Consider the following 55,811-nt stretch of genomic DNA (forward strand, 5'->3'; position numbering starts at 1 on the left):
GAATACTGACTTCAAAACTGCTCTTACTCGAAAGTAAGAAGTAATTTTAAAGCTATTATCGTTCCAACAGAACGATAATGAATTGACTGTGCTGATACCGAAGTATCAATTGGTCACTCAGTTCATTGAAATCTAATTTGAAGCCTAAGCTTCTAATTGGATTATCATCAACGAGTGCCCACACAGATTGATAGGTTCTTATTGTTAAAGAGCTACTCTTCTTTGTGACTCACATCACTTGGAAGAGGCGGCCATTCTAACGAGATAATTTGTTGTGTCAAACACTTTTTCAATTTATTTCGTTTTTCTTTTCGACCTCGTCGATTCAGCGCTAAACCCTTATGGAGCCTTGCCTCGTCGACAGGGGTGCATTATAGAGATCGCCATCACATTGGCAAGCGTTATTTTGCAAAAATTACAAAAATAACGCTTACATGCGGTTTTTTCACTCAAAGCTTTATTTATTCAAATTTACCCAAAACAAGCCAACAGCTCATCCACAAAGTTATCCACATCTAGTGATTTTTTAAGCACAAAAAAGGCTGCATTACGCAGCCTTTTCTTTATACGTCGAACTAAATTCCCGAGCCGTGCTCTTCTCCATCCTCTTCATGGAGACCACATTCACGCTTCAAACCAAAAAATCGAGTGTCTTCCTCTTTCATTCCTGGTTCCCACTTTCTTGTCGTGTGTGTATCACCGACAGAAAGATAGCCTTCTTCTCTTAAAGGATGATAAGGCAAACCATGTTCCTCTAAGTAATAGTGCACATCTTTATTACTCCAATCGATAACAGGTAAAAACTTAAATACACCATTTTGAATCGAAAGAATCGGTAAGTTCGCTCGTGACTGCGACTGCTCTCGACGTAAACCCGAGAACCACGTACCGACTTCTAGCTCATCTAGAGCGCGACGCATTGGCTCAACTTTATTGAGCTTGTTGTATTTTTCGATACCTTCAACGCCTTGCTCCCACAATTTGCCATGCACCGCTTCTTGCCATACTGGACTTTGCTGAGCGCGGTACACTTTAAGATTCAGGGCAAGTTGCTGAGTCAGTTGCTCAATAAACTGATAGGTCTCTGGGAACAGATAACCAGTATCCGTCAATATCACAGGAATATCAGGCTTAACTTGAGTCACGAGATGCAGCATCACAGCCGCCTGAATACCAAAGCTTGAAGAAACCGCAAACTCACCCGTGAGATTGTCTACTGCCCAACTCACTCTTTGCAGCGCTGTCATTTGTTCTAGCTCGGCATTGATCATACCCAGTTGCAGAATCTGCTCTGTTTTAGTCAACGTGAGTAGTTGTTTTAACTCAAGCGGACTAGCAGTTGAATTAAGCATGCAAATCCCTCTTTGATACGAAGACCTCTTCAATGATTCCGGCACGAATTGCGAAATCACCAAAGCACTCTCCTTTATTACGCTCTTTTGCCCAGCGTCCCACCAGCAGATCAATTTCTTCTAGGATCTGTTTATCGGTAATGTTCTCTTTATACATCTTCGGAATACGCGTACCACCTTTGTTCCCACCTAGATGCAGGTTATAACGACCAGGAGCTTTACCCACTAAGCCAATCTCAGCCAACATCGCTCGGCCACAACCATTTGGACAACCGGTAACACGTAAGATAATGCTATCTTCTTTTGGTAAACCGTGTTTCTCAAGAATGCCTTCCACATCGGTAACAAATTGCGGTAGAAAACGTTCGGCTTCAGCCATCGCTAACGGACAAGTCGGGAATGCCACACACGCCATTGAATCTTTACGTTGCTCACTGACTTCGTCATCCATCAAACCGTGTGCTCGAGCAATTTTCTCAATCTTAGCTTTATTGGCTTTAGAAACACCCGCGACGATTAAATTTTGGTTGGCTGTCATACGGAAGTCTCCTTTGTGGATCTTCGCAATCTCGGCCATTCCCGTTTTCAGCGGTTTGCCTGGGAAATCAAGTAAACGACCATTCTCTATAAATAGCGCAAGGTGATGTTTACCATCGATACCTTCTACCCAGCCGATACGATCACCGCGTTCGGTAAACTCATATGGTCGACTTTCGGCAAACTTAACCTCAGCACGTTTCTCGACTTCCGCTTTAAACACATCAATCCCCACACGATCGAGCGTATATTTGGTTTTGGCATTTTTACGATTAGAACGGTTACCCCAATCACGCTGAGTCGTCACCACTGCGGCTGCAACATCTAAGGTTTTCTCTAGAGGGACAAAACCAAAGTCATCAGCGCGGCGTGCATAAGTCGAGGTATCGCCATGGGTCATAGCTAGACCACCGCCCACCAGCACGTTAAAACCAACCAGTTTGCCGTTTTCAGCAATGGCAACAAAGTTCAGGTCATTGGCATGCACATCGACATCGTTTTGAGGCGGAATAACGACCGTCGTTTTGAATTTACGCGGTAAATAATGTTTACCCAGAATCGGCTCATCATCGTCTGTGGTTTCTACTTTCTCACCATCTAACCAAATCTCGGCATAAGCTTTGGTTTTTGGCAGTAGATGTTCACTGATTTTTTTCGCCCATTCATACGCTTCTTGGTGAAGCTCAGACTCCACTGGGTTAGTAGTACAAAGTACGTTACGGTTCACATCACCCGCTGTAGCAATTGAATCGATACCAATACTATTTAGCGTTTGATGCATCAGCTTAATATTTGGCTTTAGGACACCATGGAACTGAAAGGTCTGTCGCGTGGTTAAACGAATACTGCCATACAGCGAATGTTCACTGGCAAACTTATCGATGGCCAACCACTGCTTTGGCGTAATAATGCCGCCCGGCATACGTGCACGCAGCATGACATTGTGCAGAGGTTCGAGTTTCTGCTTCGCACGTTCATTACGAATATCACGGTCATCTTGCTGATACATACCGTGGAAACGGATCAACTGGAAGTTATCAGCAGTAAAACCACCCGTAATACGGTCTTGCAGATCTTGCTCTATGGTACCGCGAAGAAAATTACTTTCGCGCTTTAAGCGTTCATTATCAGCATAAGGACCTAATACTTCACCAAGTACTTGTTGTTGTTCTTTGCTCATTAGTACACATCCCTTTGGTAACGTTTTTCCTTACGCAGATTATTAATAAACTCTTCTGCTTGCTCTTTACTTAGTTTGCCGTGCTCTTGTGCGACTGAAACCAATGCTTCGTGGACATCTTTCGCCATGCGAGTCGCATCACCACATACATATAGATAAGCCCCCTCTTCAATCCACTGCCATACTTGAGCACCGTTTTCTAGAATGCGATGCTGAACATACACTTTCTCTTGTTGGTCACGACTAAAGGCAACATCCAGTTGAGTTAGCAATCCTGATTTCAGATATTTCTGCCACTCCACCTGGTAGAGGAAGTCTTGAGTAAAGGTACGATCGCCAAAGAATAACCAGTTCTTACCTTCGGCATCACGATTGTCACGCTCCTGAATAAAGCTGCGGAAAGGCGCAATACCAGTACCAGGTCCAATCATGATCACTGGCGTATTATCATCTTGAGGAAGTTTGAAGTTATTGTTGTTTTCAATAAACACCTTCACTTCGCCACCCTCTTCTAAACGGTGTGAGAGGTAACTGGATGCGCCACCAAAGCGAAGCTCTTCACCGTGTTGATATTCGACCACACCAACGGTTAAATGAACTTCATCTTCCACTTCAGATTGCGCCGAAGCAATCGAATAGAGACGAGGTGTCAAACGGCGCAGTAAACCAACCAAGTCTTGCGCACTCAACTTGGTTTTCTTCTCAGCCAACACATCGATAACTTGGGTATTGCCCGCGTACTCGCGCAGCTTATCTTTATCTTCCACCAACTTTTGCAGCTTTTTGCTGCCCGATAGTTCAGCGAACTTAGCCACCAGCTGTGGGTTGGCAGCGGTAATTTCATATTTCGCCACCAATGCGCTGTGAATAGAAAGACTGTCTCCGTCGACATCAACACTTTCAACGCCAGAGAGCCCTACTTTGGCTAAAATAGCATTGGCAAGTTCAGAACTATTTTGATACCACACGCCCAAAGCATCGCCTGGCTGATAAGTAATACCTGAGCCATCGAGATCAATCTCAATATGGCGGACATCCTTACCTGAATCTCGCCCGGTAATTTTCTGACTCGTCAGTAACGTTGCGGTATAAGGATTTTGTTTGTTGTATTGCGCATGACCTGAGGCTGCCTGCCCTACCGGCAGTTGCACAACTTCCGCTTCAGCGCCTGATGAGAGATCATCTTTAACAGTATCGAGCGCTTTAGCACGCCACTCTTTTGCTGGCGCGTCGTAATCCACATCACAATCAATACGATCAATAAAAGGGGTCGCGCCAAGTTTTGCAAGATAAGCATCAAAATCTTTACCGGTTTGGCAGAAGAACTCATAACTAGAATCACCCAAACCAATAACAGCGTACTTTAAGTTATTCAGCTTCGGTGCTTTCTTTGATTGTAAAAATTCATGCAGTTCGATGGCATTATCCGGTGCTTCCCCTTCACCATTGGTGGAAGCGACGACAATCACGTGAGTTTCTTTGGCTAAGTTTTTACCTTTATAGTCACTAGCATCAAATAGCTCGACAGCGATACCTTGCGCTTTCGCTTCATGCTCTAGCTCTTCTGCAACACCTTTGGCGTTACCTGTTTGTGAGGCAAAGATAATGGTTAACTTGCCTGCGGGTTTTGCAGCCACCACGGCTGCCGCTTGGCTAATTGGCGCTGCGGCGGCAGCGGGTTGATTTTGGGCCAATCCCCAGAAGTAACCACTCACCCACGCCAGTTGCTGAGAAGACAAACTTGATACCGTTTGCTGTAACTGACCTAATTGCTGATCATTAAGAGGGCTAGCGATTGAAGGTAGTTCTGGTGTATTTGCTTGCGAGAGCTCTCCATTGGCTGAAGACTCTTTCTTATTTAAAGACATGGTCTCGACATCCCTGTTCATTGCGTGATGATAGATTAACCACTCTTTTTAATAACAAGAAAGAATAGAAGTGAATGTTTTATAACTTTTGGAATTAAAGCGAATGGCAAACAACCACAAATTAGCCCTGCGAACGCAGTTCCTATGTAAGAAAAATAAGAGGAAAAATTAAAGAGGACGCTGATCTTCTATACGTACTTGATTAAAGCCAACAGCCATGGCTGACTTTGAAGCGACATCTAAATTGCCATAGTGACACTCTTCACCATGTACATCGGTTAATAATAAAAATCCCCCTTCCGCGTGACGAAACTCTACCACCCAAAGCCCTTCTTCTGCTGATGGTTCGATGATGGCTTCAACCAGCTGATTGTCTCGATACAACGCGCGCAGCTCATTAATCGTCATATTTGCTTCTCTGCGTAACTGTCCCTGTATCTATAAGCATGGTGCATAACGATAAAACTGCTAATAAAAAGCCAAACATTATGACGAAAAAGTATAAAAAAACGCCACTAACCGAGGTGGCGTTTTAAAAAAGTAATCACTCACTTCGCTATTAATGACTTAATGCCGATAGTTGAGCGGCCAATTTAGAAACGAAACTCTGCGCCAACGAAAAAACCATCGACAAAGATGAGAGACTCAGAGACTTCTGGGGTTTCATTGGCTAAATCATCAAATTCTAAATCGACAACTCGATAGCCCGCTCTGATTGCCACCGTATCACTGACCTGATATTGCACTCCGGCTAGTACATCTGCACGCTTAATATCTTTACTATTCCCGAAATCAAACTGACCTATGATGTCAAAATCCGTATTGGGAATAGAAAGCTCTGCGTAGGCATACCAGTTAAAGGTAAGTTCATTAAAACTGTACGAGGGCTGTGGAGAAATACTGGTGCGATAATGGCTATCGCTGTACTTAGTTAGGCTGACACCAGCATCAAATAGCATGTGCTCGCGCTCAAGTACGCGATAGTAAAGTGAGAAGTCATATTTATCAAAACCAGCATAATCGGCATCAATGCTGGTATAGCGCAAACTCGCGTATGGCAAATAAGGTTGGTCATGTTCGATAGCAACGAACAAATTAGCAGCGGTTGCATGATCTCGTCGTTGTTCATCTATCTTGGTATCACCAAACCATGCATCAGCACCAACCGTAGTGCGAATAGAACTCGCGAGTGCTGAGCTAGAGAATAACAACGCTGACACTGCTGTTAGCCAATACATCCTTGTGGTCATAGATAGGCTCTCGGTTTTTATTTGACTCCTTTGAGCCTATCACATTTTGCCAACTTCGCTATCGTGAACTACTCACATGGTTTTTGAAAAACCAGATACCTATAGCGATCACTATCAACCAAGGGAGGATTTTAAGTACCACTCCTACCATGCCCATTAATACCATCACAGCAATGGCAAAACCTGTTGCTGCAAATACCGTAAGCATAGTGACGCCTGTAACCAGTAAGGTCGCGATAAAAACTAAAACAAAGATTAACTCAAACATAGTGTTTCTCCTTTCTTTATCCTCTCTATCGCAGAAAGTGTGCCAAGTTTACCAAAAATTATAAACGCTTGATTTATTTAAAATAAACAAAAAGCGCCCTTCATTGAGGGCGCTTTCCATCTAATTTTTGGTATTTTTCACCAGCTAGGTTGGCAAATTTTACACATTCAATTCTTTTGGAATTTTCGCGAGTGCGGCTTCAACCACTTCGATCCCTGAGCCAGGTTTGTGCGCATTCTCACTAATGTGACGACGCCATTGACGTGCACCCGGCATGTTTTGGAATAACCCTAGCATATGGCGAGTAATGTGGCCTAAGTAAACACCTTTAGATAGCTGTGCTTCAATGTATGGGTACATCTCTTGTACTACTTGGGTACGCTTTTTCACCGGCTTATCAAGACCAAAGATTTGCTGGTCCACTTCTGCCAAGATGTATGGGTTTTGATAAGCCTCACGACCAACCATTACCCCATCTAGATGCTGCAGGTGCTCTTTGGTCTCTTCCAATGTTTTCACCCCACCATTGACTGCGATCTCCAAATGAGAGAAGTCTTTTTTCAATTGGTAAGCACGTGGGTAATCCAATGGTGGAATTTCACGGTTCTCTTTCGGGCTTAAACCAGACAGCCACGCTTTACGCGCGTGAATAGTGAATTGCTCACAGCCGCCTTTCTCAGAAACGATAGAAACGAAGTCAGTCAAAAATTCATAAGAATCTTGATCATCAATGCCAATTCGGGTTTTAACCGTCACAGGAATATCCACCACTTCTTTCATCGCTGCCACGCACTGAGCCACCAGCATAGGTTCAGCCATCAGGCAGGCGCCAAAACGGCCGTTCTGTACACGATCAGAAGGACAACCTACATTAAGGTTAATTTCATCATAACCGCGCTCTGCAGCCAACTTGGCACAAGTAGCAAGATCAGCTGCGTTTGAACCACCAAGTTGCAGCACTAAAGGATGCTCTTCTTCGTTGTACGCGAGGAAGTCGCCCTTACCATGGATGATCGCACCTGTAGTCACCATTTCTGTGTACAGTTGCGTCTCACTCGAAAGTAAACGATGAAAGTATCGACAGTGACGATCAGTCCAATCCAACATAGGGGCAATGGAGAAACGAGAGCTTGGGTAAACTAACTGACTCACTTGATTTTCCTCGCTTTTCTCAACAATGTGGTTGGCATGATTTTGCATGATGTATTCCCATTTGCGTCCAATTTAAAGCATTCTTACGTAGTATGGGCATGTGTTAGCCCCAAAATGACAGAGTTTAGACTGACAACTTAACACGCCAAAAAAGCCGCCTTATTGCAAACAAGCCTTTCCGAATCGTGGTTTGATAAAAAAGAGCGCAGATTCTACATCAAGTTCATTCTGCACCCAAGCCTAGAGGCAAACAATGGCATCATAAGGCCCTAGGAAAGCCAAAAGATTCGCTCTTTATACTCAAGACAGACGACAAACGCTCATATCAAGAATAATGAGCAATGAGGAAGGAAAAAAACATCAAGTAAAACAGTGACTGACTGTAAACCATACGGAGTCTAACGCCTCGTATATTTAAACCAAAACAATATTCTAAGCATCAATTTAGACGCGGCTAGCGCCCCTAGGCCATCAACTGCATTCTCCTTCATTTCCGAAGTAAACAATTTGTCATTCGCAAATAATGCAGAAAAACCTATCACCAACCAACACAAGTAAAATAGCACGTAAATTAATAGGTCGAATGAAGACAAAATTATAGCCGGCGCCATAATAGCCACAAAAAACATCCCTATAAAACCAAGTATAAATTCCATCAAAATCTCCCTTTTAGCTTGGTATAAATCGCAATCCTTGCAATATCAGCCATCAAACTATCGCACGAAATTAGCGCACCTTATACGATAAAATTGTAAATGTTGAATATTCAAGATAGAAAATACGAACAATGTCCTCAAATTAACAAGCATTACTAACCTGTACCAACAAGTGCAAAAGTAGCCAACTGACAGCGCTATCTTAGTGGATGAGATTTTTACCTCGTATTGTTTTATGGCGAGTTGGATCTCGATAATTGCGCTTTACAGCAGTGATGAGACTCTGAAACATTAACCTTCAAGTCACTTGGCTATATCGTTTCTTTAGATATTTTGGTAAGTTAGATCATTCAATAGTCCGGCTAACTGATTCACCTCGAAGTGCTATTAAAGTCTCGATGGTCTTATCATAATGACGCGAATGATGAACACCGCTCAAAATTGGGTGGTATATTGTAAATAAGTCCAATCGTTATGGTGAAAAAATTTGGACCAAGAGTTACTTAAACAGATCGAAGATATCTGTGCCGCTAGAGGCGTAAGGTTTACGTCGCAACGTAAACAAGTTTTCAAATTAATTTGTGCTAGCCCGAAGGCATCTAGTGCTTATGAATTACTTGAGCAATTAAAGCTCCACGAACCTCAGGCAAAGCCGCCAACTGTCTATCGCGCGCTCGATTTTCTGCTCGAACAAGGTTTTATCCATCGAGTCGAGTCAACAAACAGCTTTATCCAATGTTGCTCGTGTAACGCACATAAACATTACTCGCATCTACTAATATGCGACAAATGTAGTAACGTTATTGAACTGCAAGATGATAGTTTGGTAGCCTTACTGGCTAATAATGCTGAAAAACATGGCTTTAAGATCACAAATCATGTCATCGAGTCACATGGTATTTGCCAGTCATGTTTGTCTGATATTAAAGAATAACGATATAGAAGAAATATATGCGTGCTGAATTTGTAAACCCGTTTTTAGCTTCATTGATGAACGTTCTAAAAACGATGGCTTCACTGGAGTTGAAGCCGCAAAAGCCTCGTGTAAAAAAAGACGAGATCGCTAGGGGTGATGTATCGGGTCTAATCGGGATGGTTGGTCCGCAAACTCGTGGCTCAATGTCGATTACTTTTGATGAGAGTCTTGCACTAGAAATCATGCAAAACATGCTGGGCGAACGCCCAAATGGTTTAAATGATGAAGTAACAGACATGGTTGGCGAAATCACCAACATGGTAACTGGTGGTGCAAAACGTATCTTGGCTGAAAGTGGCTTCGATTTCGATATGGCAACGCCAGTAGTCGTTTCCGGCAAAGGTCATACTATTCGCCATAAATGCGAAGGCTCAATTATCATCATGCCATTCACCTCTCAATGGGGTAACGCATTTATCGAAATCTGTTTCGAATAGCAATACAGTTAAAAGAATACAAAAAGCTTCCGGTCACAAGGAAGCTTTTTGCGTTTTTACGCAGAGAAAGCATTTGCAACATGGTAAACCCAAAGCAGCCGCGCGAGCTTGCCGAGCTTTGGGATCATAGTAACCTATTCCCTTTCATACCCAGCTCAACTCGCTTTGAGATCATGGTAACCCTAATGCTCAAAAAGGTGAGGCACACAAGTTTCACCAATCGGACTCAGCGAAATAGCAATGCAAAACTGACTCTCCAGACTCTCACTTAGTCAGAGCAAACTGCTTTTGTTGATAGCTGAACAAGCAAATAGATCATGGGTAACCTAAAGCTATTTTCGTCGCTGCAATAACTCAGCCTCAGTCACTTAGAGCTTATGCTATATAGCTTAACGAGCTTTAGGCTCACAACAACCCAAAAGCCACTTAAGCTGTACAGAGAACTGAGAACTTACTATTCGCCGTAATACTGAAGTACGATTATTTACTTAATAATCTCGCGCTGTTTGAGCGCCTGAATACACTGCTCAACCAAAGCTTCAATCGGTAACTCGCCGGCGGGCAAATCGATTTCTGGCTGCAAGGGTGCCTCATACTCTGAGTCGATACCGGTAAAATTAGGGATCTCACCTGCACGGGCTTTTTTGTATAACCCTTTCGGATCACGTTGCTCACACACATCAAGAGAAGTATTGACGAAGACTTCGAGAAACTCACCCTGTGGCAGTAAATCACGCACTAACTGGCGCTCTGCACGGTGAGGAGAAATAAATGCCGAGAGCACAATCAGTCCGGCATCAGCCATCAGTTTAGCCAGCTCGCCAATACGGCGAATGTTTTCACGGCGGTCTTGTTCTGAAAAACCTAAATCACTGCACAAGCCGTGGCGCACATTGTCGCCATCCAACAAATAAGTATGGTAGCCAAGTTCTGCCAACTGATTCTCCAGTGCGCCAGCGATGGTCGATTTACCGGCTCCTGATAATCCCGTAAACCAAAGCAATACCGGCTTTTGCTGCTTTAATTTGGCACGAAAGCTTTTATCAACGGTGTGCTGATGCCACACTATATTCTCGTCTTTGACATTGGTTTCTGTCGTCATGGTTTAGTCCTTTAATACGGGAAAAAGAGTGGGATCAATGCCAGTACCAACACTGAGTAAACAATAGAAATTGGGATCCCCACTCGTACATAATCGGATAATTTGTAATTGCCTACGCTATAAACCAGTAAATTAGTTTGATAGCCGTAAGGAGAAATAAAACTGGCACTCGCCCCAAATAGCACAGCCATGACAAAAGGCATTGGGTCAACGCCATAGCCAATTGCCATACTGTAGCCAATCGGAAAAGCGAGCGCAGCAGCAGCATTGTTGGTCACGAGCTCGGTTAAGATCAGCGTCAGCAAATATGTTGCCACCAGCGCACCAAACACTCCCCAGCCGTTAAAGGTTTCGATAAACATCTGCCCTAATTTGACCGATAAACCAGATGAGAGCATCAACTGGGCAATCGAAAGCGCTGATCCAACAATGACCACAATATCAATTGGGAAGCGGCGACGTAGTTCACTCAACTGAACGATACCGAGAAACAGAGTCGCGAGAAGAAAAACCGCCAAACCTTTAATTAATGGCACCCACTCGAGCAATGCGAAGGCAATAACGGAGCTAAAGCCGAGTAATACCGTGGTGGACTTTTGAAAATCGAGACGTGCACTAGAGTCGAGATCATTGACCAAGACAAACTCTTTACGATGAGCGCGTCGCTCAGCATCAAAGCGTTTTCCTGGTACAAGTACTAAGGTATCGCCAGCATTGAGTGTGATATTACCTAAGCCCCCCTCTAAACGCTCATGCCCACGACGGATCGCCACCACCACCGCATCAAATCGGTCACGAAAACGGCTCGTCTTTAAGGTCTTATTACAAAAACTCGCCGATGAGCTGACAACCACTTCAACAAAACTTTGTCCATTTAGATGATGCTGACCAAATAGCGTTAAGCCTCGGATCTCTTGCAGAGTAGCGACACTTTCTACATCGCCACAAAACAGCAACCTGTCATTGGCATTAAGAATAAATTCCGGATCAACCGAGGGCATCGTTTTACCATCACGGATCACTTCGGCTAAGAAAAGCTTACGTAATGCCCTGAGTTTATTCTCAGAAATGCTACGCCCCACTAAAGGCGATCCAGGCTCTACTTTTGCCTCAAGAAAATAGGGCAAATCATCTTGTGATTGATCATCATAATTAGGCAAAAGATAACTGAGAGGAATTAAGATCAACAAGCCACCGAACAATACTGACAAACCGATCATTGTTGGGGTAAAAAAGCCTAAACTGGGCAACCCAGCATCTTCTACAAAGCTGTTAATGATCAAATTAGTGGATGTGCCGATCAAGGTTAAGGTACCACCTAAGATCGCGGCGTATGAGAGTGGGATCAACAATTTAGATGGCGCATGTTGTTGATTGCGCTTGATCGCTCCAATAAGAGAAACAACGACAGCAGTATTGTTAGTAAATGAGGATAGTAATGCCGTTGATACTCCCATCTTTGCCACAACCGCACCTAAACGCCCAGTAGATAGGCTGCGGCTCACCCAACTGATGAGCAAGGTTTTCTCTAACGCACATGAGGCGAGGATCAACAACACTAGAGTCAATAATGAAGAATTGGTGAAGTTGGTTGCCACTTCATTGAGTTCGATCATCCCGGCAAGAAAGGCAATAAATGCTGCTCCTGCAAAAATAAAACTCGGCTTAATACGGGTGGCTACAAGGCATGTGACAATGCCAAGTAAGATAGCCAACACAAATCCTTGTTGCCACATACCGCGTCCTTACTTCATCCAATTTTAATGCCACGCCAACGGCGGAATTAAGCTGTAGTCACTGAACTACTTCAACAATTGTGAAAGATCCTTCGCACCCCAATGAGGGAAATGCTTACGAACTAACGCATTAAGCTCAACTTCAAAAGCAGAGAAATCACCGACTTTTTGTTCAATCTGACTCAAGCTTTCACGCACTAAGCCCGCACCAACCGTAACGTTCGTCAAACGATCAATCACCACAAAGCCACCGGTATCTTGGCACTCGGTATAGCTATCCAAAGCAACGGATTCAGTTAGGCTCCACTCACACAAGCCAATCCCGTTCAATGGCAGCTCTGCTGCGCCATAGGTGGATAGGTTATTGATGTCGTACTGATGGCGAATGCCTTCAACGCGCCCTACCGTCTTTTTGCCTGCAATCTTGATATCGTATTCCCGACCAGGTTGCAGCGGTTGTTCTGTCATCCACACCACATCAGCAAGTAAATGATTACTTGAGGTCACTTCAGCTTGGTTAAGCACCAAGAGGTCGCCGCGACTGATATCAATCTCGTCTTCTAAAGTTAGCGTCACCGCTTGACCGGAATGCGCCGTCCCTAAGTCACCATCAAAGGTCACAATTCGCGCTACCTTTGAGCTTTTTCCGGATGGTAGAGCCGTCACTTCATCACCCACACTGACACTACCGGAAGCAATGGTGCCGGCAAAACCACGGAAATCGAGGTTCGGGCGATTAACATATTGAATAGGGAATCGGAATTCACCGACTTCTTTCTCGCGATCGACATCGATGCTTTCAAGAATATCCAGCAGTGGTTTACCCTTAAACCAGTTCATTTTCGGGCTGGCTTCCACCACGTTATCGCCTTCTAATGCCGATAACGGGAGGATCTGAATATCAATTTCACCGTGGAGATTTTTAGAAAATTCTACGTATTCATCACGGATTTGCTCAAAACGATCTTGAGAGTAATCCACCAGATCCATCTTGTTGACTGCAACAACAAAATGCTTCAATCCTAAAAGATTAGAAATAAACGAATGACGACGAGTTTGATCCAATACGCCTTTGCGCGCATCAATCAAGATCACAGCAACATCACAAGTCGACGCGCCCGTTGCCATGTTACGAGTGTATTGCTCATGCCCTGGCGTATCAGCAATGATGAATTTACGCTTCTGCGTTGAGAAATAACGGTACGCTACATCAATGGTGATCCCTTGCTCTCGTTCAGCCTGTAAGCCATCGACTAACAACGCTAAATCCGGGCGCTCTCCTGTAGTACCCACACGCTGACTGTCTGAGTGCACCGCTGCCAATTGATCTTCATAGATTTGTTTTGAGTCATGGAGCAAGCGACCGATCAAAGTACTCTTGCCATCGTCTACTGAGCCACATGTTAGGAATCTAAGTAATGACTTGTACTGGTGTTGCGTTAAGTATCCCTCGATCCCTAACTCAGCTAATTGAGCTTCTACTTCACTGTTCATCTTGTCTATCCTTAATCCCTAGAAATAACCCTGGCGCTTTTTCAGCTCCATCGATCCTGATTGATCGTGGTCGATCGCGCGGCCTTGACGCTCACTCGAGGTGGCGACCAGCATCTCTTCAATAATACCGGTTAAGGTATTGGCTTCTGATTCAACGGCACCAGTAAGTGGGTAGCAACCAAGCGTACGGAAACGCACACTTTTTTCTTCAATCACTTCACCGGGTTGCAACTCCATGCGGTCATCATCAACCATGATCAGCATGCCATCACGCTCAACTACTGGACGCTTATCGGCGAGGTAGAGCGGAACAATTTCGATGTTTTCTAGGTAGATGTACTGCCAGATATCCAACTCAGTCCAATTCGACAGTGGGAAAACGCGAATGCTTTCGCCTTTATTGATCTGACCGTTGTAGGTTTTCCACAGCTCAGGGCGCTGATTCTTCGGATCCCAAGTGTGGTTCTTGTCGCGGAATGAGTAGACACGCTCTTTCGCGCGTGATTTTTCTTCGTCACGACGCGCACCACCAAAGGCAGCATCAAAGCCATATTTGTTCAGCGCTTGCTTCAAACCCTGAGTTTTCATGATGTCAGTATGTTTCGATGAGCCGTGCACAAATGGGCTACAGCCCATTGCGAGACCTTCTGGGTTCTTATGTACCAAAAGCTCAAAGCCGTACTTTTCCGCCGTTTTATCGCGGAATTCGATCATCTGTTTAAATTTCCAATCGGTATCCACATGCAGTAGCGGGAAAGGTATTTTGCCTGGGTAAAATGCTTTCCTTGCTAAGTGCAACATTACCGATGAGTCTTTCCCGATGGAATACATCATTACCGGGTTATCAAACTCTGCCGCGACTTCACGAATAATGTGAATACTCTCGGCTTCTAACTGTTTAAGGTGAGTTAAACGTTCTTGGTCCATGTTGGTGCTTCCTTTGCGGCTCTTACGAGCGTTTCGGCTAGTCTTTAATCTTTATGCGTAATGACGTTGCGTTACTTTATTGTTTAAAGTGGCGTTCTCTTCTTGATTGAACCACTGTAATTTCTCAGCCAGCGCGACCACTTCGCCAACCACGATAAGCGATGGTGACTCAGCGTCTTGCGCTAACGTTGCCAGCTCAGAGAGCTCGCCTTTGAATACTTTTTGACAGCTTTGTGTACCGCGCTCGATGATGGCGATAGGTGTTGAGGCTTTTCGCCCATGGCTAACCAATTGCTGCTGGATGTAGTCAGACTTCATCAACCCCATGTAGATAACTAAGGTTTGATTACCGCGCGCAAGTGTCGACCAATCCATATCGTCGCTTTCCGCTTTCAAATGGCCGGTAATAAACATCGCGGTTTGCGCATAATCTCGGTGAGTCAGTGGAATACCGGCATAAGCGGTTGCGCCAGCAGCGGCAGTAATACCTGGAATCACTTGAAAACGTACGCCAGCATCCGCTAACACTTCAAGCTCCTCGCCACCGCGACCAAACACAAATGGATCGCCACCTTTAATGCGCACAACCTTGTGACCTTGCTTGGCAAAATCGACTAATAGTTGATTGGTTTTCTCTTGAGGAACACTGTGGTGCCCGGCACGTTTACCCACGCAGACTAAAATGGTGCTGTCTGGTATAAGCGCTAAAATGTCATCCGAAACCAAGTAGTCGTACAGCACAACATCGGCTTGTTGAATAAAGCTCAACGCTTTAATCGTCAGCAACTCAGCGTCGCCAGGACCGGCGCCAACCAAAGCAACTTCACCAGCACGTAACAGACTCGTGGTTTTAAAGCTTGGGCGATGACTATTATTTTGTGTGGTGCGTAAGTGGTTCAGTGGAAACTGAGACACTTTATCCTTGCTCGCCATAATGTATTCCTTCCATGTGAATGATTGCATTATGACCTTCTAGATATATTACCTGAAATTCTAAAATTTCATTTTTTATACCAATAACTGATAAGGCAGGAAAAATAACGCCTTTTAAACTTCAATCAACAGCGTGCTGTTGCACAGATACTCAGCAATTCTGCGAATACGGTGACAGAACAGCATTTAGTAAACGCGCAACATCACAATTTGACATGCGTCGAAATTATTGTTGCAGAGTAATTTGTTACATTACGCAACGTTAAAACTAACGCTATCGGAGCTAAATAACATGAAAGTGGCAGTGAAACCCCTAACCCTCGCTGTACTAGGCGGCATGCTAACTATGGCAGGCCCTGCAATGGCTGATACGATCAAACTGCGTATCATCGAAACCACAGACATCCACACTAACGTGATGGATTACGACTACTACAAAGACAGTCCGTCACAAAAGATTGGTTTAACTCGCACCGCTACTCTTGTTAAACAAGCTCGTGCTGAAGTTGAAAACAGCGTGTTAGTTGATAACGGTGACTTGATCCAAGGTAGCCCAATGGGTGACTACATGGCGGATAAAGGCATTGAAGTTGGTGAAGTACACCCTGTGTACAAAGCAATGAACCAACTAAACTACGATGTGGGTAACATCGGTAACCACGAATTTAACTACGGTCTAGAATTCCTAGCTGAAACTCTAAACGATGCTGATTTCCCATACATCAGTGCGAACGTGTTCGACCAGAAAACCGGTGAACACTACTTCAAGCCATACATCATCAAAACACACACTTTCAAAGACGCTGATGGCGCTGAACAACAGATCAAAGTGGGTTACATCGGTTTTGTTCCACCACAAATCATGGTTTGGGATAAGAAAAACCTAGAAGGTAAAGTCTTCGCTAAAGACATCAAAGAAACGGCGGAAGAGCTTGTACCTAAGATGAAAGCGGAAGGCGCTGACGTTATCGTTGCGATCCCACACTCTGGCGTTTCAATGGATCCACACAAAGTGGGTGCAGAAAACTCAACTTACTACCTATCAGAAGTTGAAGGTATCGACGCCATCGCATTTGGTCACTCACACGCAGTATTCCCAGGTAAAGGCTTTGACAACCTACCTGGCGTAGACAACAAAAACGGTACTATCAATGGCGTTGCTGCAGTTATGCCGGGCCGTTGGGGCGACCACGTAGGTGTAATCGACCTCGTGCTTGAGCAAAAAGAGGGGAAATGGGAAGTCACTTCAGGTAAAACTGAAGCTCGTCCAATCTTCGACAAAGTAAACAAGAAAGCGCTAGTTGAAGCAGATCAAGGCATCGTAAAAGCACTAGAAGCAGACCACAAAGGTACACGAGAGTTTGTTAACCAACCAATCGGTCAGTCAAACGACGTTATGTACAGCTTCTTAGCACTTGTACAAGATGATCCAACCGTACAGATCGTTAACCTTGCACAAAAAGACTACGTTGAACGTTTCATTCAAGGTGACCCAGATCTTGCAGATATCCCGGTACTATCTGCAGCGGCACCATTTAAAGCGGGTGGCCGTAAAGATGATCCTTCAGGCTTTACTGAAGTGGAATCTGGCCAGCTAACTTTCCGTAATGCGGCAGACCTTTACCTTTACCCTAATACGCTTGTTGCTCTGAAAATGACAGGTAACGAAGTGAAAGAGTGGCTTGAATGCTCGGTTGGCCAATTCAATCAAATTGATGTAAACAGCACGGCACCACAAACCCTGATCAACTGGGATGGCTTCCGTACTTACAACTTTGACGTTATCGACGGCGTAAACTACCAAGTTGATGTGACTCAACCTGCGAAATATGACGGTGACTGTAAGCTGGTTAACCCAGACTCGACTCGTATCCAAAATCTGACTTACCAAGGTAAGCCTATCGATATGAAGCAAGAGTTCATCGTAGCAACCAACAACTACCGCGCATACAGCAACAAGTTCCCAGGTACTGGTAGCGACCATGTTGCATTTGATTCTCCAGATGAAAACCGCTCAGTGGTGGCTTCTTACATCTCTCGCGTAAGCAAAGAGAAAGGCGAAGTAACACCAAGCGCAGACAACAACTGGACGTTTGCACCAATTAAAGCAGACAAAGCACTGGATATTCGCTTTGAAACATCACCAAGTGACAAAGCAGCAAAATTCGTGAAAGACAAAGGTCAGTACCCAATGAAACAAGTGGCGACTGATGATATCGGTTTTGCGATCTACCAAATCGATCTGCAGAAATAATATCTTGCCGTGATTCTATGCCTGAGCGATGTAAAGTGGATACTCACTAACTTCTAATCACAAAGGTATAGGTGTTAATATCAAGCCGCTATAAATGTATAGCGGCTTTTTTGTATGTGGAGAAAATAATGCAGGCTAAATTTCGTCGCCACCTCATCGAACAAGGCTTTTCCAACCTTGAAGTAAATCAACTTACCTCGCTTGCCAAACCGCTAGAGCTGCCAACGCGCCATATTCTTATTGAGCAAGGTGCGCTAGCTGACAGTTTCTATTTTGTTCTCGATGGACTGTGCCACGCGAGTTACTTAACTGAACAAGGTAAAGAATTCAGTAAAGAATTCTACTGGGAGCTCGATTGGATCATTGGCTTTGAAAGCCTGATTAAACAGCAGCCGTCCGCATTTCTACTTGAAACTTTAACTCCGTGTGAGTTGATGTGTTTACCGATTGAGACTCTTAACCAATGGCGCAACGACAATCATCCTATCTACCTAAAGCTGGTCGAAACCCAATTGATGCATAAGGAAAACAAAGAACGTTTTATGCTGCTCTACAGTGCCGAGCAACGCTATCAACTGTTCTGTGAAAACTTTGCCGATCTGGAACAAAGACTGAGTGACTACCAAATCGCGGCCTACTTAGGCATTACTCCTGTAAGCTTAAGCCGAATTAAAAACCGTTAATTTCAAAATCGGTTGATTTAAAAATCATTGTGGTGAATAACAATTGTTAATGCCGCAGAAAGAGAAACTTGCTAATTTACTCTACAGTCAATTTCTTCATTCTTGCATCACTATGATTACTTGGAAGTTAATTCCCTTCTCTCAACTTAGTAATATTGAGCTCTACCAGTTAATTAAGCTGCGTGTCGATGTATTTGTCGTCGAACAAAACTGCCCTTATCCAGAACTGGATGGCAAAGATATCTTGGATGACGTGTACCACTTACTCGGCTACCAAAATGATCAATTGGTCGCTTGCTCTCGTTTACTGCCAAAAGGCACCACTTACCCATCCGTCAGCATTGGCCGCGTGGCCACCTTAGCCAGTGCGCGCGGAAATGGTTTGGGACATCAGCTACTCAAACAAGCCATCATCGAATGTGAACAACTTTGGCCACAAGAATCGATAGAAATTGGTGCTCAGCAGCATCTTACTGCTTTCTACCAACAGCATGGTTTTAAACAAACGTCTGAGATGTACCTAGAAGATGACATCCCACACGTTGATATGCTGCGTGAGTGATATTAGTGCAGTGGTCAGCAGCTAGCTTAGCAATTTTACTGCTCGTCGTGGGGAATCTCGCGGCATCGCTATCAGACGTAGCAGTCAAACTGCTCAACGGTGAAATTAGCTCGTTTCAATACGTATTTATGCGTCAGCTACTGTCAGTACTGATTATCTTACCGTTGTGGTGGCGGCAATCTGCCAGTCAGCGAACACTAACGGCACCGGGAGTGATTGGCATACGTGCGGTTTTAATCATGCTCGGCAGCGGATGCATGATGATAGCAATCACTCACTTACCGCTCGCAACTGCCAACGCAGTTTTCTATGCTGCGCCCCTTATCATGCTGCCACTTTCGGTATGGATACTCAAAGAGATACCACCACTAGCAAAAGTGCTGGCGACCACTATTGGGTTTATTGGGGTCTTAATGGTACTCAGACCATCTCAATTTCATTGGGCTGCCTGGTTTGCTCTAGGCACTGCGACTACCCTAGCAGTATTTAATATTCTGGCGCGCAAGCTTCCACCGGAGCAACCAGTTATCACAACGCTATTTTGGACTTCCATCATGACCGTACCGCTTTCCGGAGTGATGGCAGTTTTATATTGGCAGCCAATCACTCTCGCTCAGGTCGGCCTAGTAGCACTCAGCGCAGGACTAATTTTGACTTACAACGGCTTAGCCGTGATGGCTTATAGAAAAGCGCCGGCAGGGCAAATTGCTTTGGCGGAATATTCTGGCTTAGTATTTGTGGTCATCATTGGCATTTGGGGATTTAACGAAATTCCAGATAGCCTGACCGCACTAGGGATAGTCATGATTATTTTGCCGCTACTGCCTTATAGAGACATACTGCAGCGGCGCTCAATACGCCGCACAAAGCAAACAAAGTAATCATTCCAAATAGATAAGTTATTTCTGCTGGGCAAAACCGCCATCAGAGACACGAAAGAACATCACTGACTTTGTTGCTTTCTCAAGTTGTAACATATCAAGTGAACCGTCCGCATTAATCTTAAAGCGTACCAATTGCCCAGCCTTAATATGGCTCAGCGGTTTATCACTACTTTCAATTTTAACCAATGCATTCAGATCAGACATCGGTAGGTTATTAGCGCGAAATACTTGAGCAAGCGTATCACCTGATTTTACGGTGTATTCTTGCCATTGATTCGATTGGAGTGGTTGCGGTTTTGATTCACCTTGCTCACTCAAACTTTGCGTATTAACCTCAACGGCAACCCGCTCTACTTCAACACTATCTTGCTGCGGCTGGCTTTGAGGGAATGGAATAACGATTAACGCCAGAACGACAGGTACCAATACCATCAACGCGCGTTGGTGCAGTTTCGGTAGCTGCTGCCAACGATCCAGCAGTTGTTGTTTCATGTTAGTCCAATCGATGGCTCGTAGCTTATCCTTGGCTAATTGAATGTAATCGACTTGTTGTGGCTTTTTTTTACGGCGATTCATTGCAACCCGTCTCCAAAATTCTCTGGCTTTAAGTATAAAAACCTAGCGTCTCCGAGTATAGGAAATTCCAACGTTGAAAGTAATGCTCCTGTCAAATCTCACACTTTAAGCCCAAAACTCAGACTTAACTCTCATTCTATTTTAGCACTCGTCGGGTAAGGGTTGGTTATCAGCCGCTTTAAGCCACGGCAAACAACAGTGATTAGTCTCTTAATCCTGCATATTGAAACACGTTCGCTATGGCTACGACGTTTCATCCATCACTCTTTACTGGTATCCTTAAACACTTTATACACCCATGAAAGAGAGACTCCATGTCTGAAGTTAAATTTGAAACTGTAGAGCAAAAAGCTAGCTACGGTATTGGTCTACAAATGGGTCAGCAACTAGCAGGTGCTGGTCTTGAAGGTCTAAATGTTGATGCGATTGCAGCAGGTATCGCAACGGCACTAACTGGTGACATGCCAGCTATCGAAATCGACGAAATCAACAACGCTCTTCAAGAGATGCAAATGCGTGCAGAAGAAGCGCGTCAAGAAGCAGCTAAAGCTGCTGCTGCAGACGGCGAAGTTTTCCTAAAAGACAACGCTCTACGTCCTGAAGTAACTGTACTTGAGTCTGGTCTACAGTACGAAATCATCACTGAAGGTACTGGTGAAATCCCAACTTCTGACAAGCAAGTTCGCGTTCACTACCACGGTGAACTGACTGACGGCACTGTATTCGATAGCTCTGTATCTCGCGGTCAACCAGCTGAGTTCCCAGTAACTGGCGTAATCAAAGGTTGGGTTGAAGCACTACAACTAATGCCTGTAGGTTCTAAGTGGAAGCTATACATCCCACAAGACCTTGCATACGGTGAGCGTGGCGCAGGCGCAGCGATTCCTCCATTCGCAGCACTAGTGTTCGAAGTAGAGCTACTAGATATCCTATAAGTTATAGAAAACTTAGTTATTGAAAAAGCGACGCTCAGCGTTGCTTTTTTTTTACTAAAATAAAGCTTAATAAAGCAAAAACAAAAGGAATAGCTCAATGAAAAAAGCCTCAACTGCAACTCTGATCTTATTATTGTTTACCACCGGTGCTTATGCGGGCTCGTGGCTTGACTCTATCAGTGATAAAGACACTCAAGACAGTATCTCTAAGTTAGTAACAGAGCATAGTGAAATCGCTGATCATAGTATTCCACTTAGCGGCATCTTGGCCGAGAAACTTCCAGTCACCACCGAACAAGCACTAGGAGGTAGTGGCGCGTTACTAGGCCTGGCCCAACAACAGCTATCGTCGGCAGATCTATCAGAGCTGGAATCTTTAATCCCTTGGTCTTCTAACTTACCGGACATGCAGGGCATTGTTGGCAACATCGAAAACATGCAAGCAGTGAACAAAGCGTTTGAGAGCGTAGGACTGGATCCATCAATGGTAAACCAATTTGTTCCAGTGATTCTTGACTACTTAAAAGAGAGTGGCGCAAGTGAAGGGCTACTTGGCTCATTAAGCAGTTTATGGAAAGCTTAACCGACAAACTTATGCCAATCAGGATAAGTAAATGGTCAGAAAATTGCGCAAGGAAAATCGCTTAGAACTAGGCGCAGATTGCCGTTAACTAGTTATTCTAATTACAAAATCTGCAACAACGTTATCAGCGATTTTAATCAGCAAGAATGATCAAAGACTTATGCTGATTGGTATAAATACAACAAAGCGATAGATTGATACCTATCGCTTTTTATTGTTTGTTTTCTGTAGATACAAAAAAGCCGAGCTAATGCTCGGCTTTTTCGTTCTTTCGAACCTGATTACTCAGCAGCAGTTTCTTCAGCAGCTGGGCGATCTACAAGCTCAATGTAAGCCATTGGAGCTTTATCACCAGCACGGAAGCCAGCTTTTAGGATACGAGTGTAACCGCCCTGACGAGCAGCAAAACGTGGACCTAGTTCGTTAAACAGTTTTGCAACTACTTCGTTATCACGAGTACGTGCAAATGCAAGACGACGGTTAGCAACACTGTCAGTCTTAGCTAGTGTAATCAAAGGCTCAACTACGCGACGTAGCTCTTTTGCTTTAGGCAATGTAGTCTTGATAACTTCATGACGTACTAAAGAGCTAGCCATATTGCTGAACATCGCTTTACGATGTGAGCTGTTGCGGTTGAGTTGACGACCACTCTTACGATGGCGCATGACCTAATCCTTCTAACTAGTATCGATTAATCTTCAGCGATAGACGCTGGTGGCCAGTTTTCTAGGCGCATGCCCAGAGAAAGACCACGTGATGCAAGTACGTCTTTAATCTCAGTAAGAGATTTTTTACCAAGGTTTGGCGTTTTAAGTAGCTCAACCTCAGTACGCTGTACAAGATCACCGATGTAGTGAATCGCTTCTGCTTTCAGACAGTTAGCAGAGCGAACTGTTAGTTCAAGATCGTCTACAGGACGCAGTAGGATCGGATCGAATTCTGGCTTCTCTTCCTTCTCCTCAGGTACACGTACATCACGTAGATCTACGAACGCATCTAGTTGCTCAGCTAGGATAGTAGCTGCGCGACGGATTGCTTCCTCAGGATCAAGAGTACCGTTCGTTTCCATATCGATTACAAGCTTGTCTAGGTCTGTACGTTGCTCTACACGAGCCGCGTCAACAGAGTAAGCAATCTTGTCTACTGGACTGTATGTTGCATCAACCAGTAGGCGACCAATTGGACGCTCATCTTCTTCAGTATGGATACGAGCAGAAGCAGGAACATAACCGCGACCACGTTCAACTTTAATACGCATAGCGATTTCAGCGTTGTCATCCGTTAGGTGACAAATAACGTGTTCTGGGTTAACGATCTCTACATCACCATCATGGGTGATGTCACCTGCAACCACAGGGCCCGAGCCTGATTTGTTAAGCGTAATAAACACTTCATCTTTGCCTTCAGCAACGCGTACAGCAAGACCTTTAAGGTTAAGTAGGATTTCAAGAATATCTTCTTGAACGCCTTCTTTCGTGCTGTATTCGTGTAGAACGCCTTCAATCTCTACTTCTGTTACAGCACAACCTGGCATAGAAGATAGTAGAATACGGCGAAGTGCATTACCCAGAGTATGGCCGAAACCACGCTCTAACGGCTCAAGAGTTACTTTTGCGTGTGTCGTGCTGATTTGTTCGATGTCAACAAGACGTGGCTTAAGAAATTCTGTTACAGAACCCTGCATTGTGTCCTCTCTTTAGTTTAAACCTTACTTAGAGTAAAGCTCGACGATCAATTGTTCGTTGATGTCAGCTGATAGATCAGAACGCTCAGGCATACGCTTGAATGTACCTTCCATCTTACCGCCATCTACTTCAATCCAAGTTGGTTTTTCGCGTTGTTCAGCAACTTCTAGAGCCGCTTTAATGCGAGATTGCTGTTTAGCTTTCTCACGAATAGATACAACGTCGTTAGCCGCTACTTTGAAAGAAGGAACGTTTACAACTTTACCGTTAACTAGGATAGCTTTGTGGCTTACTAGCTGACGAGATTCAGCGCGAGTTGCACCAAAGCCCATACGGTAAACTACGTTATCAAGACGACCTTCAAGAAGTTGAAGCAGGTTTTCACCTGTGTTGCCTTTAAGGCGTGCAGCTTCTTTGTAGTAGTTACGGAATTGTTTTTCTAGAACGCCGTACATACGACGAACTTTTTGCTTCTCACGAAGCTGAACGCCATACTCAGATAGACGACCGCGACGAGCGCCGTGTACACCTGGTGCGTTATCAATTTTACACTTGGTATCGATCGCACGAACACCAGACTTAAGGAATAAGTCAGTGCCTTCACGACGGCTAAGCTTCAGCTTAGGACCCAAATATCTTGCCATGATTCTTCTCCAATAGTCCTAGAAACGTTATACGCGACGTTTCTTAGGTGGACGACAACCGTTATGAGGGATTGGTGTAGCATCAACGATGTTTGTGATGCGGAAACCAGCTGCGTTCAGTGCGCGAACAGTAGATTCACGACCTGGACCAGGACCCTTAACCATAACTTCCAAGTTCTTAAGACCGTACTCTTTAGCCATTTCAGCACAACGCTCAGCAGCAACCTGTGCAGCGAACGGAGTAGACTTACGAGAACCACGGAAACCTGAACCACCTGCAGTAGCCCAAGCTAGAGCGTTGCCTTGACGGTCAGTAATGGTAACGATTGTGTTGTTGAAAGAAGCATGGATGTGCGCAACACCGTCTGCAACTTGTTTGCGAACGCGTTTACGCGCGCGAGTTGGTTGTTTAGCCATTGTACTCTACCTTCCCGATTATTTCTTGATCGGCTTACGCGGACCCTTACGGGTGCGAGCGTTGGTTTTAGTACGCTGTCCACGTAGTGGTAGACTGCGACGATGACGAAGACCACGGTAACAGCCAAGGTCCATAAGACGCTTGATGTTCATAGATACTTCACGACGTAGATCACCTTCTACAGTGTATTTAGCTACACCATCACGCAGTTGATCGATCTGTTCATCAGATAGTTCACTGATCTTAACATCTTCAGCAATACCCACTTCAGCTAGGATAGCTTTAGAGCGAGTCTTACCGATGCCGTAAATCGCAGTTAGTGCGATTACAGCGTGTTTTTGATCAGGAATGTTAATGCCTGCTATACGGGCCATTATTCACTCCATAGTGTTTCATAAAAGAATTAGCCGCAACAAAGCCCGTTTCGGATACGTTGCGGAGTACTACTTCTTTTGCACGCAAAAGGTAGGCCGAGGAATATACTCGACACTACCTTACATTTCAAGTAAAAATTTCTGCTGATTAGCCTTGGCGCTGTTTGTGCTTTGGCTCACTGCAAATCACGCGAACGACACCGTTACGCTTGATAACTTTACAGTTACGGCAGATTTTTTTAACGGAAGCACGAACTTTCATTGCTAAACTCCGTAAATGAAATCTGACACTACCGCCGAATTAACGGCCATAGCCTTTCAGATTCGCTTTCTTCAACACAGAATCATACTGTTGAGACATCAGATGAGTCTGTACCTGTGCCATAAAGTCCATGATAACAACTACTACGATAAGTAGTGATGTACCGCCGAAGTAGAAACGAACGTTCCACGCGACCATCATGAACTCTGGGATCAGACAGATAAAGGTAATGTACATCGCGCCCGCTAGGGTTAAGCGTGTCATCACTTTATCAATGTACTTGGCTGTCTGCTCGCCTGGGCGGATGCCGGGTACGAATGCACCAGACTTCTTCAAGTTATCTGCTGTTTCACGCGGGTTGAAAACCAACGCCGTGTAGAAGAAGCAGAAGAAGATAATCGCTGCTGCATAAAGCATTACATACAGAGGTTGACCTGGGCTAAGAGCCAAAGACACGTCAGTTAACCAACCGAACGCGCTGCTCTCACCATTCTGACCAAACCACTGAGCCAGTGTTCCTGGGAACAGGATAATGCTCGATGCGAAGATTGCTGGAATAACACCTGCCATATTAATTTTAAGTGGCAAGTGAGTGCTTTGCGCAGCAAATACTTTACGACCTTGTTGACGCTTCGCGTAGTTAACAACGATACGACGTTGACCACGCTCCATGAAAACAACAAAGTAAATTACCGCAAAAGCTAGTACACCAATCAACAGCAGAAGAAGTACATGCAGTTCACCTTGACGCGCCTGCTCGATTGTTTGACCGATTGCCGAAGGCAATCCAGCAACAATACCTGCAAAAATCAGTAATGAAATACCATTACCAATTCCACGCTCTGTAATTTGTTCACCTAACCACATTAAGAACATGGTACCGGTTACTAAACTTACGGTAGCAATTAGCGTAAACATGGTTTGGTTGATAACAACCAAATTATCGACCATGTTTGGTAGGCCAGTTGCAATACCAATAGCTTGGAATGTTGCAAGTACGAGCGTGCCATAGCGTGTATATTGGCTAATCTTACGACGGCCAGCTTCACCCTCTTTCTTGAGTTCAGCTAACGCTGGATGAACTACAGTTAGCAGTTGGACAACAATCGAAGCCGAAATATACGGCATGATGCCCAACGCTAATATAGATGCACGCTCAAGAGCACCACCGGAGAACATGTTAAACATTTCAACGATGGTACCTTTTTGCTGTTCGAACAAATCGGCAAGTACAGCTGCGTCAATACCAGGGATTGGCACGAAAGAACCTGCACGGAATACTAAAAGTGCACCTAATACAAACAATAGGCGCGATTTTAACTCCGCCAATCCATTCTTCGCACTACTAAAATCTTGTCCTGGTTTTTTAGCCATCTGTACCTTTCCTTCGAAGATTATTCTTCTACTTTACCGCCTGCAGCTTCGATAGCAGCTTTAGCGCCTTTAGTCACACGTAGACCTTTTACAGTCACTGACTTGCTGATTTCACCAGAAAGAACAACTTTAACAAACTCGATGTTCTTAGTGATTACGTTAGCAGCTTTCAGGCTGTTTAGATCTACTACGTCACCTTCGATTTTCGCTAGCTCAGCTAGACGAACTTCAGCAGTCACTAGGCTCTTACGAGAAGTGAAACCGAACTTAGGTAGACGTTGTTTTAGAGGCATCTGACCGCCTTCAAAACCTGGACGAACTTTACCGCCAGAGCGTGACTTTTGACCTTTATGGCCACGGCCACCAGTTTTACCTAGGCCAGAACCAATACCGCGACCAAGACGCTTAGGAGCGTGCTTAGAGCCAGCAGCTGGTGCAAGAGTATTCAAACGCATTCTGATTACTCCTCAACTTTAACCATGTAGTAAACCTTGTTGATCATGCCGCGCACGCACGGAGTATCTTCAAGTTCTACTGTGTGGTTGATTTTACGAAGGCCTAGACCGCGCAAAGTAGCTTTGTGCTTTGGCAGGCGACCAATTGAGCTTTTAGTTTGAGTTACTTTAATAGTTGCCATGGTGTTCTTACTCCGAAATAGATTCAACAGTTAGACCACGTTTAGCAGCAACCATTTCTGGTGACTTAACGCTAGCTAGAGCATCGATCGTAGCACGAACGATGTTGATAGGGTTCGTAGAACCGTATGCTTTAGATAGTACGTTATGTACGCCAGCAACTTCTAGTACTGCACGCATCGCACCACCTGCGATAACACCAGTACCTTCTGCAGCAGGCTGCATGTAAACTTTAGAGCCCGAGTGGCGACCTTTCACTGGGTGGTGAAGAGTGCCTTCGTTTAGCGCAACAGTAATCATGTTACGACGCGCTTTTTCCATTGCTTTTTGGATCGCTGCAGGTACTTCACGAGCTTTGCCGTAACCGAAACCTACACGACCGTTACCGTCACCAACTACAGTTAGTGCAGTAAAGCTCATGATTCGACCACCTTTAACCGTCTTAGAAACACGGTTAACTGCGATTAGCTTTTCTTGCAAATCATTCGCTTGAACTTGTTGTTCTTTAGCCATCTTCCAACCCTACCTTAGAATTTCAGACCAGCTTCGCGAGCAGATTCTGCTAGCGCCGCTACTCGACCGTGGTATTGGAAACCAGAACGATCGAATGCAACTGCAGATACGCCTTTTTCAAGAGCGCGCTCAGCAACAGCTTTACCTACTGCTTTAGCTGCATCGATGTTACCAGTGTATTTCACTTGCTCACGGATCGCTTTTTCTACAGTAGATGCTGCAGCGATAACTTCAGAGCCGTTAGCCGCAATCACCTGTGCGTACACGTGACGAGGAGTACGGTGTACTACTAGGCGAGTTGCACCCAGTTCTGCAATCTTACGACGTGCACGTGTAGCACGACGGATGCGAGATGCTTTCTTATCCATAGTGTTACCTTACTTCTTCTTAGCTTCTTTAGTACGCACATTTTCATCTGCGTAACGAACACCTTTACCTTTGTAAGGCTCAGGTTGACGGTAAGAACGAATGTCAGCCGCAACTTGACCAACTACTTGCTTGTCGCAACCAGTTAGAATGATTTCAGTTTGGCTTGGACACTCAGCTGTTACGCCCGCTGGCAACTCGTGCTCAACAGGGTGTGAGAAGCCTAGTGTTAGACCTACAGCGTTGCCTTTGATAGCAGCACGGTAACCAACACCTTTAAGAACTAGCTTCTTCGTAAAGCCTTCAGTCACACCGATAACCATGTTGTTAACTAGAGCGCGAGCAGTACCTGCTTGAGCCCATGCGTTTACAACACCGTCTTTAGGACCGAATGTAAGGTTGTTTTCTTCCTGAGCGATCACTACTGCGTCGTTAAGTACACGAGATAGCTCGCCCTTAGCGCCTTTGATAGTGATTTCTTGGCCGTTTAGTTTCACCTCTACGCCAGCTGGAATAGCGACAGGTGCTTTAGCAACACGAGACATAGTCTACTCCTTACGCAACGTAACAGATGATTTCACCACCAAGACCTGCTTTACGAGCAGCGCGGTCTGACATAAGACCCTTGGAAGTTGAAACGATAGCAACACCTAGGCCACCCATTACAGAAGGAAGTTGATCTTTCTTCTTGTAAACACGTAGACCTGGACGAGAAACACGCTTAAGTTGCTCGATTACTGGTTTAGCTTGGAAGTACTTAAGAGTAACTTCTAGCTCAGGTTTTGCTTCGCCTTCAACAGCGAAGTCAACGATGTAACCTTCAGCTTTCAGTAGTGCAGCAATTGCAACTTTAAGCTTTGAAGAAGGCATTTTAACAGCAACTTTATTTGCTGCCTGACCGTTACGAACGCGGGTCAGCATATCCGAAATCGGATCTTGCATGCTCATATGATTTACTCCAAATGATTAAGTGGCAATTACCAGCTAGCCTTACGAAGTCCAGGAATCTCGCCTTTCATGCAAGCTTCGCGAACTTTGATACGGCTTAGACCGAACTTACGTAGGTAACCGTGTGGACGACCAGTTTGGTTGCAACGGTTGCGCTGACGTGATGCACTTGAATCACGTGGAAGAGCTTGCAGTTTAAGAACTGCGTTCCAACGATCTTCTTCAGATGCGTTTACATCGCTAATGATAGCTTTAAGCGCTGCGCGCTTTTCAGCGAACTTAGCTACTAGCTTCGCACGTTTTACTTCACGTGCTTTCATTGAATTTTTAGCCATAACAGTAACCCTTCACCTTACTTACGGAATGGGAAGTTAAAGGCAGCCAGCAGAGCACGGCCTTCCTCATCGGAACCAGCAGACGTCGTGATAGTGATATCAAGACCGCGGACACGATCAACTTTATCAAAGTCGATTTCCGGGAAGATGATTTGCTCGCGAACGCCCATGCTGTAGTTACCGCGTCCATCAAAAGACTTAGCGCTAACACCACGGAAGTCACGTACACGTGGAAGAGCGATGTTAATCAAACGCTCAAGAAAATCCCACATACGTTCGCCACGCAAGGTTACTTTACAACCGATTGGGTAGCCTTCACGGATTTTGAAACCTGCAACAGATTTACGAGCTTTAGTGATAAGTGGCTTTTGACCTGAGATCGTTGCCATATCAGCAGCTGCGTTTTCTAGCAGTTTCTTATCGTTGATTGCTTCACCCACACCCATGTTTAGGGTGATCTTCTCGATTCTAGGGACTTGCATGACGCTTGTGTAGCTGAACTCTTTGGTCAGTTCAGCGACTACAGACGACTTGTAGTAATCATGCAGTTTCGCCATAGTAGAACTCCAAATTACTTTCTATTAGTTAGAAACAGTTTCGCCGTTAGACTTGAAGAAACGAACTTTCTTACCGTCTTCGATACGGAAACCGATGCGGTCTGCTTTACCAGTAGCTGCGTTGAAGATTGCAACGTTAGATACATCAATAGCTGCTTCTTGCTCTACGATACCGCCTTGGATACCTAGTGCAGGAACAGGTTTTTGGTGTTTCTTAACTAGATTGATACCTTCTACGATAACTTTACCAGTTGCCAGAACCTTAGTTACTTTACCTTTCTTGCCTTGGTCTTTACCAGCAAGAACGATTACTTCGTCATTACGACGGATTTTAGCTGCCATCTCTTAGCGCTCCTTACAGAACTTCTGGAGCCAGTGAAACGATCTTCATGAACTTATCGCCACGAAGCTCACGTGTCACAGGGCCAAAGATACGTGTACCGATTGGTTGCTCTGTATTGTCGTTCAACAATACGCAAGCATTACGGTCGAAGCGAATGACAGAACCGTCTGGACGACGAACGCCTTTACGGGTGCGCACAACTACCGCCTTCAGAACGTCACCTTTTTTAACTTTACCGCGAGGAATTGCTTCCTTCACAGTAACTTTGATAACGTCACCGATATGTGCATAACGGCGGTGTGAGCCACCCAGGACCTTAATACACATTACCTTGCGCGCGCCTGAGTTATCAGCTGCGTCAAGTGTACTTTGCATTTGGATCATTGTTAGTGCTCCGCTAAATATTAATAACTAGACCCATCACGGGTCGGGCTGCCTCTTTAAAAGGGACGCGAATTGTACCACCCTTTTTTGTGATTGGGTAGTCAAAAAATAAACGGCCCCAAAATAATTTTGGAGCCGTTTAGTTTCATAGAATTAGCTTAAGATTAACCTTTAGCTTTTTCTAGAACTTTTACCAAAGTCCAAGACTTAGTCTTAGACAGTGGACGGCACTCTGCGATTTCAACAGTGTCGCCTAGGCCACACTCGTTGTTCTCGTCATGTGCGTGTACTTTAGTCGTACGTTTAACGAACTTACCGTAAATCGGGTGTTTTACGAAACGTTCGATAGCAACTACGATAGACTTGTCCATCTTGTCGCTAACTACACGACCTTGTTGAGTACGTTTTACTTCGCTCATTATGCGCCTGCCTTCTCAGTCAAAACAGTTTTCACACGTGCGATATCACGGCGTACAGCTTTCAGAGTATGAGTTTGCTGTAGTTGACCAGTTGCAGCTTGCATGCGCAAGTTGAACTGTTCACGTAGCAAATTCAATAGCTCAGCGTTAAGCTCTTCAACGCTCTTTTCGCGTAGATCTTGTGCTTTCATCACATCACCTGCTTAGTTACAAATGTCGTCTTGAATGGCAGTTTACGAGCCGCTAGGCGGAACGCTTCACGTGCCAATTCTTCAGGTACACCACCCATTTCGTACATAACCTTACCAGGTTGGATTTGGGCTACCCAGTACTCAACGTTACCTTTACCCTTACCTTGACGAACTTCAAGTGGTTTTTCTGTGATAGGTTTGTCTGGGAACACACGGATCCAGATTTTACCTTGACGCTTAACGTGACGTGTCATTGCACGACGTGCCGCTTCGATTTGACGAGCAGTTAGACGGCCACGGCCAACAGCTTTAAGACCGAATTCGCCGAAGCTTACATCAGTACCTTTAGCTAGACCACGGTTACGACCTGTCTGAACCTTACGGAACTTAGTACGTTTAGGTTGTAGCATCTGTCGACTCCTTACTTACGGCCTTTGCGCTGCTTCTTAGGCTTGTCAGCCTTAGGCTCTACAGCGTTAGCTGCTGGCATACCGCCTAGGATCTCACCTTTGAAGATCCAAGTCTTAATGCCGATCACACCGTATTGAGTGTGAGCCGAAGAAGTTGCGTAATCAATGTCAGCACGTAGAGTGTGTAGAGGCACACGACCTTCACGGTACCACTCAGAACGTGCAATTTCAGCGCCGCCTAGACGACCGCTTACTTCCACTTTGATGCCTTTAGCGCCTAGACGCATAGCGTTTTGTACCGCGCGCTTCATAGCACGACGGAACATAACACGACGCTCTAGCTGAGACGCGATGCTATCACCAACAAGTTGAGCGTCTAGCTCAGGTTTACGTACTTCAGCGATATTAATTTGCGCTGGTACACCTGCGATTTTCGCTACAGCTGCACGTAGTTTCTCTACGTCTTCACCTTTCTTACCGATTACTACGCCTGGACGAGCAGTGTGAATAGTCACACGGATGCTCTTAGCAGGACGCTCGATAACGATACGTGATAGTGATGCTTTTGCTAGTTCCTTAGTTAGGAACTGACGTACCTTGAAGTCGCCGTCTAGGTTGTCAGCGAAATCTTTGGTATTAGCAAACCATGTAGCATTCCAAGGCTTAACGATGCCAAGACGAATACCATTTGGATGTACTTTTTGACCCATTGCTTACTCTCCTAGTCTCTTAGCGATCTGCTACAACAACAGTGATGTGGCTTGAACGCTTCAAGATACGATCCGCACGACCTTTAGCACGAGGCATAATACGCTTCATGATCGGGCCTTCATCTACGAAGATTTTAGCGACATTTAGATCGTCGATATCTGCACCTTCGTTGTGCTCCGCATTCGCGATAGCTGATTCAAGAACTTTCTTGATTAGTTCAGCAGCTTTTTTGTTGCTGAAAGTCAAGATTTCTAGTGCTTGGTCAACGTTTTTACCACGAATTTGATCTGCAACTAAGCGAGCTTTCTGAGGCGAAATGCGAGCAAAGTTATGTTTAGCAATAGCTTCCATCATTTACTCCTTAACGCTTCTTAGCTTTCTTATCCGCAGCGTGACCGCGGTAAGTACGAGTTGGTGCGAATTCACCCAGTTTGTGACCGATCATTTCTTCAGTTACAAATACTGGTACGTGCTGACGACCATTATGGACAGCGATGGTCAAACCGATCATCGTAGGGATGATCATTGAGCGACGGGACCAAGTCTTAAGTGGCTTTTTGTCTCCGCTTTCCACCGCTTTCTCTACCTTCTTCAGCAAGTGTAGGTCAATAAAAGGACCTTTCTTGAGAGAACGTGGCATGGCGATTCCTCTTTAATAGATTACTTGTTACGACGACGTACGATGTACTTGTCAGTGCGTTTGTTCTTACGAGTCTTAAAGCCTTTAGTTGGCATACCCCATGGTGATACTGGGTGACGACCGCCTGATGTACGACCTTCACCACCACCGTGTGGGTGATCAACCGGGTTCATTACCACACCGCGAACGGTTGGACGAACACCACGCCAGCGCTTAGCACCAGCTTTGCCTAATTCACGTAGCATGTGCTCAGAGTTGCCTACTTCACCGATTGTTGCACGGCCTTCAGACAATACTTTGCGCATTTCGCCAGAGCGTAGACGGATAGTTACATATGAACCGTCGCGAGCAACGATTTGAGCATATGCACCAGCCGAACGAGCTAGCTGACCACCTTTACCAGGTTTAAGTTCAACGTTGTGTACAGTTGAACCTACTGGGATGTTACGCATTGGAAGCGTGTTACCAGCTTTGATTGGTGCATCAACACCAGACTGGATAGCATCACCAGCTTTTAGACCTTTAGGTGCTAGGATGTAACGACGCTCACCGTCCTTGTAAAGAACTAGAGCGATGTTAGCGCTACGGTTTGGATCGTATTCTAGACGCTCAACTTTCGCTGGGATACCGTCTTTAGTACGTTTAAAGTCAATCAGACGGTAGTGCTGCTTGTGACCACCACCGATGTGACGTACTGTAATACGACCGTTGTTGTTACGACCGCCATTCTTAGAGTTTTTCTCTAGAAGTGGTGCGTAAGGCTTACCCTTGTGTAGGTCAGCGTTAACAACTTTAACAACGTGACGACGACCAGGGGAAGTCGGCTTACATTTAACAATAGCCATTTCTCAACTACTCCTGTTATTCCGCGCCGCCAACAAAGTCAAGATCTTGACCTTCGTTCAAAGTAACGTACGCTTTCTTAACGTCGCTGCGGCGACCTTGGCGTAGACCTTGACGTTTGGTCTTACCCTTAGTGATAAGAGTATTTACAGACTTAACTTCAACTTCAAATAGCTTTTCTACAGCTGCTTTGATCTCTTTCTTAGTTGCATCTTTAGCTACTTTGAAAACGATTGTGTTCGCCTTCTCTGCAGCCATAGTTGCTTTTTCAGAGATGTGCGGAGCACGTAGAACTTTTAGGATACGTTCTTCAGTGATCATGCTAGCATCTCCTCAACTTGCTTAACTGCATCAGCAGTCATTAGAACCTTGTTGAATGCAATTAGAGAAACTGGGTCAATACCAGCTGCATCACGTGCATCAACTTTGTATAGGTTACGAGCTGCTAAGAATAGATTTTCATCTACTTCGCCAGTTACGATTAGTACATCGTTAAGCTCAAGTTCTTTAAGCTTAGCAACTAGCTCTTTAGTTTTTGGCGCTTCTACAGAGAAGTTATCAACAACGATTAGACGCTCTTGACGAACTAGCTCAGAAAGAATGCTCTTCATAGCACCGCGGTACATTTTCTTGTTAACTTTTTGGCTGTGATCTTGTGGTTTCGCAGCAAAAGTAACACCACCTGTACGCCAGATTGGGCTACGGATTGTACCAGCACGTGCACGGCCAGTACCTTTTTGACGCCATGGCTTAGCGCCACCGCCAGAAACTTCTGAACGTGTTTTTTGAGCGCGTGTACCTTGACGAGCACCTGCTGCAAACGCAACAACTACTTGGTGTACAAGAGCTTCGTTAAACTCACGTCCGAAAGTAGTTTCAGAAACAGTCAGTGCATCAGCACCTTTAACCATAAGTTCCATTACTTACTCCTGAGACGTTATGCTTTAATAGCTGGTTTAACGATCACGTTGCCGCCAGTTGCGCCTGGGACTGCACCTTTAATAAGAAGCAGATTGCGCTCAGCGTCAACACGTACGATCTCTAGGTTTTGAGTCGTTACACGCTCAGCACCCATGTGACCTGCCATTTTCTTGCCTTTAAACACGCGACCTGGAGTTTGACATTGGCCAATTGAACCCGGTGCACGGTGAGACAATGAGTTACCGTGAGTCATATCTTGAGTACGGAAGTTCCAACGCTTAACAGCGCCTTGGAAACCCTTACCTTTAGATGTACCAGTAACGTCTACTTTTTTAGTTTCGTTGAATAGTTCAACTGTTAGCTCAGCGCCAACTTCGAACGATTCACCGTTTTCCAAACGGAATTCCCAAAGACCGCGACCAGCTTCTACACCTGCTTTAGCAAAGTGACCAGCTTCTGGTTTAGTAACGCGGTTAGCTTTCTTAGTTCCAGCAGTAACTTGGATTGCTGCGTAGCCGTCAGTCTCAAGAGATTTAACTTGAGTTACACGGTTCGCTTCAACCTCAACAACAGTTACAGGGATAGAAACGCCTTCTTCAGTAAATACGCGGGTCATACCCACTTTACGACCGATTAGACCAATCATTATTCTAATCTCCCTTAACCTAGGCTAATTTGTACGTCAACGCCCGCAGCAAGGTCTAGACGCATCAGAGCATCAACAGTTTTGTCTGTTGGCTCAACGATGTCGATTAGACGTTTGTGAGTACGGATTTCGTACTGATCACGAGCATCTTTGTTAACGTGTGGAGAGATAAGAACTGTGAAACGCTCTTTACGAGTAGGTAGTGGGATTGGACCACGAACCTGTGCGCCAGTGCGCTTAGCCGTTTCAACGATTTCCGCTGTAGAAGCATCGATTAGTTTGTAATCGAAAGCTTTTAGGCGGATACGGATACGTTGGTTCTGCATGAGACAGAGCTCCAATTATTAAAAATTACACAAACAATATCGCCACTCAAACTCGTCAAGACGAGAGAATGCCGATTGATTTATGTGAAACCGTAGCATCCAAGATTAGGACGCATTGTCAGTTAATTTTCGATTAACCATCCCTACATGCCAGAGTCACCTCTGGGGATAGTTTTTCCGAAGAAAAGACAGCTAATTGTATTAACCGCGAACATAAGCTGAGTCTACATTACCTGACTTAAAGTCAGCTCCTCGCTGCTCATTGGTTCACAACTGGCTTAACCAGTGCGCTGCATTATACAGATCACAATTTTATGTGCAAGAGTTGGTTGGAAAATAATCTTGAAAAAGCGGACGCCGTGCCTGGCGTGGCTTTAAAACGTGGGAACGTGAAGCTTTTCGCTTCATTACGGAATGGGGAGCGCGAAGCTTATGCTCCGCTACGGAACGCTGCGCTCGCAAACACACGCCCCCAAACACAACATCGAATAAAAAAGGATGTGAAGCTACATATGCAGCGTTCACACCCCTTCTCGGTAGCTAATCTCCATCTAGATTAGCGTTCCGTCATCCGTAAGCAGCGCTCTTTAAGCGTTGCGCTCACTTTTACAAACTACGCTGACGTACTGCTTCAAACAAACAGATGCCCGATGCTACTGATACGTTTAAGCTTGAAACCGTACCTGCCATTGGAATCTTGATTAGGTCATCACAGGTTTCTCGCGTTAAGCGACGCATGCCGTCACCTTCTGCACCCATTACGATTGCCAGTTTACCGGTCAGTTTTGCTTGGTAAATGTCGTGCGTCGCTTCACCTGCCGTACCAACAAACCAAACGCCCTGTTCTTGCAGTGCTCGCATCGTACGCGCAAGGTTAGTTACGCGGATTAGCGGTACAATCTCAGCAGCGCCACAAGCTACTTTACTTACTGTTGCCGTTAACGGCGCTGAACGGTCCTTAGGCACGATAACCGCAGCCACACCCGCAGCGTCCGCATTACGTAAACATGCACCCAAGTTATGTGGGTCAGTTACACCATCAAGCACTAATAGTAGTGGTGATTCATGCTGAGCAAGAATGTCATCTAAGTCATTCTCGTTCAGCTGCTTAGCAGGTTTAACTCGTGCAATGATACCTTGGTGGTTAGCACCTTGCGCTTTATCATCCAACGTTTTACGTACTGCCTGTTGAATCGATACGCCACAACGTTGCAGTTCATTTAAGATTGGCAGTAGACGGTCGTCTTGACGACCTTTTAGTACGAACGCTTCAATAAAACGCTCAGGTTCACGCTCTAGTACTGCTTTAACTGCGTGGATACCGTAAAGAAATTCATTACTCATTGTCTAAACCTGTTATTCGCTCTTTGCTCGCGTAGTTTTCTTTGGCTTACTGTGCGGCTTTTTCTTACGCGCCTTTTTTACTTTCGGCTTTTTCGTCTCGCCACTTGTTTCATTGCGACCTTTACGCTCCTTGCGCTCTTTTGGTTCAGGACGCTTCGTCGGCTCGATATCTGGTGTCGCTTTACGTTCAGAGCGGCCACCTGTTGCAGCACGTTTTTTCGCTTTCGCTTTCTGCTGTGCTTCTGCCGCACGCTTCTTCGCCGTCTTTCCTTTGCCGCGTAGCTTACGACTTGTTTCGACTAATTCAAAGTCAATTTGCTTATCGTTCAAGTTGACCGATAGCACTTTCACTTTTACTGCATCACCAAGACGGTAGATCGCGCCAAAGCTTTCGCCGATAAGTCTTTGACCGATTGGGTCAAATTGGTAGTAGTCGTTTGCTAACGATGAAATATGAACCAAGCCATCAATGTGCAGTTCAGTCAAGCGAACAAAGAAACCGAAGCTAGTTACATTAGCAATCACACCGTCTAGCTCTTCACCCACGTGGTCTTGCATGTACTCACACTTGAGCCAATCAGCGACTTCACGAGTTGCATCATCTGCGCGACGTTCAGTCATCGAACATTGCTCGCCGTAGAAATCCATATCGTCAAATGAGTAATGGAAGCCACCGGTTGGTGTCCAACGATCTTGGTTACGACCTTCTTCTTTGGCAATCAGGTATTTAATTGCACGATGCAACAGCAAATCAGGATAACGACGAATTGGTGACGTAAAGTGTGCGTAGCGTTTTAGTGCCAAACCAAAGTGACCGCAGTTATCTGCACTATACACAGCCTGCTTCATTGAGCGAAGCAGCATGGTTTGGATCAACTCTTTATCTTGGCGCTCAGCAATTTGCTTCACTAGTTCTGCGTAGTCAGTTGGCGATGGTTCGAGGCCACCACCTAGGTTTAGACCTAGCTCACCGAGGAAGTCACGGAAGCCTTGTAAACGTAACTCACCTGGAGTTTCGTGAATACGGAACAATGCCGGCTCTTTGGCTTTCTCCACATAAGAAGCAGAGGCAATGTTAGCCAAAATCATACACTCTTCGATGATCTTATGCGCATCATTGCGAATCACTGGCTCAATGCGGTCAATCTTACGATCAGCATTGAAAATGAACTTGGCTTCAACCGTTTCAAATTCAATCGCACCACGCATATCACGTGCATCTTTCAGTACCTTGTACATCTTATGCAATTCTTCAAGATGCGGTACGAGTGGTTGATAACGCTCACGCAACTCTTCGTTGCCATCGAGTACTTCACCCACTTTGGTGTAAGTCAAACGCGCGTGAGAGTTCATTACCGCTTCATAATGCTTGTAGCTTGAAAGCTTACCGCTGGCGGAGATAGTCATCTCACATACCATGCATAAGCGATCAACTTGCGGGTTAAGCGAACATAAACCGTTGGATAGTACTTCAGGCAGCATCGGTACAACTTGCGATGGGAAGTAAACCGAGTTACCACGGTTGATCGCTTCTTTATCTAGCGCCGTTTCTGGGCGTACATAATAACTAACATCAGCAATCGCTACCCATAAGCGCCAACCGCCGCCTTTTTTCGCTTCACAGTAAACCGCATCATCAAAGTCACGTGCGTCTTCACCATCAATCGTTACTAATGGTAGTTGACGCAGATCGACACGGCCGACTTTGGCTTCTTCCGGCACTTCTTCACCGAGGTTAGCGATTTGCTTATCAACCGCTTCTGGCCACTCATGAGGAATTTGGTGTGTGCGAATGGCAATTTGTGTCTCCATACCTGGCGCCATATTCTCGCCCAATACTTCAACGACTTTACCCATCATGCCACGCGAGCGTGAACCACGATCAGTGATCTCGATAACCACTACGTTACCCATACGGGCACCGGCTTTTTGGTCGTTCGGGATTAAAATATCTTGGCTGATACGTGAATCATCAGGTACCACGTATGAATAACCGTACTCTAAGAAAAAACGCCCCACGATTTGCGTGTTACGCTCTTCCAATACGCGAACTAAGCGCCCTTCCTTGCGGCCGCGTTTTGAGTTTTGTGTTGGTTGCACCAACACGAAGTCACCATGAATAATGTTCTTCATTTGATGATGCGGCAGCACGATATCATCGTCTTTTTTTACGCTACCTTCAGGTCTTACCCAGCCGTGACCGTCTTTGTGACCAATCACGTAGCCTTTCACCATCTCAAGTTTTTCAGGTAGCGCATAGCATTGACGACGCGTGAAGACTAACTGTCCATCACGTTCCATCGCACGCAGTCGGCGACGTAAGCCTTCATATTGCTCTTCGCCTTCAAGTTGTAGAGCTTCGAACAAATCATTGCGGTTAAGTGGGACGCCAGCCTGCTGTAGAAATTCAAGAATGAACTCACGGCTTGGAATCGGATTTTCATAATTTTCTGATTCACGATCTGCGAAAGGATCGTTTTGGATTTGGTCTGACATAAGCAAGCCCAATTAGCAAGGAAGGTATGTGGCTATTATATCCGAGTAACGCCACAAGCTACAGCTAAGCTGTTACAAAAAGGAAAAATAGCCATGAAATTTTGATAACTTAGCAAACCAATGTACATGCGATGACCACTACCGATCAAGATCACACTTCGCTGCAATTTACAAAGCAAACGTTTGCAAATAAAACGGCTTATTGCCATATTCAGCGCCAATTTCCTATCCCCTCCCTTTATAGGTTTAGTGATAACTATGAAACGCACTTTATTAGCAACAGCGATTGCCAGCTTAGGTCTATTCTCAGCAGTCTCAACTGCTGCAGAGAACGTTGATCTTATGATCACCGACGCTATGGTTCTAACCATGAACCAAGACAAAACTGTTTATGAAAACGGTACTGTTGTAGTGAAAGACAACAAAATCATCGCCGTTGGTGATGAGTCTTTAGAGAAGCAATACAAAGCAGATAAAGTGTTAGACGTGGATGGCGATATCGTTATGCCAGGTCTTATCAACACTCACACTCACGTTTCAATGACCGTATTCCGCTCACTAGCGGACGACGTGCCAGATCGCCTACACCGTTACATCTTCCCATTAGAAGCGAAGCTTGTATCACGTGATATGGTGCGCATCGGTGCAAACCTAGGTAACGTTGAAATGCTAAAAGGTGGTGTGACGACTTACGCTGACATGTACTACTTTGAAGACGAAGTAGCGAAAACCGTTGATAAGATTGGTATGCGTGCAATCCTTGGTGAAACCATCATCAAATTCCCGGTAGCATCAGCGAAGAACGCAGAAGCGGGTATCGATTACACGCTTAAATTCATTGAAGAATACAAAGATCACCCACGCATCACACCAGCATTTGCACCTCATGGTCCATACACGAACACCACAGAGATCCTGCAAAAAGTGGCGAAACTTTCGCTAGAGAAAGACGTACCAGTCATGATGCACCTAGCAGAATCAGACCGTGAGCAACAAGTGATCGCTGAACGTTCAAATGGTTTATCACCAGTGCAATACATGGAAAGTATTGGCGCACTAAACAAAAACCTAGTTGGCGCACACATGATCCTTGTGGATGATAAAGACATCGAGCTAGTGAAGAAATCTGATATGGGTGTGGCACATAACATGAGTGCGAACATCAAATCAGCAAAAGGTGTATCACCAGCATTGCAAATGTACGATGAAAACGTACGTATCGGTCTAGGTACTGATGGTCCTATGTCTGGCAACACACTGAGCACGATTGATGAATTCAACCAAGTGGCAAAAGTGCACAAGCTAGTAAACAAAGACCGCGCAGCAATGCCACCAATCAAAGTGATCGATATGGCAACCATGGGTGCAGCAAAAGCACTACACATGGAAGACAAGATCGGCTCACTTGAAGCAGGCAAACTGGCTGACATCATTGTTATCGATACTAAAGCACCAAACATGGTGCCGGTTTACAACCCATACTCGGCACTAGTGTACTCAGCGAACTCTGCTAACGTTCGCCACTCTATCGTTGATGGTCAGCTAATCATGCAAGATCGTGAAATCCTAACCGTAGACGAAGATCAAATCCGTAAGGAAGCACTAGAGTTTACCGAAGTGGTACGTGAAACCGTTATCGCATCAGGTGAAGTAGTTCAATAACACCTCTTCATCCTTGAATACGAAAATGCCCAGCAATTGCTGGGCATTTTTCTAAATGCAGTTTTTGAAACTTTAGCGCAGACTTACCAGAAGGTATCGCGGCGTTTCGCGCGAGCGATAATGTTATCTGGCATACGTAGCTCAAGGCCTTGCCTTAAGCGAGAAATTCGTTTGTGTTGACGTTGATCAGCCGTTACTGAATTATACAGCCAGCGGTAAGCATCTTCATAATCGAGCGGGCTGCCATAATCACGTAGCAGCAATTCTGCTAAGTGAATACGCGCATTCAAATTACCCATAGCCGCCGCCTCACGCAAGTAAGGGATCGCTCGCTCTTTATCCTGCTGTACTAATGTACCACGTGAGTAGTAACGACCAAGTTGCTCAAGAGCAGTCGGCAAACCTTGATGGGCCGCGTTTTCCATGTAGTAGAGACCCAGTTCAACATCTTGCTCAACACACACGCCCCAAGCCAACATATCACCATACAAAAATTCGTAGGATGGTAGGCTAATACGGGTCGCGCGCGCGACAATGTCTTCTACCAGCTGGCAGTTGTCGGCTTTGACTCGTTCTAAATGTTTATTCTGTTCGATCAGTTTAATTAGTTCAGCTTCGGAATATATCGGCACTGGCGCCCCCACATCCGCTACGTTAGCGTAACTAAAGGTCGCACACAGTGACATCATCAACGAAGCTGCTACTGTTCGTAGCTTCATACCTGCACTATACCTGCACTATTGTTGAGTTCGATGCCTACCCTACCCAAATAATAGGCAGAATTAGTCTCGATAACTTTATCGGCAACGTTCAAAAACTCTTTAGACAAAAATTGCCCTCAGTTGGCAATAGTTTGCCACAAGCCGTTGAAAAATTCAGCAAGCCTTGCCGTCTCTCACCTAAGCACACCAAAAGACAAAAAGTACAGGTGTAAAAAAGCCGACTTTAAAGTCGGCTTTTATCAAACTGTGTAACTCACTCGCTGCATTCAGCGACAAAGTTCTGTTTCGAATTAGTTAGCTTCGAATGGGTGAACTTTGATGATAGTTTCGTTACGGTCTGGACCAGTTGAGATGATGTCTACTGGCACACCAGTTAGTTCTTCGATACGTTTGATGTAATCAAGAGCAGCTTGTGGAAGCGCGTCTAGTGATTTAGCACCAACAGTATTCTCAGACCAACCAGGCATAGTTTCGTAGATTGGCGTTACTTTTTCGTACTCATCAGCAGCCATTGGCGAAACTTCTAGTACAGAGCCATCGTCCATCTTGTAACCAGTACAGATTTTTAGCTCTTCAAGACCATCTAGTACGTCTAGTTTAGTTAGACAGAAACCAGTTACTGAGTTGATTTGGATTGCACGACGCATAGCAACAGCATCGAACCAACCAGTACGACGTAGACGACCAGTTGTTGCGCCAAACTCGTGACCAACAGTACCTAGGTGCTTACCTACTGGATCTTGCTTGTCTAGACCATCGTAAAGCTCAGTTGGGAATGGACCTGCACCAACGCGAGTACAGTAAGCTTTCGCGATACCAAGGATGTAACCTAGGTGACGTGGACCAAAACCAGAACCAGCAGCAACACCACCAGCAGTCGTGTTAGAAGAAGTTACGTATGGGTAAGTACCGTGGTCGATATCTAGAAGTGTACCTTGAGCACCTTCGAACATGATCTTGTCGCCGCGCTTACGTGCTGCGTCTAGTTCATCAGTTACGTCCATAACCATAGAAGTTAGTAGCTCAGCGTAGCCTTTAGCTTGCTCAAGTACTTCTTCGTAGCTTACTGCGTCTGCTTTGTAGTAGTTCACTAGAGCGAAGTTATGGTATTCCATTACTTCTTTTAGCTTCCCAGCAAATGCTTCCATATCGAATAGGTCGCCAACGCGTAGACCGCGACGAGCAACTTTATCTTCGTATGCAGGACCGATACCACGACCAGTAGTACCAATTGCTTTTTTACCACGTGCGATTTCACGCGCTTGGTCTAGCGCTACGTGGTAAGGAAGAATTAGAGGACATGCTTCAGAAATGAAAAGACGCTCACGTACTGGGATACCGCGCTCTTCTAGAGGCTTCATTTCTTTAATTAGAGCTTCAGGTGATAGAACAACACCGTTACCGATAACACATTTTACGTTATCGCGAAGGATACCTGATGGAATTAGGTGAAGAACTGTTTTCTCACCATCAATTACAAGTGTGTGACCTGCGTTGTGACCGCCTTGGTAGCGCACCACGTATTTTGCATCTTCAGTTAAAAGGTCTACAATTTTACCTTTACCTTCGTCACCCCATTGGGTGCCTAGAACGACTACGTTATTTCCCATCTTTCCAAGTCTGATTGCTAGTTAAAAAAGGATTCTAGCACCGAATCACACTTCTTGCAGTCATTTTTTAATCATAGCGACTTAATCGAGTTATCGTCGAATATCACGTAATAAAAGGCTAAGCAGTGTCAGCCACTTAGCTCACTAGTGGTTAAACTGCCTATTATTCAGCATAAATTTTCACTTGGAACAAACCGTTAGCGTCGATACTAGCGCGATACATACCGGTTGAGTTCATGGCAAAATGTACCTTCCCTAAGGCATCGACACCAATCACCCCACCTTCACCACCAATTTGCTTAAGTTCGCCATGAGTCACGTTTTCACATGCGACGGAAACATCTTCTTGCAAGTAACGCATGCGCGCCGCGATATCCGCAGTCACAGCCTTACGCAAGAAACACTCGCCAACACCAGTAGCAGAAAGCGCCACATTACCGTTCTCGGCAAATGTCCCTGCTCCGATAATCGGTGAGTCGCCGACGCGGCCATAACGTTTATTGGTAATCCCGCCAGTACTGGTGGCTGCCGCTAGGTTGCCCAATTGGTCTAACGCCACTGCGCCTACCGTGCCGTGTTTCTCATCATCTGGATAGCTGACTTGTGAGTAATCCGCTTCCGAAAGCGCGACTCCGCCTTGCTCTTTGATCGCCATTAATTGGTCATAACGACGGTCAGTAAAGAAGTAATCTTGCTCAGTAAAGTCATAACCGCGGCTAAAAGCGAACTCTTCTGCGCCCTCACCAAACAAAAGCACATGCTGGCTATGCAGCATCACGTCATAAGCGAGGGCAATCGGGTTTTTAATATGACGCACACAAGCAACCGCACCAGCCTCACTGTTGCGCCCATCCATAATGCTGGCATCCATTTCCACCATTTCTTTGTAGGTCAGTACCGATCCTTTACCTGCATTAAAATGAGGGGAGTCTTCTAGCACTTTAACTGCGGCAACGACCGCATCCACTGCCAAACCACCTTGAGTTAAAATAGCGTGCCCTGCTTTAACCGCATTAGCCAAATCTTGCTCGATTGCCGCTTGTAATTCGGCACTCATATGCTCAGGTAAAATCGTGCCCGCACCACCGTGAATGGCAATCGCATATGGAAAGGAAGATTCAGAATGGGTAATAGACATAGTGGATACTCTTACAAGGGTGCAGTTGGCTTAGTCTACTTGAACTAAATACAAAACGAGAGCCAATTTGGCTCTCGTTACATTTGCGATTAGCGATGCAGTAAAGCAACCGCTTTGGTGGTTTTCTCAAGGTTATCTTCCACCACTTGGGGGATCTTACTCGCGATAGTCGCGTAAAGACTATCAATCATCGCAAGCTTCACTAAACGAGCAATGCCATTTTTGCCCAATAATGGCTCAGGAGAAGCTGGCGCATACAACGGATAGTTCGACAGTTGGGATAACTCGGCGTGATAGTTATTGGTAATCGAAATAACTTTCGCCCCTGATTGCTTCGCTAAACGCACCGCGTCCATTAAATCGACTGTTTGCCCTGAGTGAGACACCACCAAAACGACATCTTTGTCAGTCAACACACTTGCAGACATGAGCATCAAATGTCGATCTTTCGGCACATTCGCTCGAATGCCAAAACGCAATAACTTGTGCTGGAAATCCTCACAAATAATCGTCGAACCACCTACAGCATAAAGCTCAATATTTTGTGCGTTGATAATGGCATCCGCGGCTGCGCTTACCATATTAGCATCAACAAAATTAAGGATCTCTTGCAGAGCATTTATCGAGTTCTGCAAAACCTTCGTCACGATCTGATCACACGAATCATCTGGCAAAAGTTGCTCACTTGGCGCATAAGTTTCTGAATCTTGGTGCGCATTTAGCGCATCTTTCAGCTGTTTAAAACCGCTAAAGCCAAGCTTTTTAGAAACTTTAACCACCAGTGCCGTAGATACACCAAGGCGCTCAGCCACTTCATTAATTGAAACAGACTTATTGAGAAAGTGCGGTTTGAGAAAATTCTCAGCAATTGATTGCTCAGTACGCGTTAGCGATGGCAATCTCATTCGAATATTGGGAATTACTTGGTTAATATCCACCGACAATATCATTCCATGTGAGGCAATCGCTTTATTATACATAGACTCCCTTAGTTCGTCATGAAGAGGCCCTAAAGGCCACTTATAGGTTGTGCGCTAATTGCCAGAAAGTTGCCGAAACTTCTTGTTTGCTGCTGAGCTTAAAGCCTCTATTCGCTTCAACACCAAAACCTTGACCAAAGAAACGTGAGCTAGAAACACCCTCACCTGCGTTGATAAACACCTCTAGACTTGAGTGATCACGCAATAATTGCAGCGATTCAACACGCCCATGCCATTCGATACTCTGCCACTGCTGCGTTTTAAGATTACGACGCACAGTACGTAAACCCATGGCATCCACTTCAATCCGTAAATCATCCGCCACTTCAATGGTCAATTCTTTACCCAGCAAATCATGCAACTGCAGTTCTGCAGACAGTCCGATGAAACACGTTGATAACCCATTGAATGCCTGCTCTGAATGACGCATTTGACTGATTTCTGCCACTGGCGTTTGCCTGATTCTTCCGTTAACTAAATGCAACTCACGTGGACAGGTCATCTGATGGATCCACCCATGCGCGATGGTTGGCTGGTAAGCTTCATACTCGTCAGGCTTGCCCATCCAACCAAACAGAATACGGCGACCATTTTGGTCAGCAAATGTCTGTGGCGCATAGAAATCAAAGCCATGATCCATCAAGACGCCTTCTTGATGCTTAAATTGCGCAGTTTGGTAATCAAAATCCCCGAGATGATAAGTGACATCAAACGTTTCCACTTTCTGACCATCGCGCTCAAGCCAATTTTTCGGGCAAGAGATCAGTACATGGCGATTTGCCAGCGGAAACAGATCTGGGCACTCCAACATAAAATCATCACTTTGATGACCATTAAGTCCATGACCAAAGACTTCACCTAGCCAGTGCCATTGCTGTAAATCATCCGACACATAAGCGAGAACTTTACCCTGATAATTAAGGTCTTCGGCTCCCAATACCATGTAGTAACGTTCTTGGTGTTGCCACACTTTAGGATCGCGTACATGACCGCTGTAACCCTCTGGAAGTGGCAACACAATGCCTTTCTTCTCTACTTGTTTACCTGCTTCATAAGTCGCTCGGCACTGATAAGCGGTGCGACCGCCTTGAGTAAATTTGACATTACCGGTATAGAACAGCTCCAGCTGTTTGCCATTAACCAAGCCCGAACCTGAATAACAGCCGTGTGTCTCATAATCTTGAGTGGGTGCCAGTGCCAACGGCTGATGCTGCCAATGAAGTAAATCTTTGCTGGTCGCATGCCCCCAAGCCTTTGCGCCATGCTTGCAAGCCTTTGGGTTCCATTGATAAAACAGGTGATACTCACCATTGAAATAAGACAATCCGTTCGGATCATTCAGTAAGCCGAACTGAGGAGCAAAGTGCCAAACAGGACGATATGGGTCTTGAACTTGGTTAGCAGCATGGTTTAGCGCATGCGCTAAAACATCATTAAAATAAAGTTGGTCAGCCAGGGTGTGAGTATTTTTCATCGGAACTCCAAGCCCCCTGCTTTGAGGGGGCAAGTTTGAGGATTATTTTTCTTCCAGCATCTTATCTGAGAAGCCCATGGTGTAAGTAAGAGCAAACGCAACGCTACAACTTACCGCATGTACTAAGAAGTAAGACATCAACTGACCATCGAGGTACAGCAAGGTACCAGGAATAACCGTAACCGCCATGCCGCTTGCTGCGAGACCTAAGATTTGTGCAGTAAAACCACCCAGTGCACCACCCACTAATGCGAACACAAACGGACGGTAGTAACGTAAGTTCACACCAAAGATAGCTGGCTCAATAATGCCGAGAAAAGCTGAAACTGTTGATGGGAAACATAATGCTTTGAGCTTCTTGCTGTTCGTTTTCATCCCAACAGCAAGACACGCCGCACCTTGAGCTGAAATCGCACCAGTGATCAGGGCATTAAATACGTTGCTGCCTTCATTCGCTAGTAATTGAATCTCAAGCAAGTTAAATACATGGTGAACACCAGTAATAACAATCAGATCCCATACAAAGCCAATAACTAGACCACTCAAGCCAAATGGTAAATCTAGTAGGTATTTGGTTGCATCAACCATCGCAACTTCAACCACATGGAATAATGGACCGACTGCCAGTAGTGAAACCGCACTCATTACAAGTAGAGTTAAAAATGGAGTCATCACCAAATCAAATGCTTCAGGCATGAAAGCACGAATGCGACGTTCGAGTTTGGCACTTAGGAAGCCAGCAATAAACGCAGGGATGACTGAACCTTGGTAACCGACAACAGGGATAAAGCCAAAAAATAGTAGTGGTTGCGCATCACCAAAACCTACAGCCCATGCATTTGGTAGGGCTGGCGAAACCAACATCAATCCCAATACCAAACCAATCAGTGGCGTACCACCAAATACTCGGCTTGCTGACCATGCCACCATTGCAGGTAAAAAGATAAACGCCGTATCGGTAAGAATTTGAGTATAAAGGATAAAGTTTGGCGAAATAGATTCTGGTGTCAGACCAAACAGAGCCAACACCTCAGGTCGAGTCACTAAACCACGTAAACCCATAAAGAGACCGGTGGCAACCAGTGCTGGAATAAGTGGGACGAACACGTCACTGAACGTACGAATTGCACGTTGTAAAGCAGTTCCTTGCTTCGCTGAAACCTCTTTCATCTCTGCCTTACTCGACATCGAAAGATCTAAGTTTTCAAACGCTTCAAATACACGGTTTACCGTACCTGTACCAAAAATAATTTGGTACTGACCACTGTTAAAGAATGCTCCTTTAACCTTCTCCGTATCTTCAATACGCTTCTTATCAATTTTTTCTTCGTCAGCCACCATGACACGTAAGCGTGTAGCACAGTGTGCAACTGACACAATATTCTCTTTTCCGCCGAGTGAGCCAACCAACTCTTCAGCAATCATTGTGTAAGACATATCAGAACCTGTAGCACGTTATTTTTGGGTGGGTTATCTGTTATTTAAGCTATCAATAATTATCCAGCCCAACGTTGCACCAGATCACAATTACAAACCTTTCGTGAATTTTTTATTTTGGTGAACTTTTTTGTGAATTTTTAAATCATTTAAATACAACAACTTAAAATAAATACACTCATAAGCTGTACTCACCTATGTTTACAAACGTAAAATTTATCGTAAACTTTAAATCAATTCCTTCAGGTTACATTGATTAGAGAAACTCAGTTATGAAAATTGCAATTGGTTGCGATCACGTTGGTATCGAACACAAAGATCTAGTTATCAAACACTTACAAGAAAAGGGAATCGAAGTAGAAGATTTCGGTACTCATTCTTCTGAGCGTACAGACTACCCACAATATGGCTTAGCGGTAGCGCAAGCTGTACAAAATCAGCATGCTGACTTAGGTCTTCTGATTTGTGGTACTGGTGTTGGTATTTCACTAGCCGCCAATAAAGTAAAAGGCATTCGAGCAGTCGTCTGTAGCGACCCTTACACCGCGCAACTTTCTAAGCAACATAACAACACCAACATTCTTGCTTTTGGTTCACGCGTAGTCGGCATTGAACTGGCGAAGATGATCATCGATAGCTGGTTGGGTGCAGAATTTGAAGGTGGTCGTCACCAAAACCGTGTCGAGCAAATTGCTGCGATTGAGGAGGCGTAGATATGTCTAAGTTTTGTCCATCAATGATGTGTGTGGACTTTTCTAAACTCGCATCAGAGCTCAAAGAGCTAGAAAAAGCCCATGTTGATATGTTGCATATCGATGTTATGGATGGTCACTTTGTACCAAACTTTGCATTGGGTCCTGAAGATATCAAAGCTATTCGTGAGCTCACTGATATCGACTACGATGTACATCTAATGCTATCTAACCCAGATCAGTTTATTGATCTATTTGCCGCTCTAGGTCCAAAGCTCATGTACATTCATGCAGAAGCGCCCCCACACCTACACCGCACGTTGGGAAACATTCAGGCAAAAGGCATCAAATCGGGTTTAGCAATCAACCCTGGAACACCGCTTAGTGCGATCGAAGATGTTTTAGATGTTACCGATGTGATTCTGGTGATGTCCGTGAACCCTGGCTTTGCTGGACAAGCATTTATCCCAAATGCATATAACCGCATTGATCGTATTATTGAAATGATTGAACGTCAGGGAACAAAAACTAAAATCGCCATCGATGGCGCGATCAGCCCAGAAGTGATTGAACGTCTCGGCGAGAAAGTGGAATACTTTATTTTGGGTACTGCCGGTCTATTCGGTAAAGAGAAGAGTTACCAAGAAACTATGCAGGATTTGCGTAATTTAGCCAACGATGCCGTTGCCGCCTGATCACGAAGTCTCTAATCTGTATACTAAAAGTAACACCCTGAAAGTAAAAAGCGCAGCCAATCGGCTGCGCTTTTATCTATTCTGCTTTAAGCAAAATTGCGATTAGTGAGAACCACAACCGCCGCCACCGCAGCACTCGTGATCGTCGCCTTTATCTTCGCCACCACAGCAGCCGCCTTCGTGGTCATGGTCGTGACCGCCACAGCAACCACCACCTTGGTGGATGTGACCGTGTTCGATCTCTTCTGCTGTTGCTTCACGTACTGCGACAACTTCAACTTCAAAAGTTAGAGTTTGACCAGCTAGCATGTGGTTACCATCAACAACAACGTCGTCGCCATCAACTTCAGTCACTTCTACAGGGATTGGACCTTGGTCAGTGTCTGCTAGGAAACGCATACCCACTTCGATTTGGTCAACACCGTGGAATACATTTGCAGGAACACGTTGAACTAGGTCATCGCTGTGCTCGCCGTATGCTTCTTCTGGAGCTACAGTTACTTCGAATTTGTCGCCAGCTTGTTTACCTTCTAGAGCCTTTTCTAGACCAGTAATTAGGTTGTTGTTACCGTGTAGGTAATCTAGTGGAGCATCAGTAGTTGATTGGTCAACAACTGCGCCATCTTCTAGTTTTACTTGGTACGCTAGGCTTACGACTACGTTCTTTTCAATTTTCATAATTGCTCCAAGGCATTATTGAGACCCAGATTGCTGGGATTTAAAACATTACCCTGCGTATTATGGGGATGAATTTGAGAAACACAATTATTCCGGTCTAAAAATCCCGATCATATTTTCATCAGCATGCGTCGTTTGCTCAACCGACTGGGGTTTACGTTGATCTTGATAGTCGCAATCAACGCACTCTACCAACTCAATATTATTCTCAATCCACCAGCGTAAACTATCTTGTTGCTGACATTTAGGACAACTCGCTCCTGCAATAAATCTTTTCTTCATTTCATACTCTTTTTACGGCTTATTGGCTTTGCTTAATCCCAGAAGTTTTTGGTCTGCTGATCATTCTCCATCTCACGACCAAAAATCTCTTCTAGTTCTTTACGGGCTTCTTTGGCTCTTTGGGCCAATTGTTTATCTTCACTGTGTTGAGGAAGTAGTTCTTTCAGCATCGCATTATCTAACTTTCTAAAGTGAGATTCTGCGCGCTGGGCTTGATAAGGATGCATTCCCAGTTCGATAAGTGCGAGCTTGCCGAGATCTAAAGCGCCAAGAAATGTCTCGCGTGAATACTTATCTACACCATGACTGAGCAATTGATACGCCTCGACTCGGCTACGTGCACGAGCAAGAATCTTCAATTGAGGGAAATGTTGTGTGCATAAATCAACAATCTGCATGATCTCATCAGGTGAATCGGTACAAAGAATAATCGCTTCAGCTTTGCTTGCGCCCGCCGCCCTCAGTAAATCTAGCTGAGTCGCATCACCATAAAACACTTTATAGCCATACTTCCTTAACAGCTTTATTTGGCTGGCATCACTTTCTAAAATCGTCAGTTTGATTTTATTGGCATAAAGCAAGCGTCCGACTATCTGACCAAAACGGCCGAAGCCAGCAATAATCACTCGAGGCTGGTTGTCCACCACATCCGTAGTAAGCTGCGTGTCATCATCTTGATTAAGACTCAAGGCATACCATTTTTCTTGGCCCATTAGCAGTAACGGCGTGGTAACCATCGACAAACTCACTACCACCAGCAAAAATGCGGTTTGTTCTGCGCTAAGTAAACTTTGGCTTTGCGCCGCAGTAAAAATAACAAAGGCAAATTCGCCCCCTTGGCTGAGAATCGCCGCAATACGACTACGCGATTTCGCTCGACTACCTGCCGCACGAGCTAAAGCATAAAGCAGTAACGCCTTAACCGTGATCAAGGCTAAAACGCCAAACAGAATCTTCCACGGATGCAGCGCTAACAGACCTAGGTTAACCGCCATACCGACGGCAATGAAAAATAGCCCAAGCAACAGTCCTTTAAACGGCTCGATGGCGATTTCCAATTCATGACGATATTCACTCTCGGCAAGCAACACCCCCGCCAGAAATGCACCCAGTGCCATTGATAGCCCAAGCTGCTTCATGATCAGCGCAATACCAATCACCAACAGCAGCGCCGCGACAGTAAACAGTTCACGCACACCACTGGCGACCACATAACGAAACAGTGGTCGCAATAAGAAGTGCCCACCAACCAATAAGCCAATAACACCACCAAGCATCCACAAACCATCTTGCCAATTACCGCTGGTGTTGCCCGCGAGGAGTGGCAGCATCGCCAACATTGGGATCACCGCGATATCTTGGAACAGCAAAACCGCAAAGCCCGATTGTCCGGTTTCGCTTCCTGCTAATCCTTGTTCTTCAATCACGCGTAACGCAATGGCAGTTGATGAAAGTGCCAAGCCCATACCAATGGTTAAACTCACTTGCCAAGATAGACCCATTGCATTGGCGACACTGGCGATAAAGGCGGTAGTCAAAGCAACTTGAGCTCCGCCAAGCCCTAAAATTGGACCACGCATTTGCCATAATTTTTTCGGATTCAGTTCAAGACCAATCAAAAATAGCAGCAATACCACGCCAAATTCAGCAAAATGGAGGATTGCATCCACATCGCGAATCAATCCTAACCCCCATGGACCTATCGCAACCCCGGCAAGTAAGTAACCCAATACCGAGCCAAGACCAAGACGCTGCGCCAATGGCACTGCCACCACTGCGGCTGTGAGGAAAATAGCACTGCTTTGCAAAAAGTCACTTTCAAGAGCCATTACCACCTCCCTGCTGAGTAGAATGTAAAGTAACGACCTCGCCACTGACTACATTCACATCCGCCAGCGGGTTTAACAACCACTGGTAATATTGGTCGGCATGTAACTCGCGCTCATTGTCAGACACATTACGCGCCCAATAGAGCACTAAAGGCTCAATCCAATTCATGCGACATAAGGCTGCCGTCAGTTCAAACGGCTGCAAGATCTGTTCAAGGGGATATTTGTTGTAACCATGCTCACCAAACGCCTCTTGCTTACCCCCAGTGGTAATAACGCTACGCCAATATTTACCGCGCAGCGCACTGCCTTCACCATAAGCGAACCCTTTCTTACCCAACACTCGGTCGAGCCACTCTTTGAGTAGTGAGGGACAAGAATAAAGATACATTGGGTGATGGAAAACTATTACATCATGCTCAAGCAGTGCTTGATGCTCTGCATTTACATCAATAAAAAAATCTGGGTAGAGCGCGTATAGATCGCGCACAGTGACATTATCTAGTGAGGCGATCTTATTGATCATCACTTGGTTAGCGACGGACGTTTGTGGCTCAGGATGAGCATACAAAATGAGAACTTTGACTTGAGCAGCAACTGATAAATCCATTCCGTGTACAGCATTCCTTTTATTTTCGTTATCATTTTGTTATACGCGGTTGAACGAGATAACGCAATGATCGACTTTTTCGACCAATCCTCCTACTATGCGTGCGGAAACGATTAAAGAAAAAACAAAACTCTATGATTACCTTCTCTGATATTCAATTGCTACGCGGTGGTAAGCCCCTGCTAGACAACGCATCTGCAACCATTCATCCAGGCGATAAAGTTGGCTTGGTCGGTAAAAACGGTTGTGGTAAGTCGACTCTCTTTGCTCTGATCAAAGACGAACTTTCCATCGATGCTGGTAATTTTAGCAAACCAGCGCACTGGGAGTTAGCTTGGGTAGCGCAGGAGACCCCAGCGCTTGACCGAACCGCTCTTGAGTATGTAATTGATGGTGATCGAGAATACCGTTCTCTTGAACAACAATTGACGCAAGCTGAACAAGCGGATAACGGCACACTCGTCGCTGAATTGCATGGAAAAATAGAAACCATCGGTGGCTACAGTATTCGTGCTCGTGCGGCAGAACTCTTGGATGGTCTGGGCTTTACTCAGCCACAAATGAGTTGGAACCTAACTCAGTTCTCCGGTGGTTGGCGTATGCGTCTTAACCTTGCGCAAGCACTACTATGCCGCTCTGACCTGCTATTGCTCGACGAACCAACCAACCACTTGGACTTGGATGCGGTAATGTGGTTAGAACGCTGGCTACAAAACTACCCTGGCACACTAGTACTGATCTCACACGACCGTGATTTCCTTGACCCAATCGTCGGTCGCATTATTCATGTTGAAAACCAAAAGCTGAATGAGTACACCGGTAACTACTCATCGTTTGAAGATCAACGTGCTCAGAAACTGATCTTGCAACAAGCCATGTATGCCAAACAGCAAAAGCATATGGCACACATGCAAAGCTATATTGACCGTTTCCGCTATAAAGCTTCGAAAGCTCGCCAAGCACAAAGCCGCATCAAAGCCCTTGAGCGAATGGAAAAAGTGCTGCCAGCACAGTTTGATAATCCATTTAGTTTTGAATTCCGTGAACCAGAAGCCTTGCCAAACCCAATCATTATGATGGATGAAGCGTCAGCAGGTTACGGTGATAACCTTATTCTCGAGAAAATCCGCCTTAACCTCGTACCGGGTAGCCGCATTGGTCTGCTGGGTCGTAACGGTGCGGGTAAATCGACACTGATCAAATTGCTCTCTGGCGAGCATAAGCCACAAAGCGGTGAACTGACTTACTCTCAAGGGGTAAAAATCGGTTACTTTGCCCAGCATCAGTTAGAAACGCTGCACCCAGAAGAAACGCCTTTGCAGCACATGATGCAGATTGCGCCAAAACACACCGAACAACAACTGCGTGATTACCTTGGTAGCTTTGGATTTCAAGGCGATAAAGCGCTGGAGAAAGTGGCGCCTTTCTCTGGTGGTGAAAAAGCACGTTTGGTGCTGGCATTAATTGTGTGGCAAAAGCCAAACTTACTACTACTCGACGAACCAACCAACCACTTGGATTTGGATATGCGTCAGGCGCTAACCATGGCACTGCAAACCTTCGAAGGTGCAATGGTGATTGTCTCGCACGACCGTTACCTACTGCGTGCAACAACCGATGACCTTTATCTAGTCCATGATCGCCAAGTGGCGCCATTTGATGGCGATTTAAACGACTACTACAAGTGGCTAACAGAGCAACAAAAAGCGGATCGCCGTGAAGCGCAAGCGGAACAACCAGAGAAAAATACCGCTAACAGTGCCGCAGCGAAAAAAGATCAAAAACGCCGCGAAGCAGAGTTCCGTAAACTAACGGCACCGATTCGCAAAAATCTGACAAAGCTTGAAGATAAGATGGATAAGTTAGGTGAAC

Annotated in this window: 64 protein-coding genes and 1 pseudogene (1 of these 65 running past the window's edge); 12 read left to right on the forward strand and 53 right to left on the reverse strand. The window is 45.2% G+C overall.

The window, feature by feature from the left end:
* Positions 1-575 precede the first annotated feature (575 nt).
* From IRQ95_RS09660 to dusA, 7 genes are all read right to left on the reverse strand, one after another.
* A complete protein-coding gene (locus IRQ95_RS09660) occupies positions 576-1,352 on the reverse strand; it encodes a phosphoadenylyl-sulfate reductase (RefSeq protein WP_194436752.1) in 777 nt (258 codons plus the stop codon).
* The gene (cysI, locus tag IRQ95_RS09665; RefSeq protein WP_194436753.1) at positions 1,345-3,069 is read right to left on the reverse strand and encodes an assimilatory sulfite reductase (NADPH) hemoprotein subunit; all 1,725 of its coding nucleotides are present in this window, start codon (positions 3,067-3,069) and stop codon (positions 1,345-1,347) included. The genes IRQ95_RS09660 and cysI overlap by 8 nt, the downstream gene beginning before the upstream one ends.
* A complete protein-coding gene (locus IRQ95_RS09670) occupies positions 3,069-4,958 on the reverse strand; it encodes an assimilatory sulfite reductase (NADPH) flavoprotein subunit (RefSeq protein ID WP_194436754.1) in 1,890 nt (629 codons plus the stop codon). The genes cysI and IRQ95_RS09670 overlap by 1 nt, the downstream gene beginning before the upstream one ends.
* Positions 4,959-5,105: 147 nt before the next feature.
* Entirely contained in the window at positions 5,106-5,345 is a 240-nt protein-coding gene (locus IRQ95_RS09675) for a hypothetical protein (RefSeq protein WP_194436755.1), read from the reverse strand.
* A 185-nt stretch (positions 5,346-5,530) separates the two neighbouring features.
* Positions 5,531-6,187: a TIGR04219 family outer membrane beta-barrel protein gene (locus tag IRQ95_RS09680; protein WP_194436756.1), complete on the reverse strand. Its 657-nt coding sequence runs from the start codon at positions 6,185-6,187 to the stop codon at positions 5,531-5,533.
* Between the two features lie 58 nt (positions 6,188-6,245).
* Complete coding sequence (gene pspG / locus IRQ95_RS09685; RefSeq protein ID WP_075651925.1) at positions 6,246-6,455, reverse strand: envelope stress response protein PspG; 210 nt, start codon at positions 6,453-6,455, stop codon at positions 6,246-6,248.
* Positions 6,456-6,614: 159 nt separating this feature from the next.
* Positions 6,615-7,655 carry a tRNA dihydrouridine(20/20a) synthase DusA gene (gene dusA, locus IRQ95_RS09690; protein ID WP_194436757.1) on the reverse strand — a complete coding sequence of 347 codons (1,041 nt, stop codon included), beginning with the start codon at positions 7,653-7,655 and terminating at the stop codon, positions 6,615-6,617.
* 1,095 nt (positions 7,656-8,750) lie between these two features.
* Between dusA and zur the strand changes: the two genes are divergently transcribed.
* Positions 8,751-9,197, forward strand: coding sequence for a zinc uptake transcriptional repressor Zur (gene zur, locus IRQ95_RS09695; protein ID WP_075651919.1), 447 nt, complete (start codon positions 8,751-8,753; stop codon positions 9,195-9,197).
* A gap of 17 nt (positions 9,198-9,214) precedes the next feature.
* On the forward strand, positions 9,215-9,676 hold the full coding sequence (locus tag IRQ95_RS09700; RefSeq protein WP_194436758.1) for a chemotaxis protein CheX: 462 nt from the start codon (positions 9,215-9,217) through the stop codon (positions 9,674-9,676).
* Positions 9,677-10,160: 484 nt separating this feature from the next.
* On the opposite strand, the gene cysC is transcribed toward IRQ95_RS09700, so the two are convergent.
* The 5 genes and pseudogenes from cysC to cobA form a co-directional block, all read right to left on the reverse strand.
* On the reverse strand, positions 10,161-10,778 hold the full coding sequence (cysC, locus tag IRQ95_RS09705) for an adenylyl-sulfate kinase (protein WP_194436759.1): 618 nt from the start codon (positions 10,776-10,778) through the stop codon (positions 10,161-10,163).
* A gap of 11 nt (positions 10,779-10,789) precedes the next feature.
* A complete protein-coding gene (locus IRQ95_RS09710; RefSeq protein ID WP_194436760.1) occupies positions 10,790-12,514 on the reverse strand; it encodes an SLC13 family permease in 1,725 nt (574 codons plus the stop codon).
* Positions 12,515-12,580: 66 nt separating this feature from the next.
* Positions 12,581-14,008, reverse strand: coding sequence for a sulfate adenylyltransferase subunit CysN (cysN, locus tag IRQ95_RS09715; RefSeq protein ID WP_194436761.1), 1,428 nt, complete (start codon positions 14,006-14,008; stop codon positions 12,581-12,583).
* Positions 14,009-14,026: 18 nt separating this feature from the next.
* A pseudogene (gene cysD / locus IRQ95_RS09720) lies at positions 14,027-14,947 on the reverse strand (sulfate adenylyltransferase subunit CysD); the annotation flags it as partial.
* Positions 14,948-14,986: 39 nt separating this feature from the next.
* On the reverse strand, positions 14,987-15,868 hold the full coding sequence (cobA, locus tag IRQ95_RS09725; protein WP_194436763.1) for a uroporphyrinogen-III C-methyltransferase: 882 nt from the start codon (positions 15,866-15,868) through the stop codon (positions 14,987-14,989).
* Between the two features lie 292 nt (positions 15,869-16,160).
* Here cobA and cpdB point away from each other — a divergent pair, with 292 nt between their 5' ends.
* The 4 genes from cpdB (at position 16,161) to IRQ95_RS09745 (ending at position 20,248) form a co-directional block, all read left to right on the forward strand.
* Positions 16,161-18,122, forward strand: a complete 1,962-nt coding sequence (cpdB, locus tag IRQ95_RS09730; RefSeq protein ID WP_194436764.1) for a 2',3'-cyclic-nucleotide 2'-phosphodiesterase — start codon at positions 16,161-16,163, stop codon at positions 18,120-18,122.
* A gap of 128 nt (positions 18,123-18,250) precedes the next feature.
* On the forward strand, positions 18,251-18,805 hold the full coding sequence (locus tag IRQ95_RS09735) for a Crp/Fnr family transcriptional regulator (RefSeq protein WP_194436765.1): 555 nt from the start codon (positions 18,251-18,253) through the stop codon (positions 18,803-18,805).
* Positions 18,806-18,917: 112 nt separating this feature from the next.
* A complete protein-coding gene (locus tag IRQ95_RS09740) occupies positions 18,918-19,367 on the forward strand; it encodes a GNAT family N-acetyltransferase (protein WP_194436766.1) in 450 nt (149 codons plus the stop codon).
* A 5-nt stretch (positions 19,368-19,372) separates the two neighbouring features.
* On the forward strand, positions 19,373-20,248 hold the full coding sequence (locus IRQ95_RS09745) for an EamA family transporter (RefSeq protein WP_194436767.1): 876 nt from the start codon (positions 19,373-19,375) through the stop codon (positions 20,246-20,248).
* Positions 20,249-20,266: 18 nt separating this feature from the next.
* Here IRQ95_RS09745 and IRQ95_RS09750 read toward each other — a convergent pair whose 3' ends face one another.
* Positions 20,267-20,827: an OapA family protein gene (locus IRQ95_RS09750; RefSeq protein WP_194436768.1), complete on the reverse strand. Its 561-nt coding sequence runs from the start codon at positions 20,825-20,827 to the stop codon at positions 20,267-20,269.
* Between the two features lie 314 nt (positions 20,828-21,141).
* Here IRQ95_RS09750 and bamJ point away from each other — a divergent pair, with 314 nt between their 5' ends.
* On the forward strand, positions 21,142-21,762 hold the full coding sequence (gene bamJ, locus IRQ95_RS09755; RefSeq protein WP_194436769.1) for a BamJ family beta-barrel-assembly machinery protein: 621 nt from the start codon (positions 21,142-21,144) through the stop codon (positions 21,760-21,762).
* 97 nt (positions 21,763-21,859) lie between these two features.
* A complete protein-coding gene (locus IRQ95_RS09760; RefSeq protein WP_194436770.1) occupies positions 21,860-22,345 on the forward strand; it encodes a DUF2780 domain-containing protein in 486 nt (161 codons plus the stop codon).
* A 281-nt stretch (positions 22,346-22,626) separates the two neighbouring features.
* On the opposite strand, the gene rplQ is transcribed toward IRQ95_RS09760, so the two are convergent.
* From rplQ to rnr, 30 genes are all read right to left on the reverse strand, one after another.
* The gene (gene rplQ / locus IRQ95_RS09765) at positions 22,627-23,010 is read right to left on the reverse strand and encodes a 50S ribosomal protein L17 (protein ID WP_039430775.1); all 384 of its coding nucleotides are present in this window, start codon (positions 23,008-23,010) and stop codon (positions 22,627-22,629) included.
* A 26-nt stretch (positions 23,011-23,036) separates the two neighbouring features.
* Positions 23,037-24,029 (reverse strand): DNA-directed RNA polymerase subunit alpha, encoded by a 993-nt coding sequence (locus IRQ95_RS09770; RefSeq protein WP_075651020.1) that lies wholly within the window; start codon positions 24,027-24,029, stop codon positions 23,037-23,039.
* A 24-nt stretch (positions 24,030-24,053) separates the two neighbouring features.
* On the reverse strand, positions 24,054-24,674 hold the full coding sequence (gene rpsD, locus IRQ95_RS09775) for a 30S ribosomal protein S4 (protein WP_021708922.1): 621 nt from the start codon (positions 24,672-24,674) through the stop codon (positions 24,054-24,056).
* 27 nt (positions 24,675-24,701) lie between these two features.
* On the reverse strand, positions 24,702-25,091 hold the full coding sequence (gene rpsK / locus IRQ95_RS09780; protein WP_001118870.1) for a 30S ribosomal protein S11: 390 nt from the start codon (positions 25,089-25,091) through the stop codon (positions 24,702-24,704).
* Positions 25,092-25,109: 18 nt separating this feature from the next.
* Positions 25,110-25,466, reverse strand: a complete 357-nt coding sequence (rpsM, locus tag IRQ95_RS09785) for a 30S ribosomal protein S13 (RefSeq protein WP_075651022.1) — start codon at positions 25,464-25,466, stop codon at positions 25,110-25,112.
* 148 nt (positions 25,467-25,614) lie between these two features.
* Entirely contained in the window at positions 25,615-25,728 is a 114-nt protein-coding gene (gene rpmJ / locus IRQ95_RS09790) for a 50S ribosomal protein L36 (RefSeq protein WP_000868186.1), read from the reverse strand.
* Between the two features lie 39 nt (positions 25,729-25,767).
* The gene (gene secY, locus IRQ95_RS09795; protein ID WP_075651024.1) at positions 25,768-27,102 is read right to left on the reverse strand and encodes a preprotein translocase subunit SecY; all 1,335 of its coding nucleotides are present in this window, start codon (positions 27,100-27,102) and stop codon (positions 25,768-25,770) included.
* A gap of 20 nt (positions 27,103-27,122) precedes the next feature.
* Positions 27,123-27,557, reverse strand: coding sequence for a 50S ribosomal protein L15 (rplO, locus tag IRQ95_RS09800; protein ID WP_194436771.1), 435 nt, complete (start codon positions 27,555-27,557; stop codon positions 27,123-27,125).
* A 5-nt stretch (positions 27,558-27,562) separates the two neighbouring features.
* Positions 27,563-27,739, reverse strand: a complete 177-nt coding sequence (gene rpmD, locus IRQ95_RS09805) for a 50S ribosomal protein L30 (RefSeq protein WP_000201159.1) — start codon at positions 27,737-27,739, stop codon at positions 27,563-27,565.
* 7 nt (positions 27,740-27,746) lie between these two features.
* Positions 27,747-28,250, reverse strand: coding sequence for a 30S ribosomal protein S5 (rpsE, locus tag IRQ95_RS09810; RefSeq protein ID WP_075651028.1), 504 nt, complete (start codon positions 28,248-28,250; stop codon positions 27,747-27,749).
* A 14-nt stretch (positions 28,251-28,264) separates the two neighbouring features.
* Complete coding sequence (rplR, locus tag IRQ95_RS09815; protein WP_075651030.1) at positions 28,265-28,618, reverse strand: 50S ribosomal protein L18; 354 nt, start codon at positions 28,616-28,618, stop codon at positions 28,265-28,267.
* 9 nt (positions 28,619-28,627) lie between these two features.
* On the reverse strand, positions 28,628-29,161 hold the full coding sequence (gene rplF / locus IRQ95_RS09820; RefSeq protein ID WP_194436772.1) for a 50S ribosomal protein L6: 534 nt from the start codon (positions 29,159-29,161) through the stop codon (positions 28,628-28,630).
* Positions 29,162-29,171: 10 nt separating this feature from the next.
* The gene (rpsH, locus tag IRQ95_RS09825) at positions 29,172-29,564 is read right to left on the reverse strand and encodes a 30S ribosomal protein S8 (protein WP_075651034.1); all 393 of its coding nucleotides are present in this window, start codon (positions 29,562-29,564) and stop codon (positions 29,172-29,174) included.
* A 29-nt stretch (positions 29,565-29,593) separates the two neighbouring features.
* A complete protein-coding gene (gene rpsN / locus IRQ95_RS09830) occupies positions 29,594-29,899 on the reverse strand; it encodes a 30S ribosomal protein S14 (protein WP_182108730.1) in 306 nt (101 codons plus the stop codon).
* Between the two features lie 17 nt (positions 29,900-29,916).
* Positions 29,917-30,456 (reverse strand): 50S ribosomal protein L5, encoded by a 540-nt coding sequence (gene rplE, locus IRQ95_RS09835; RefSeq protein ID WP_075711288.1) that lies wholly within the window; start codon positions 30,454-30,456, stop codon positions 29,917-29,919.
* 24 nt (positions 30,457-30,480) lie between these two features.
* Positions 30,481-30,798 (reverse strand): 50S ribosomal protein L24, encoded by a 318-nt coding sequence (gene rplX / locus IRQ95_RS09840; protein WP_075711286.1) that lies wholly within the window; start codon positions 30,796-30,798, stop codon positions 30,481-30,483.
* A 13-nt stretch (positions 30,799-30,811) separates the two neighbouring features.
* Positions 30,812-31,183 carry a 50S ribosomal protein L14 gene (gene rplN, locus IRQ95_RS09845; RefSeq protein WP_004745883.1) on the reverse strand — a complete coding sequence of 124 codons (372 nt, stop codon included), beginning with the start codon at positions 31,181-31,183 and terminating at the stop codon, positions 30,812-30,814.
* A 164-nt stretch (positions 31,184-31,347) separates the two neighbouring features.
* A complete protein-coding gene (rpsQ, locus tag IRQ95_RS09850; RefSeq protein ID WP_075651042.1) occupies positions 31,348-31,602 on the reverse strand; it encodes a 30S ribosomal protein S17 in 255 nt (84 codons plus the stop codon).
* A complete protein-coding gene (gene rpmC / locus IRQ95_RS09855; protein WP_004410456.1) occupies positions 31,602-31,793 on the reverse strand; it encodes a 50S ribosomal protein L29 in 192 nt (63 codons plus the stop codon). Before rpmC ends, rpsQ begins: the two co-directional genes overlap by 1 nt.
* Positions 31,793-32,203, reverse strand: a complete 411-nt coding sequence (gene rplP, locus IRQ95_RS09860) for a 50S ribosomal protein L16 (protein WP_005379577.1) — start codon at positions 32,201-32,203, stop codon at positions 31,793-31,795. Before rplP ends, rpmC begins: the two co-directional genes overlap by 1 nt.
* An 11-nt stretch (positions 32,204-32,214) precedes the next feature.
* A complete protein-coding gene (gene rpsC / locus IRQ95_RS09865; protein ID WP_075651044.1) occupies positions 32,215-32,913 on the reverse strand; it encodes a 30S ribosomal protein S3 in 699 nt (232 codons plus the stop codon).
* Positions 32,914-32,932: 19 nt separating this feature from the next.
* Positions 32,933-33,265, reverse strand: coding sequence for a 50S ribosomal protein L22 (gene rplV, locus IRQ95_RS09870; RefSeq protein WP_075651046.1), 333 nt, complete (start codon positions 33,263-33,265; stop codon positions 32,933-32,935).
* A 10-nt stretch (positions 33,266-33,275) separates the two neighbouring features.
* Positions 33,276-33,554: a 30S ribosomal protein S19 gene (gene rpsS / locus IRQ95_RS09875; protein WP_011078827.1), complete on the reverse strand. Its 279-nt coding sequence runs from the start codon at positions 33,552-33,554 to the stop codon at positions 33,276-33,278.
* A gap of 20 nt (positions 33,555-33,574) precedes the next feature.
* Positions 33,575-34,399, reverse strand: coding sequence for a 50S ribosomal protein L2 (gene rplB / locus IRQ95_RS09880; protein ID WP_194436773.1), 825 nt, complete (start codon positions 34,397-34,399; stop codon positions 33,575-33,577).
* Between the two features lie 16 nt (positions 34,400-34,415).
* Entirely contained in the window at positions 34,416-34,718 is a 303-nt protein-coding gene (rplW, locus tag IRQ95_RS09885; RefSeq protein ID WP_005597130.1) for a 50S ribosomal protein L23, read from the reverse strand.
* Complete coding sequence (rplD, locus tag IRQ95_RS09890; RefSeq protein ID WP_194436774.1) at positions 34,715-35,317, reverse strand: 50S ribosomal protein L4; 603 nt, start codon at positions 35,315-35,317, stop codon at positions 34,715-34,717. Before rplD ends, rplW begins: the two co-directional genes overlap by 4 nt.
* 17 nt (positions 35,318-35,334) lie before the next feature.
* Complete coding sequence (gene rplC / locus IRQ95_RS09895) at positions 35,335-35,964, reverse strand: 50S ribosomal protein L3 (protein WP_075651052.1); 630 nt, start codon at positions 35,962-35,964, stop codon at positions 35,335-35,337.
* Between the two features lie 14 nt (positions 35,965-35,978).
* Positions 35,979-36,290, reverse strand: a complete 312-nt coding sequence (rpsJ, locus tag IRQ95_RS09900; protein ID WP_001181007.1) for a 30S ribosomal protein S10 — start codon at positions 36,288-36,290, stop codon at positions 35,979-35,981.
* Positions 36,291-36,896: 606 nt separating this feature from the next.
* Positions 36,897-37,634: a 23S rRNA (guanosine(2251)-2'-O)-methyltransferase RlmB gene (rlmB, locus tag IRQ95_RS09905; RefSeq protein ID WP_194436775.1), complete on the reverse strand. Its 738-nt coding sequence runs from the start codon at positions 37,632-37,634 to the stop codon at positions 36,897-36,899.
* A gap of 12 nt (positions 37,635-37,646) precedes the next feature.
* Positions 37,647-40,130, reverse strand: a complete 2,484-nt coding sequence (gene rnr / locus IRQ95_RS09910; RefSeq protein ID WP_194436776.1) for a ribonuclease R — start codon at positions 40,128-40,130, stop codon at positions 37,647-37,649.
* Between the two features lie 252 nt (positions 40,131-40,382).
* Between rnr and IRQ95_RS09915 the strand changes: the two genes are divergently transcribed.
* Positions 40,383-41,792 carry an amidohydrolase family protein gene (locus IRQ95_RS09915; RefSeq protein WP_194436835.1) on the forward strand — a complete coding sequence of 470 codons (1,410 nt, stop codon included), beginning with the start codon at positions 40,383-40,385 and terminating at the stop codon, positions 41,790-41,792.
* Positions 41,793-41,875: 83 nt separating this feature from the next.
* On the opposite strand, the gene motX is transcribed toward IRQ95_RS09915, so the two are convergent.
* From motX to IRQ95_RS09945, 6 genes are all read right to left on the reverse strand, one after another.
* Positions 41,876-42,511: a flagellar protein MotX gene (gene motX / locus IRQ95_RS09920; protein ID WP_194436777.1), complete on the reverse strand. Its 636-nt coding sequence runs from the start codon at positions 42,509-42,511 to the stop codon at positions 41,876-41,878.
* A gap of 293 nt (positions 42,512-42,804) precedes the next feature.
* On the reverse strand, positions 42,805-44,124 hold the full coding sequence (locus IRQ95_RS09925; protein ID WP_194436778.1) for an adenylosuccinate synthase: 1,320 nt from the start codon (positions 44,122-44,124) through the stop codon (positions 42,805-42,807).
* Positions 44,125-44,287: 163 nt separating this feature from the next.
* The gene (locus tag IRQ95_RS09930) at positions 44,288-45,262 is read right to left on the reverse strand and encodes an isoaspartyl peptidase/L-asparaginase family protein (RefSeq protein ID WP_194436779.1); all 975 of its coding nucleotides are present in this window, start codon (positions 45,260-45,262) and stop codon (positions 44,288-44,290) included.
* 89 nt (positions 45,263-45,351) lie between these two features.
* Complete coding sequence (locus IRQ95_RS09935) at positions 45,352-46,242, reverse strand: SIS domain-containing protein (RefSeq protein WP_228481365.1); 891 nt, start codon at positions 46,240-46,242, stop codon at positions 45,352-45,354.
* 40 nt (positions 46,243-46,282) lie between these two features.
* Positions 46,283-47,716 carry a glycoside hydrolase family 32 protein gene (locus IRQ95_RS09940; RefSeq protein WP_194436780.1) on the reverse strand — a complete coding sequence of 478 codons (1,434 nt, stop codon included), beginning with the start codon at positions 47,714-47,716 and terminating at the stop codon, positions 46,283-46,285.
* Positions 47,717-47,758: 42 nt separating this feature from the next.
* The gene (locus tag IRQ95_RS09945) at positions 47,759-49,153 is read right to left on the reverse strand and encodes a sucrose-specific PTS transporter subunit IIBC (RefSeq protein WP_194436781.1); all 1,395 of its coding nucleotides are present in this window, start codon (positions 49,151-49,153) and stop codon (positions 47,759-47,761) included.
* 272 nt (positions 49,154-49,425) lie between these two features.
* Here IRQ95_RS09945 and rpiB point away from each other — a divergent pair, with 272 nt between their 5' ends.
* Both rpiB and rpe read left to right on the forward strand, forming a co-directional pair.
* Positions 49,426-49,866 carry a ribose 5-phosphate isomerase B gene (gene rpiB, locus IRQ95_RS09950; RefSeq protein ID WP_194436782.1) on the forward strand — a complete coding sequence of 147 codons (441 nt, stop codon included), beginning with the start codon at positions 49,426-49,428 and terminating at the stop codon, positions 49,864-49,866.
* 2 nt (positions 49,867-49,868) lie between these two features.
* Positions 49,869-50,540, forward strand: coding sequence for a ribulose-phosphate 3-epimerase (gene rpe, locus IRQ95_RS09955; RefSeq protein WP_194436783.1), 672 nt, complete (start codon positions 49,869-49,871; stop codon positions 50,538-50,540).
* Positions 50,541-50,642: 102 nt separating this feature from the next.
* Here rpe and slyD read toward each other — a convergent pair whose 3' ends face one another.
* From slyD to kefG, 4 genes are all read right to left on the reverse strand, one after another.
* Positions 50,643-51,218 (reverse strand): peptidylprolyl isomerase, encoded by a 576-nt coding sequence (gene slyD / locus IRQ95_RS09960; protein ID WP_194436784.1) that lies wholly within the window; start codon positions 51,216-51,218, stop codon positions 50,643-50,645.
* A gap of 87 nt (positions 51,219-51,305) precedes the next feature.
* The gene (locus IRQ95_RS09965) at positions 51,306-51,500 is read right to left on the reverse strand and encodes a YheV family putative zinc ribbon protein (RefSeq protein ID WP_194436785.1); all 195 of its coding nucleotides are present in this window, start codon (positions 51,498-51,500) and stop codon (positions 51,306-51,308) included.
* A gap of 32 nt (positions 51,501-51,532) precedes the next feature.
* Positions 51,533-53,329, reverse strand: a complete 1,797-nt coding sequence (gene kefB / locus IRQ95_RS09970) for a glutathione-regulated potassium-efflux system protein KefB (protein WP_194436786.1) — start codon at positions 53,327-53,329, stop codon at positions 51,533-51,535.
* The gene (kefG, locus tag IRQ95_RS09975; protein ID WP_194436787.1) at positions 53,319-53,939 is read right to left on the reverse strand and encodes a glutathione-regulated potassium-efflux system ancillary protein KefG; all 621 of its coding nucleotides are present in this window, start codon (positions 53,937-53,939) and stop codon (positions 53,319-53,321) included. The genes kefB and kefG overlap by 11 nt, the downstream gene beginning before the upstream one ends.
* Positions 53,940-54,073: 134 nt before the next feature.
* Between kefG and IRQ95_RS09980 the strand changes: the two genes are divergently transcribed.
* Positions 54,074-55,811, forward strand: partial view of an ABC transporter ATP-binding protein gene (locus tag IRQ95_RS09980; RefSeq protein WP_194436788.1) — the 5' portion only. Its footprint extends 185 nt past the window's final position; 1,738 of the gene's 1,923 nt are visible here — the first part of the coding sequence; it begins with the start codon at positions 54,074-54,076; its stop codon lies off the right edge, out of view.

Origin of the sequence: Vibrio fluminensis, from assembly GCF_015278125.1 — a bacterium.
Lineage (GTDB): Bacteria > Pseudomonadota > Gammaproteobacteria > Enterobacterales > Vibrionaceae > Vibrio > Vibrio fluminensis.

What these genes read in the sequence shown, in the direction of transcription:
- IRQ95_RS09750 (WP_194436768.1), bottom strand. Translation starts at nt 20,827, where the DNA reads ATGAATCGCCGTAAAAAAAAGCCACAACAAGTCGATTACATTCAATTA.
- rpsH (WP_075651034.1), bottom strand. Translation starts at nt 29,564, where the DNA reads ATGAGCATGCAAGATCCGATTTCGGATATGCTGACCCGCGTTCGTAAC.
- IRQ95_RS09710 (WP_194436760.1), bottom strand. Translation starts at nt 12,514, where the DNA reads ATGTGGCAACAAGGATTTGTGTTGGCTATCTTACTTGGCATTGTCACA.
- IRQ95_RS09925 (WP_194436778.1), bottom strand. Translation starts at nt 44,124, where the DNA reads ATGGGAAATAACGTAGTCGTTCTAGGCACCCAATGGGGTGACGAAGGT.
- cobA (WP_194436763.1), bottom strand. Translation starts at nt 15,868, where the DNA reads ATGGCGAGCAAGGATAAAGTGTCTCAGTTTCCACTGAACCACTTACGC.
- rplB (WP_194436773.1), bottom strand. Translation starts at nt 34,399, where the DNA reads ATGGCTATTGTTAAATGTAAGCCGACTTCCCCTGGTCGTCGTCACGTT.
- rplC (WP_075651052.1), bottom strand. Translation starts at nt 35,964, where the DNA reads ATGATTGGTCTAATCGGTCGTAAAGTGGGTATGACCCGCGTATTTACT.
- motX (WP_194436777.1), bottom strand. Translation starts at nt 42,511, where the DNA reads ATGAAGCTACGAACAGTAGCAGCTTCGTTGATGATGTCACTGTGTGCG.
- cysC (WP_194436759.1), bottom strand. Translation starts at nt 10,778, where the DNA reads ATGACGACAGAAACCAATGTCAAAGACGAGAATATAGTGTGGCATCAG.
- rpsJ (WP_001181007.1), bottom strand. Translation starts at nt 36,290, where the DNA reads ATGCAGAACCAACGTATCCGTATCCGCCTAAAAGCTTTCGATTACAAA.
- rplR (WP_075651030.1), bottom strand. Translation starts at nt 28,618, where the DNA reads ATGGATAAGAAAGCATCTCGCATCCGTCGTGCTACACGTGCACGTCGT.
- rplP (WP_005379577.1), bottom strand. Translation starts at nt 32,203, where the DNA reads ATGCTACAACCTAAACGTACTAAGTTCCGTAAGGTTCAGACAGGTCGT.
- rplD (WP_194436774.1), bottom strand. Translation starts at nt 35,317, where the DNA reads ATGGAACTTATGGTTAAAGGTGCTGATGCACTGACTGTTTCTGAAACT.
- IRQ95_RS09740 (WP_194436766.1), top strand. Translation starts at nt 18,918, where the DNA reads ATGATTACTTGGAAGTTAATTCCCTTCTCTCAACTTAGTAATATTGAG.
- rplF (WP_194436772.1), bottom strand. Translation starts at nt 29,161, where the DNA reads ATGTCTCGTGTTGCTAAAGCACCTGTCGCTATTCCAGCTGGCGTAGAG.
- rpsS (WP_011078827.1), bottom strand. Translation starts at nt 33,554, where the DNA reads ATGCCACGTTCTCTCAAGAAAGGTCCTTTTATTGACCTACACTTGCTG.
- rpmJ (WP_000868186.1), bottom strand. Translation starts at nt 25,728, where the DNA reads ATGAAAGTTCGTGCTTCCGTTAAAAAAATCTGCCGTAACTGTAAAGTT.
- rpmD (WP_000201159.1), bottom strand. Translation starts at nt 27,739, where the DNA reads ATGGCAACTATTAAAGTAACTCAAACTAAAAGCTCAATTGGTCGCCTG.
- bamJ (WP_194436769.1), top strand. Translation starts at nt 21,142, where the DNA reads ATGTCTGAAGTTAAATTTGAAACTGTAGAGCAAAAAGCTAGCTACGGT.
- rpsC (WP_075651044.1), bottom strand. Translation starts at nt 32,913, where the DNA reads ATGGGTCAAAAAGTACATCCAAATGGTATTCGTCTTGGCATCGTTAAG.
- IRQ95_RS09965 (WP_194436785.1), bottom strand. Translation starts at nt 51,500, where the DNA reads ATGAAGAAAAGATTTATTGCAGGAGCGAGTTGTCCTAAATGTCAGCAA.
- rpmC (WP_004410456.1), bottom strand. Translation starts at nt 31,793, where the DNA reads ATGAAAGCACAAGATCTACGCGAAAAGAGCGTTGAAGAGCTTAACGCT.
- rpsN (WP_182108730.1), bottom strand. Translation starts at nt 29,899, where the DNA reads ATGGCTAAAAATTCAATGAAAGCACGTGAAGTAAAACGTGCGAAGCTA.
- rplN (WP_004745883.1), bottom strand. Translation starts at nt 31,183, where the DNA reads ATGATCCAAATGCAAAGTACACTTGACGCAGCTGATAACTCAGGCGCG.
- IRQ95_RS09670 (WP_194436754.1), bottom strand. Translation starts at nt 4,958, where the DNA reads ATGAACAGGGATGTCGAGACCATGTCTTTAAATAAGAAAGAGTCTTCA.
- kefB (WP_194436786.1), bottom strand. Translation starts at nt 53,329, where the DNA reads ATGGCTCTTGAAAGTGACTTTTTGCAAAGCAGTGCTATTTTCCTCACA.
- dusA (WP_194436757.1), bottom strand. Translation starts at nt 7,655, where the DNA reads ATGCAAAATCATGCCAACCACATTGTTGAGAAAAGCGAGGAAAATCAA.
- IRQ95_RS09675 (WP_194436755.1), bottom strand. Translation starts at nt 5,345, where the DNA reads ATGACGATTAATGAGCTGCGCGCGTTGTATCGAGACAATCAGCTGGTT.
- cpdB (WP_194436764.1), top strand. Translation starts at nt 16,161, where the DNA reads ATGAAAGTGGCAGTGAAACCCCTAACCCTCGCTGTACTAGGCGGCATG.
- rnr (WP_194436776.1), bottom strand. Translation starts at nt 40,130, where the DNA reads ATGTCAGACCAAATCCAAAACGATCCTTTCGCAGATCGTGAATCAGAA.
- IRQ95_RS09935 (WP_228481365.1), bottom strand. Translation starts at nt 46,242, where the DNA reads ATGTATAATAAAGCGATTGCCTCACATGGAATGATATTGTCGGTGGAT.
- cysI (WP_194436753.1), bottom strand. Translation starts at nt 3,069, where the DNA reads ATGAGCAAAGAACAACAACAAGTACTTGGTGAAGTATTAGGTCCTTAT.
- rpiB (WP_194436782.1), top strand. Translation starts at nt 49,426, where the DNA reads ATGAAAATTGCAATTGGTTGCGATCACGTTGGTATCGAACACAAAGAT.
- cysN (WP_194436761.1), bottom strand. Translation starts at nt 14,008, where the DNA reads ATGAACAGTGAAGTAGAAGCTCAATTAGCTGAGTTAGGGATCGAGGGA.
- rplX (WP_075711286.1), bottom strand. Translation starts at nt 30,798, where the DNA reads ATGGCAGCTAAAATCCGTCGTAATGACGAAGTAATCGTTCTTGCTGGT.
- pspG (WP_075651925.1), bottom strand. Translation starts at nt 6,455, where the DNA reads ATGTTTGAGTTAATCTTTGTTTTAGTTTTTATCGCGACCTTACTGGTT.
- rplE (WP_075711288.1), bottom strand. Translation starts at nt 30,456, where the DNA reads ATGGCGAAACTGCATGATTACTACAAGTCGTCTGTAGTCGCTGAACTG.
- rplV (WP_075651046.1), bottom strand. Translation starts at nt 33,265, where the DNA reads ATGGAAGCTATTGCTAAACATAACTTTGCTCGCATTTCGCCTCAGAAA.
- IRQ95_RS09760 (WP_194436770.1), top strand. Translation starts at nt 21,860, where the DNA reads ATGAAAAAAGCCTCAACTGCAACTCTGATCTTATTATTGTTTACCACC.
- rpe (WP_194436783.1), top strand. Translation starts at nt 49,869, where the DNA reads ATGTCTAAGTTTTGTCCATCAATGATGTGTGTGGACTTTTCTAAACTC.
- IRQ95_RS09735 (WP_194436765.1), top strand. Translation starts at nt 18,251, where the DNA reads ATGCAGGCTAAATTTCGTCGCCACCTCATCGAACAAGGCTTTTCCAAC.
- rpsD (WP_021708922.1), bottom strand. Translation starts at nt 24,674, where the DNA reads ATGGCAAGATATTTGGGTCCTAAGCTGAAGCTTAGCCGTCGTGAAGGC.
- IRQ95_RS09930 (WP_194436779.1), bottom strand. Translation starts at nt 45,262, where the DNA reads ATGTCTATTACCCATTCTGAATCTTCCTTTCCATATGCGATTGCCATT.
- IRQ95_RS09945 (WP_194436781.1), bottom strand. Translation starts at nt 49,153, where the DNA reads ATGTCTTACACAATGATTGCTGAAGAGTTGGTTGGCTCACTCGGCGGA.
- rpsE (WP_075651028.1), bottom strand. Translation starts at nt 28,250, where the DNA reads ATGGCTAAAGAACAACAAGTTCAAGCGAATGATTTGCAAGAAAAGCTA.
- slyD (WP_194436784.1), bottom strand. Translation starts at nt 51,218, where the DNA reads ATGAAAATTGAAAAGAACGTAGTCGTAAGCCTAGCGTACCAAGTAAAA.
- IRQ95_RS09700 (WP_194436758.1), top strand. Translation starts at nt 9,215, where the DNA reads ATGCGTGCTGAATTTGTAAACCCGTTTTTAGCTTCATTGATGAACGTT.
- rpsM (WP_075651022.1), bottom strand. Translation starts at nt 25,466, where the DNA reads ATGGCCCGTATAGCAGGCATTAACATTCCTGATCAAAAACACGCTGTA.
- rpsQ (WP_075651042.1), bottom strand. Translation starts at nt 31,602, where the DNA reads ATGAGCGAAGTAAAACGTACTCAACAAGGTCGTGTAGTTAGCGACAAG.
- rplW (WP_005597130.1), bottom strand. Translation starts at nt 34,718, where the DNA reads ATGATCACTGAAGAACGTATCCTAAAAGTTCTACGTGCTCCGCACATC.
- IRQ95_RS09660 (WP_194436752.1), bottom strand. Translation starts at nt 1,352, where the DNA reads ATGCTTAATTCAACTGCTAGTCCGCTTGAGTTAAAACAACTACTCACG.
- IRQ95_RS09770 (WP_075651020.1), bottom strand. Translation starts at nt 24,029, where the DNA reads ATGCAGGGTTCTGTAACAGAATTTCTTAAGCCACGTCTTGTTGACATC.
- IRQ95_RS09680 (WP_194436756.1), bottom strand. Translation starts at nt 6,187, where the DNA reads ATGACCACAAGGATGTATTGGCTAACAGCAGTGTCAGCGTTGTTATTC.
- IRQ95_RS09940 (WP_194436780.1), bottom strand. Translation starts at nt 47,716, where the DNA reads ATGAAAAATACTCACACCCTGGCTGACCAACTTTATTTTAATGATGTT.
- rplO (WP_194436771.1), bottom strand. Translation starts at nt 27,557, where the DNA reads ATGCGTTTGAATACTCTTGCACCAGCTGCTGGCTCTAAGCACGCTCCT.
- rplQ (WP_039430775.1), bottom strand. Translation starts at nt 23,010, where the DNA reads ATGCGCCATCGTAAGAGTGGTCGTCAACTCAACCGCAACAGCTCACAT.
- kefG (WP_194436787.1), bottom strand. Translation starts at nt 53,939, where the DNA reads ATGGATTTATCAGTTGCTGCTCAAGTCAAAGTTCTCATTTTGTATGCT.
- rpsK (WP_001118870.1), bottom strand. Translation starts at nt 25,091, where the DNA reads ATGGCTAAACAACCAACTCGCGCGCGTAAACGCGTTCGCAAACAAGTT.
- rlmB (WP_194436775.1), bottom strand. Translation starts at nt 37,634, where the DNA reads ATGAGTAATGAATTTCTTTACGGTATCCACGCAGTTAAAGCAGTACTA.
- secY (WP_075651024.1), bottom strand. Translation starts at nt 27,102, where the DNA reads ATGGCTAAAAAACCAGGACAAGATTTTAGTAGTGCGAAGAATGGATTG.